This window comes from Chryseobacterium sp. WG14 (assembly GCF_024586945.1).
In the GTDB taxonomy this organism is placed as follows: domain Bacteria; phylum Bacteroidota; class Bacteroidia; order Flavobacteriales; family Weeksellaceae; genus Chryseobacterium.
Genome location: NZ_JALCZD010000016.1, coordinates 57,672 through 114,247, shown reverse-complemented (window position 1 = coordinate 114,247; position 56,576 = coordinate 57,672). Strand labels below are relative to the sequence as shown.

Here is a 56,576-nt window from a genome sequence, read left to right as displayed (position 1 = left end):
AAGTTTCAAACTCAAACTGTAATCTTTCTGTGTACGCTTGACATAACGTGTTTCTAAATATTCTTCCATAACGATTGTTTTTTTATGTATCGCTATTTCAGGACGGGACACTTTACAAATATAAAAAGCCACTGAATTTTATTCGGTGGCTTTTTGTTTTAACTTTTTTGGTAATAAAAGTGGATTTGTTTTCGTGCTTACTGAAAAAGGGAGTTTAACAGTAAACCCACAGATTTCTGTGGGTTTTACTTTTATCTTGAAAGTTTTACAGAATACGAGCTGGTAATGTATTTTGTCGATTGGTAGGAAGAATTACATACCATGCCGGATAATCTGTAATTCTGATTTTTGGGAACCATAGTGTAGCCTATTTTTCCGGAAGCTATAGGAATCTTTTTAAAGAAATTGTTTCCGCTTACTGTAAGCACCATATTACATGAGGATTGGTTTTCTATGGAAAGAGAGGTCCTTGGGTTTCCCGGATCATCATTATTGAGAAGATCATTAAGAACATCGGCGGTTTCGGGCTTATAGGTCCTGATCAGTTCGCTGTATTCTCTTTCTGTACTGGCTGCACTGCCGGAATTACCTGAGGGGAAAGGTTTTCTTATCGGATAGTTTCCATAATTAGCATTACAGCTGGTAAGGATAATGGATATACCTATAAAGACCAATCGCTTTTTCATACGGTTTATTTTTTTGCTTTTTTCTTTTTCGGGATCGGTTCTTTTGGATCCGTTTGTGGTTTATTATCTGTTTCCGCCGGAGACTGCCCCGGATTGCCAATCGTTATAAATATACTTTTCTTAATCTCCTTTTTAGAGAAGTATTTCAGGTCGCAAACATTGCTGCTTAGGGTATAAGAACCCTTATTAATGATTACAACGTTTTCTCCATGTGCAGGGACCGCTAAATTATAATAATCTTTTCCTTCAATCCTTAAAACGATATTACAATCCGAATTATTTTTAAACAGCAGGATAGCCTCTTTTCTGGTAATATCCTCACTGAGCATTGCATTCAGAAGCTTTACTGTCTTTTCTTTGTGCTCTTCAGATGTTTCAGCTATCAGCTTCTTAAACTCTTCAGCTTCACTGGAATTTGGGCTCCTCAAGACGCTTTTGGGAATATCAGAGATAATAGGTCTTGCTTCCATAGGTTTGGCAGTATGAGCTCCTTTTGTCCACTCTGCATTTTTTAGAGCAATGAGTTTAGGTTTAAGAACAGCCCTTTTGGGATCGTCAGGATGTGCGTTCTTTAAATATTCTTCAATTTCCTTGATTTTTGTGCTTTTAAGAATGTCTTTGGTGCCTTTTTGGGCATTAGTAAAGATGGGGGTAAGGAAAGTGAAAAATAAAATCGTCAAAAATTTTTTTTTCATCAATGTATGTTATTTCATCAGCTGATCCGGAATTTTATATAGGTTATAGTCTTTCCTTTAGCTGAAAACAGTTCTTCATAATGTGTTTTAATATCTCTCAAATGTTCCGTATCCGGATCATATTCTGGTGCACCATAAATATCATGGTGAGCGCTAATAATATCATAACCTGCTCCCTGTAAATAGCCGAGTGTATATCCATGTAAGAATTCTGAATCTGTTTTTAAATGAATAATACCACCTGGTTTCAGGAACTTTTTATACCGGTCTAAAAAGTCCGGATGTGTCAGTCTATGTTTTGTTCTTCTATATTTGATTTGTGGATCAGGAAAAGTAATCCAGATCTCATCTACTTCGTTTTCAGCAAAAAAATGATCCACAAGCTCAATCTGGCTTCTTAAAAAAGCTACATTATTCATATTGCTTTCTACAGCTTCTTTGGCACCAAACCAAAACCTGGCTCCTTTGATATCAATTCCTATAAAGTTTTTTTCAGGAAATGCTTTTGCGAGACCCACAGAATATTCACCTTTTCCACATCCTAATTCCAATACAATTGGATGGTCATTTTTAAAGAAATCTTTTCTCCAGTTACCTTTCAGTTCAAAGCCTTTCAGTGCATCCTCTCTTGTAGGTTGGATAACATTTGGTAATATTTTGTTTTCTGCAAATCTTGCTAGTTTATTCTTGCCCATTGAATTTATAAAATGACTGCAAAAATATGAAAAAATTAACGATAATAATTAGATCTGTTTACTTTTAACTACAATGGGTAGTATAACAAAAAGAGGATAAAAACTATTCGGGATAAAAAGGAAAGCTAGTTTCCTAATGCTACCATAATAGGCCGCTGGACCGTTTTTTGGGAAGCATATTGCGCACCACATACCAAACTGGTAAAAAGATACTGTCCTTTTTCTATCACCACAGAGCTTTCCCCTTTTGAAGGCACAGCAAGTCTGTATTTGGTAGTACCCACTCCCTCCATTCTTACAATAATATTACAGTCTGATTTATTTTGGATCAGGACGATACATTCTCTGGCATTAGGATCATTGTCAAATAAAGAGTTAAGTATTTTGACGGTTCTGTTTTGATGTTCGGTAGGGGATACTGCCATCAGCATATTGAATTCTTCAGCCTCTGCGTCCGGAATAGCTGTATTAGTGGTTGTATTGGCTACAAATGTATTTGTACTGGTACTCGGAGTATATACTGCGGTAGACTGTTTTGCAGCAAGCTCGGCTTTATATTTTGCAATCTGTTTCTGTTTGATAATAGCATTCATTTCATCAAAGCTGATCTTGGTAGATGGTCTTCTTCTGAGCAGGGCAAGCATTTCCTGCATATCTTTGACCTTTTGATCCTCAGGATGGGCATTTTTGATATACTCTTTCATCAATTCCATGACCCGGGGCTTTAAGATAGACCTTCGCGGATCATCAGGATGAGCATCTCTTAAGAAAGCATTGATCTCGTAGATGTTGTTGCTTTTTATAACATTGGTGTAGTCTTTTCCCTTTTTTTGGGCAGACAGATTAAAGAACAGCACTGAAACAAGAAGTAAAAGTAATTTTTTCATTAATAATAGTAAGTTAGAAATGGATACTTTCTCTTAATTTGGTTTGGTGGTAATTAGTGTTAACTATAACGAAATAGTATTGTTTTTATTTTAAACACAAAATTGTGACCTAAAAATACGTATATTTTTGAATAATAAAGAATTTTCTTTAGCGAAATTTCAGTCTTCAAAAGCTGAAAACGGTTGATTGTAACAGATAAGCACACAGTTCGTTTATAAAAAATAAACCATGAAGTATTTTCATGGTTATTTGTATGATTTTCTGAATCTATTTGCAGGATAGATAAGTCGGTATTTATTTATCAATAATTTCCTGAAGATGAGAGTTTCTTAATCTTTTCTGATAGATTGGAATATATTTTTCAATTGGGATTTTGATAGCTTCAAAATTTCCTGCCAGTACATAAGGCTGAATGTTTTCAGAGGTATATACAAACTGCAGGAAGTTATCTATCAGGTTTTCCGGGATTTTAAACCTCAGGAAATAATCCTTTCCTAAATAATTTTTTATTTGACTTACAGAGCCATTCATTCTTTCGTAGGCAAGGTAACGCTGTTTTTTCTTCCTTTCTCCGGAGAGCATATCATAAATGCTTTCCAGGCTTAATGTAAGTCCGCCGTCTCTCAATCCTGCAACAGGAAGCTCTGGAGGAGTGCCGTCACCCTTGGGCTGCGGGAGGCCGATTACTTTTTTGAGGGCAAGGCTCTTATCCTCTTTTCTGATAGAGTTTACATCATACCGAAGGTTTCCGGTAGGCTTGAATCGGGTGAGTACAATCTCCTGTATTTCATAATACGCTATTTTGAGCTCAATTAAGTTTTTCTGTTCTATTAACTGCGGGGTTAGTTTGATATCTTTTCTCTCTGTAACAATAGAGGTAAAACGGATAACATCCCCCGGATTGGCAGGAATATTAAAATTTCCATTATAGTCTGTGAGCACAGTCTTCTGGGAATTAAGATTGGTAACATAAACCTGATTAAGGTATAAAATAGAATTATCTCTTAGAAATACCTCTCCGGAATATATTTGAGCATTGATTTTTGCAAGGAAAACCAATAATAATAGAGTAAACAGTTTCTTCATATAATGGGGCAAAATTACATAGAAATACAGCAATTTGTTCCTATTATGATAGAGAATAGAGGTTAAAGTTATATTAAACTTTAGTATTAAATTGTTAATGAGTGTTATAAACTTAGTTTTAAATATGTTTAATGCCGGAAACAGGACCTTTTATACGTTTATAATTGTCTTTACCTGTGTTTTACCAAAAGCCAGCTTGAATACTTTATCTCGAGTCCTGATCCATGCTCTGTCCAGCTGATAAAATACCAATAAGTAGCAGTAGGTACATATCTGCCGCCTAATCTTCCATCCCATGTATATTTATTTTCAGGAGTTCCTCTGAAGACTTCCGCGCCATATCTGTCAAAAACCCTGAATACCAGGTTATCATTGGCCATTAAAGCCGAATAGTTTATGCCTTCGTTGTATCCGTCACCATTTGGAGTAATGGTATTGATAAGATTAATGATCGCAAATGATTTTTTAACCTCTTCACACAATTTGGAATCTCTTACAAACGCTGTGTGGGCTCCTCTCGGCACGTTTTGAAAAACATTTGAACTCTGCCATACCACACCGTCCAGAGAATACTCATAAGGAGGGGTACCACCGCTTGCCCCTATCTTTACAGTAGTTCCGTCAATTTCAATAGACGTAATAATGGGGAGCGGTAATTCTGTGACGTTGACGTGCTGCCTGTACACACAACCGTTCGAGGTAAGATCTACCCAATAGCTTCCTACAGGAACATTGGTGATAGAAGGCGTTGAAGCTCCCGTACTCCACAAATATTTGTCAAATCCCGGGCCGGCATCCAGTGTGGTGGTCATTTTAGGACAGATAGCCTGATCCTTCAGCAGGTTTGATTTTTTAGGAATTTTAATGGTGATTTTAATAGAAGCCACTTCCGGGCATACTCCATTTTTTTCAAAACGGATGTAATAGGTCTGAGACATAGTAATATTCACAGCCGGGGAAATAGGATTGATGTTATTCTGTGCCTCAGACAAGCTTCCGTGGAAAGTAAAGGTAACTGCAGGGTCTGTTGTGAACTGAGCTATGTACTGTGATAAATTAACTGATTTTATTCCGTCTAAGTCATCATCACATACATCCTGGTTAGCCGATGTTATTAATAATTGCAATCTGCCTCCGATACTGAATTGTAAAGGTTTAATCACTGTTGCACATCCATCCGGAGAATCTACTCTGATATAGATGGTTACAGGACCGGTATAGCTCCAGGTATTGGACAGGGTATTGGCATTTCCGGCGGTGGCATCCGTAAGGCTGGCATAATACCGAACATTTGTAAAATATGTAGGATTGTTAAGGACAATAGCCGTGATATTGGGTAAAATAATATTCACAGTGCCATCCAGGTTATCGTCACAGAAGACACCATTGTAGTTATCTAATACGATGGCTTTGTTATATAGATTGAGGGTTATTTTAGCTATGCTTTTACAGCCAAGGTTGTTTTTTACTACAGCATATACAATAGTTCCGTTCGGCGCAGAATATGAATCCGGAACCGCAATCAGGGCAGCCGGATTTTCTGTCTGGGCATCCGTAAGGGTAGGATAATAGGTAATGGTAACAGGGGAATTATTTGTGACGTTTGCAGTGGTTAAATTAAATACACCAAGCCCATTAATATCACAGGCACTTAAGGTTCTGTCTGTTACAGTAAGGGCGAGAATATTGATGGTGACAGTTATGGTTTCGCAATCCGGAAAATCAGGATCATTTCCACAGAAAGTATAGGTAAAAGTATCCGTTCCTGCAGTACCGGGAGTATTAACGGTATAGGTAATGATTCCGGTAACCGGATCTATAGCTGCTGTACCCAGGGTAGGAGCTGTTGTAATGGCCACTGTAGCTGGTACAGGAGTCTGTAGTGAACTGCTAAAAGCTGGTGTTATGGTTTGGGTGGTACATACATCATAAGTGGCTGTATTGAGCTTCGTACAGTTCAACACTTTATATTGCCCGGTAACTAAAGGAGCACAGCGCCCCATGGTTACAGTACATGTGTAATAGCCTGATTGAGTAGGAGTAATAGAAGATCCCGTAGCTCCGGTAATTAAAACTCCGTTTCTATACCATTGGTAAGTGTCATAAATAATAGGATCTACAGTAAGGATAATTCCCGGCGCGCAGTCTCCTCCTGATTTTATAATGACAGGCTGAGTAGGGAAGCCTGCAAAAAAGCCTCCATATCCTACTGCATCACTTCCTGCATTAATGCCGGCAGTAATTGCTTTATCTGAAACTATGGTTATCGTTCCGGTTACATTGGGTATTCCATAGGTCACCCAATTGGTTGTACCGGTCATGTCATATGGCCCTGTATTTGCTGGCGGGGTTGCCCCGTTCACTGTTACATTCGCTCCTCTTTCTGTAATAAGGTTTAATTTTGTTGGAATATTGAGAATCCCTGAAGGGTTTCCATTGGAGTATACAAAATTTTCATTAATAAAGCCAAGTTCATTAATCTGCTTTGGTAAATAGCAATTCAGGGCTGGTATAAAATTAAATCCACCGGTTGCTACCTGATTTAAAGCATTGTCGCTTCCTGCTAATATTTGATATACATATGCGTTTTTAGATGTTTTAACATACAGGTTGTAATGTCCTCCACCCTGCAAACTGTATTTTGTATCGGGAATTACAAAATATTTTCCGGTATTGATGGTCGCTATAGGTACAATTTCATTATTTACATAGATCTGAGTATTGTCTTCGGTGGCAATCACTACAGCACCCTCCATATTAGTTCCTACGCTTCCATTGCCTTTTACAAGGGCAAACTCATTACCAAGCCTTTCTACCGGTACAGCCTGATCCATTAAAATATCCGAACTTGAGGGGTAGTCGCCGGCATACTGTCCGTTAAAGTTTCCATTGGTAATATTTACCGGCTTGTTTGCGGTGATCTTTGATCCTATAAAGCCGTCAAAATTTCCGATACTGTTCCCGATACCATCAATTATATAAGACTGTCCTTTGTTTAGGGTAAAAGTCATCGTAGGATTAGTTGTTCCGGTAGTTCCATTTGAAAACTGTACAAGCGGGCTGTATCCTGTAATTGAGACTGTAGTATTATCTTCTGTAGCTAGAACACTGGTCATAAAGTTAAGGATAGTATTGCTTACAGAGAGCGGTGCAGATGCTGCATAGAAGTTTTTTCCGGTCGCCGGGATTCCTTTGGAGGTAATGATTTCTGCATGGTTGTATACGGAGAATCTTAAATTAGCATAGAAAGGAAATTCTGCTTTTAAATATAATCCTTTTGTGGTGGGGGTAAATAAGTCTGCCTGCTGGGTGGTAATAATATATTCCCTCAGTACATCAAACTTTTGAGGATTGTTTTTACTGATGTTCACCGTTCCGATCAGAATATTGTTATTGTAAATATTAACCGGAAAAGGAGTGGTTCTATTGGTAGATAGATAGATTTTCTGATAAGGATTGGGGCTGCCAGTTCTGTCTATCATTGGGGCAAACCAATGTTCTCTGTCTAATTGGGCAAAGGTAAAGGTGAAAATAGAAAATATAAATAGAAAAGATAGAATTTTCTTCATTCAGTATTAGTATTTATCACAAATTTAATAATAAATGATATTAAAACCTTGAAAAACTAATAAAAAAACCACGACTTTAAGATCGTGGTTTTGAAAATTTTATTTCTAATTTTTTACTCTCTGTTTTTTACTAAAATCCAGCCAGTGAATTTAATGGCAGTTTGCTTACCGGTTGGTTCGGTCCAGCCTATTTCATACCAATAATTTCCTGTAGAAATTTTCTTATTTCCGTCCAGAGTTCCATTCCATTTGTATCCATTGGACTTATCCGCCTGATAGACTTTAGTTCCGTATCTGTCGAAAATGTTAATAACGAGATTGTTTTTATTGGCTAATGCAGAATAATCAATAGCATCATTTACCCCGTCATTGTTAGGTGTAATTACATTAATCAGGTTAGGAATTGTAATATCTACCTGCAGTGGTGTACAATTATAGTCATCCTTTACATATACGCTTGCGTTACCTCTAGGCATATTGGTAAATATATTAGAATCCTGCCAGTTAAGGTTATCAATAGAATATTTATAAGGAGGAGTTCCACCTATTACATACACTGTAATTGAATTGTTTGAAATATCAATATTAGAAATTACAGGCTGTTCAGAAGCATATACTTTTACCGTTTGTAAGGTAACACAGTCTCCTGTTTTAAGTTTTACCCAATACGTTCCCACGCCTACGTTTTGTATAGCCTGAGTTGTTGCCCCTGTGCTCCATTCGTAGCTTTTAAATCCTGGGCCTGCATCAAGTGTTGTTTTATTTTCCATACAAATGATTTTGTCAACCAATAGATCGGATTTCACTGGTGGTAACACGGTTAAAGTGACCTCTGCCACTCTGTAACATCCATTGGTGTTGGATACTTTCACATAGACAACTCCCGTTGGAGCTACATAAGCTGTTGGGTTTAGAATTTCATTGGTTCCTGCATGGGCATCAGCAAGAGACGGGTAGTATTTCTTAGTATAATTACCCGGATCGTGAACCAGTGCATTGGTAAGATTGAACAGACCTGTTGCAGGGTTTGATTCAATGAAACAAGTTCTTAATGAAGCATTCTTGACTACAGGACTTTCAGATATCGTTAAGTTTAATGTTATTTCTTCACAATCTGTAAATTCAGGATCATTGCCACAGAACTGATACACGATGGTATCTGGTCCTATATATCCGAAAGAAGGGGCATAGCTTATCACTCCCGTAACAGGATCAATGATGGCATTACCATGAGTTGGAGGCGTAAGAATGGTTACTGTTCCCGGAACTACAGTTTGGGTAGAGTTGGTGAATGTTGGAACAATCTGCTTTACAACATCACATACGGTATCAGTTAAAGTAGTTTTCTTAAGGCAAGTGAATACTTTATATTCCGGGGTAACTACCGGGGGACATGTCCCAACAGTAATTTTCACAGTATAACGCCCTGATTGTGTAGGAGTATAAGAATTTGTTGTTGCACCAGGAATAGGTGTATTGTTTCTAAACCATTGATACGTGTCAAAACTGTCTCCTACTTCCAATACTAATCCCGGGATACAATCTCCGGTTTGTTTTGCAATCACAGGAATTGAAGAGAATCCTGCAAAGTATCCACCATATCCCACTACACCACTTCCTCCGGAAATACCTGCTGTAACAGCTTTTGTAGAGGTTATGGTAACATTGCCGGTAATATCCGGAACTGAATAGGATACCCAATTGGAGGTTCCACTTACAGGAAATGGTCCCTGAGTTGCCGGTAGTGCAGCTCCATTTACGGTAACGGCAGCTCCATTTTCAGTCAGAATGTTTAATTTAACAATATGATTGGATAGGGTGGTATAATAAGGAAGGTCTTTGATCTTTCCAATTTCATCAATCTTTCTTGGAAGATAACAGTTTAATGGCGGAATATAATTGAATCCAAGAGTAGCATTGCTATCTGCAATACCTGCCATTAATTGATATACATATACATTTTTTGTTGTTCTTATGTACATGTTGTAATGATTATTTCCCTGGTTGATATAATTGGTGTTGCTTGCTTTATTCACTCGGTAACTTTCTCCCTCAGCAAGAGTAACAACTGGAGTAGTTCCATTGTTGATATATACCTGGGTTCCACCTTCAGTAGCAATGATTAAAGCGTCTTCCATTCTTTTACTGATGTTGCCATTTCCCTTTACAACTACAAATTCATTTCCTAATCTGTCCACGGGTACAGACTGGTCCATAATAATATCGGAACCATCCCAGTATCCTGTTGAAGGTATAGCAAACTGGCCATTAAAGTTTCCATTGGTAACAGAAATAGGTTTGTCTGATTCTATTTTGGCTCCAATGAAGGCTTCTTTGTTCATTGCTTTATCCCCTGTTCCTTCAATAATGTAAGACTGCCCTTTATTAAGGGTAAAAGTAATAGTGGGGTTGGTAGCACCTGTCCAGCCATTAGTAAATATAATATTAGCACTATAATTGGAAACAGTTACTTTTGTATTGTCCTCTGTAGCCAAGATACCTGTGGTGAAATTATATAAACTTCCCAACTCTTCAATAGGAGCTGTAGCGGCATAGAATTTTGTACCGATTCCTGCTTTACCTTTTGATGTTAAGATCTCACCATGACTGGATACTGAAAATCTATAGGTAACGAAATAAGGTTTTGTTCCTTTTGTATATAAGCCTTTATTACCCGGGGTAAAAAGTTCACCATTGGTACTGGCAACCATTCTGTTTAAGGGTACGTCATATGTTTGAGGAGAACCTTTACTGATGGTAACAGTAGCCAATAAAGCACCATTGCTGTATATTTCTACAGGAAAGGGCGTGACAGAATCTGTAGAAAAGTACAAAGCCTGCTTGGGATTGCTAAGTACTGTTGACCTGGCTGCCATCGGGGCAAACCAATGTTCTGTATCTCTTTGGGCAAAGAGCATTTGGACTGCCGCAAAGAATAACAGAAAAACGGATAGAATTTTCTTCATAGATGTAAAATTAGATTTTTACAAAAATAATAGAATAATTGGTTAGTATTGAAAATATTTTTAATATTAGTTGCCAAATTAATAAATATACGTGCATTGCCTACTTGTGATTGATAAATTATAGCTAAAATCTGATATTCGCTTTTTTTCATCAAATCCCCACATTTTATTGAATTTTTGACTTTATTGAGTTGGTATTACTTAATGTGGCAGCGTAAGAAGTGTTTTAAAATAAAAAACCACGATGATTATCGTGGTTTCTAAAAAGTATGAAAGTATTCTATTCTAAATTTTTTACTAAGATCCAGCCTGTATACTTTATTGGAGTTTTTTCTTTATTAGGCTCGTTCCAATTGATATGGTACCAATAGGTTCCTGTTCCCAGTTTTTTATCGAAATGTCTTCCGTCCCATTTGTAGTTATTAAACTTATTTCCGGTAAAGACCATGTTTCCATATCTGTCATACACTACAAAAGAAAGATTTTCTTTATAAGCCAGCTCGCTGTAGTCTATATAATCATTTACATTATCTCCGTTAGGGGTAATTGCATTTAATAAATTAGGAACAGTGATCTCAACAGAAACCGGAGTACAATCGTAGGCATCTTTTACATAGAATGTATGCTGTCCTCTTGATAATCCTCCAAAGGAATTAGAGTCCTGCCAGTTTACAGTTCCGTCAACTGCGAATTTGTAAGGAGCCTTACCTCCGGTTACAATAACAGATGCACTGTTATTGTTAATCTCAATTTGCTGGATAACCGGATCTTCAGCTTTTCTTATTCTTACAATCTGCGTTATGAAACATCCGTCTTTACCCAATATTACAGAGTATTCACCCACTCCTACATCTCTGATCCCTGAAGTAGTAGCTCCTGTGTTCCATTGATAAGAGTCATATCCAGGTCCTGCATCAATATTGGTTTTAGCATCCATACAGATATACTGGTCTACAAGAAGAGGTGATTTTTTGATAGGCAGTGCAATAAGCTCAATTTTTGCATTGGCAGTACAGCCTTCAGCTGTTGTTATTTTTACATATACAAATCCTCCTGTAGCAGGGAAGTTGTCGGGAGTTGTAATTTCATTGATGCCTGCGTTAAGATCAATAAGGGTACGGTAATATTTTTTTACAACTGCATTATAATCAGTTACTTTAGCTTTAGTAAGGTCAAAATAGGCATAAGGGTCTACATCATACCAACATGCTTTAATGCTGGTATCCTGTACGATGAAAGGAACTACTGTAAGATTTAAGGTAATTTCTTCACAGTCGATAAACTCGGTAGCTGCTCCACAGAATTTATACACAATTACATCTGGTCCCAGGTAGTTGGCATTCGGAGTGTAGGTAATTTGTCCTGTTGCAGGATTGATAACAGCTGTTCCGTGAGTAGGAGCACTGATAATCATTACTGTACCTGGCGCAGGCGTTTGGGTAGAAGACGTAAATGCCGGTGTAATAACTTTAGTGGAACATGCATTGAGAGCCTGTGTAGTGCGCTTTAAACATGTTTGTACTTTATAGATAGGAGTAGTAACGGGAGGACAAGTCCCCATGGTTACTTTCACGGTGTAATTTCCTGATTGGGTAGGAGTGTAGGTGAATGAAGTTGCACCTGCTACAGCCGTCCCGTTGCGGAACCACTGATAGGTTTCATAGCCATCATCTACTTCCAGTATTAATCCCGGAACACACTCTCCTGTTACTTTTGCAATAACGGGAATTGATGAAAACCCTGCAAAATATCCTCCATATCCTGCAGTACTGTATCCGCCGTTAATCCCTGCGGTCACCGCTTTGGTAGAAGTGATGGTTACATTTCCTGATATATCATTGATAGCATACGTTACCCATTGTGTATTTCCCGTAAGTGGGTAAGGGCCTTCAGCGGCTGTCGGGGCAACGCCGTTTACGGTTACTGCAGCTCCGGTTTCAGTTAAAATATTTAATTTTACATGGAGATCACTTGGGGTAGTGCTTGCACCAGATGTGCCAAGTGGCATTTGGTTGATCTTTCCAATTTCGTCAATCTTTCTTGGAAGAAAACAGTTTAATGGTGGTATATAGTTGAATCCATTGGTAGCATCACTATTATCTATTCCAATAAACTGGTATAAATAAACATTTCTTGAAGTTGAAATAAGCATATTGGAATGAGCTCCTGCACCGGGTTGGGTAACATAGTTGGTCTCATTGATTCTATACCATCCTCCCGCATTAATGGTCTGAACAGGAGTGGTAGCCCCATTTAAATATATTTCAGTATTGTCTTCTGTAGCTACGATAAGGCCTCCTTCCATATTAAGATTGGGAGCTGTGGATCTTGTTTTTACCATAGCAAAGGTGCTTCCAAGTCTGTCTGTAGGAACAGACTGATCCAGAATAGGGTCTGAGCCACTTGGGGCAGAAGAAAAATTTCCGTTACAGCTTCCGTTGGTAAGGGTTACAGGTTTGTCTGCAACAACTTTAGCACCAATAAAGCCGCTAAGGTTTGCTGTATTAGTTCCGGTACCGGCAAAAATAAAGGCCTTTCCTTTGTTTAGTGTAAAGGTCTGGGTGTTTCCTGTAGGTGTACCATTATAAAACTGAACTCCGGTTCCATTCCAGGTTACTGTTACTGTAGTATTGTCTTCCGTAGCCAAAATTCCTGCTGTGAAATTATTAATACTGTTAGATGTATTTGTATTAGGAGGGGTAGCAACATAAAACTGTTTTCCAATACCTGCTTTTCCTTTGCTGGTGATAATTTCACCATGTGCAGATTGGGCAAGTCTTAAACTGCAGTAGAAAGGTTTGTCTCCTTTCAGATACAATCCCTTTCCAATAGATTTGAAAGCATCGGTAGTTGCTGAAGTGGATACCAGACTAGGATCAATAAATTCAGACTGGGGATTACCTTTACTGATTGTAACAGTAGCAATCGGAGTAGGATTATTATTGTTATATATTTTTACATCAAAAGGAATTACAGAATCTGTGGATAAATAGATCCTGTTGGAATAGTTGCCGGCATTACTGAAGTAGGGCGCTATCCAGTGTTCTGTATCTCTTTGAGCAAATACTGTGTTAATTGTAAAAAAAACCAATACTAAGCCAAGTAAAAATCTTTTCATGTGTTGGGAATTAGGATTTCTACAAAATTAAAATAAAATTTTAAATATTGTTAAAAAAATACTAATAAATACGATGAATTATTCTCGATTTTTAATTAAAAGCCAATCCAAATGTGAAACTGGTAATTGTATACCCGATTCTGCCCATTTAAAAAAAATTATGATAAAGGACCGCAAATCTATTAAGTAATAATTGATTTTTAGCATGGAGAATTCTATGAATACTTACTTGTTGAATATTTAAAATTCATGTTATATTGTGTTCATATTAGCTGGAATACTGCATAAAAAATCCCGATGAATTTCATCGGGATCAAATATTTTTTTGAAAGCTTGATTACACTAAGCTTACTCTTACAAATCCTGTTACTTTTAGGTCTCCGTTTACAGATTTTACATAGTCAGCAACTGAGATACTTCCGTCTTTAATAAAGTCCTGGTGTACCAAAGTGTTGTCTTTGTAGAATCTCTGCATTTTACCTTTAAGGATATTATCGATAATGTTTGCAGGCTTACCTTCTTCAGTAAGTTTGTGTCTTTCGATCTCTAATTCTTTATCGATAGTTTCCTGAGAAACTCTAGTTTCGTCTAAAGCAATTGGGTTCATGGCAGCAACCTGCATAGAAACAGCTTTAGCAGCTTCGTCAGCTCCGTCTACTTTAGCAGAAAGAGAAGTGATAGCAGCAATTTTGTTTCCAGCGTGGATATAAGCTCCTAAGAAATCTCCCTGAATTCTTTCGAAAGATCCAATCTCGATTTTTTCACCGATAACTCCTGTTTGCTCAATTAATTTTTCAGCAACAGTCATTCCGTGGAAATCAGTAGCTAAAAGCTCTTCTTTAGTAGCCGCGAAAATAGCCATTTCAGCTAATTCATAAGCTAATTCAATGAAAGCTTCATTTTTAGCAACGAAGTCAGTCTCACAATTTAAAGAAATAACAACCCCTAAAGTATTGTCTTCATTTACTCTTGCAATTACCGCTCCTTCAGCAGACTCTCTGTCAGCTCTGTTAGCAGCAACTTTTTGTCCTTTTTTTCTAAGGATATCTACCGCTTTTTCGAAGTCTCCTTCAGCTTCAACTAGAGCTTTCTTGCAGTCCATCATACCTGCACCTGTTTGGTTTCTTAATTTCGCTACGTCAGCAGCAACTGGTGTATAAGACATAATATCTATTATTTTTTATTTAAGATTAGTATTAATTTTTAGCTTAATTTTAAAGCAGTGCAAAGATAATGATTTTAATGATAAACTAAAAAATGACTTTTCACGTTATTAATATATTTAATACTATTTTAAAGTTTTGATTAATGAAAAAATTCTTCTTCCTTCTATTTATATGCATTTTTTCTCTTGGTTTTTCCCAAAAAAAGAAAAAATCGAAATCTAAAGCTGTTATAGAAAAAGAAACAGTAATCATCTATACAGAGCAGGAAGCAGAGATTTCTAAAGAAGCAAGAATAATAGCAGGTTTCCTGAAACAAAATCCCGGCCACGCAAAAACAGACTATTTTAAAAGAAAGCTGATGGAAATTATCATGGCTGATAATTCTCCTGAAGCAAAACCTACAATCAAACCGATCGGCAAAGAAAAGATTGAAAAAATAGTAAAAAACAATGAGCTGAATAGTGGCAAAGTGTTGGCTGCCAATAAATCTTCTGCTGCTAATAATAAGGTCTCCACAGCTAATAATACAGCTGCCGCTATTGATGCATTAAAAGAAGAAAGAAGTGTAAGCTATGCTTCGGTAGGTTCAGCAAAAAGTGCAGGCTCTTCCATGTCGGGGGCGAGTGAAGAAAATAAAAGAAGGGCGGCCATGCTTACCCATCTCTTTAGCAATGATATCAATAAAAATGAAGCCTACGTCAATATTAAAAACAGGTCCAGTTGTAATCTGATCGTAAAAATAAATGGTAAAAAATATTATAATCTGAGTGTTCCTGCTAAAGGGGAAAACTTTATTCTTATAGATAAAGGAGAATATATATTGACCACCATGGTGTGTGATGCAAAATATTCTTCATTAAAGAAAATTAACCAGGACATTGAAATTGCTCTCAATGTTGCGGATTAGAAGAAGACTAGAGCTTAAAAAAGGGTTAAGAAAATATTTCTTAACCCTTTTGTTTTTTTATCCTTTAAACTGACCCATCGCAATGAATTTATCTTGTCTCTGGGTTTCAAGCTCTTGCCCTGTAAATTTGGAAAAAGCTTTTATATTCTGTAAAATAGAACTCTTTAGATTTAAATAAGTGGTTTCCGGATCATACTGAGCCCCTCCAAGAGGTTCCTCAATGATTCCATCAATGAATTTTTCTCTTAAAGCATCCTGTGGAGTAAGGTTTAATGCATTGGCTGCATCTTCTTTGTGATCCCAGTTTCTCCATAGGATGGATGAGCAGCTTTCCGGTGCAATTACGGTATACCAAGTGTTTTCTAACATATATACCTTATTTCCTACACCTATTCCCAATGCTCCACCACTAGCTCCTTCTCCAATAATGTAAGTGAAAATAGGAGTTTTAAGCTGAACCATTTCAAAAATATTTCTTGCAATAGCTTCACCTTGTCCTCTTTCTTCAGCTTCTAACCCTGGATATGCTCCCGGGGTATCTACTAAAGTTACAACAGGAATATTGAACTTTTCAGCTAGCTTCATTAGTCTTAAAGCTTTTCTGTATCCTTCAGGATTTGGCATTCCAAATCTTCTGTACTGTCTTTCTTTAGTTGTTCTTCCTTTTTGAGTTCCTATGATCATCACTCTTTGACCATCCAGGGTAATCAATCCTCCAATCATTGCCGGATCATCAGCGAAGTTTCTGTCTCCGTGAAGTTCCAGAAAACTGCCTTTGTCTGCCATTCCGTTGATATAGTCTATAGTATATGGACGATCCGGATGACGGGACAGTTGTACTCTTTGCCAAGGTGTAAGATTTTCGTAGATTTCTTTTTTCTTTTCTAAAATCTTATCCTCAATCTGGCTGCATGCTAATTTTACATCAACACCACTTTCTTCTCCTACTAAAGAACAGGTCTGGTATTGATCCATTAATTCTTTGATAGGAAGTTCGAAACTTAAATATTCCATTTCTTGAAGTAAATTAAATCTTTCAAATGTATGAAAAATTATGGTTATTCTATTTAAAATTATTTATGGCATTGCCTATTCTGGAGGTACTTTCCTCTTTTCCAAGGATTTCCAAAATATCCGGAACATCAGGTCCTTTCAATTCTCCTACTAAAGACAAACGCAAAGGCATCATTACTTTACCCATTCCCAGCCCTTTATTTTCGGCAAAGTCATGAACCGTCTGTTTGAGCGCTTCTGCAGTAAAGTCCGAAGACTCAAGAGTAGATGCCAATTCTTCTAAAATAGCAGAAGTCTCCTCATTCCATGCTTTTTTTGAGGCTTTTTCATCATAAGAGGTTGGAGCCTCGAAGAAAAATTTTCCGTTTTCATAAATGTCTTTCGGGAAAGTAGCTCTTTCTTTCATCAGCTGAATCACCTTTAACAGTTTTTCGTCTGAAGAACCGGAAAGATCAAGATCTGTATTTTTAAGAAGCTGAAGAAGTTCTTCATCAGATTGCATCTGAATATACTGATGGTTGAACCATTCTGATTTTTCTTTACTGAATCTAGCTCCTGCTTTATGTACTTTATGAAGATCAAATTCTTTGATCATATCCTCCAATGGAAGAATTTCTTTATCATCGGCAGGAGACCAACCCAATAAAGCAACCATGTTGATGAATGCATCAGGTAGGTAACCGTTCTCTCTGTATCCCTTGGAAACAACTCCAGTTGCAGGATCTTTAAAATCAAGCGGGAATACCGGGAACCCGAATTTATCACCGTCCCTTTTGCTTAATTTTCCTTTACCTTCAGGTTTTAAAATTAAAGAAAGGTGAGCGAATTGTGGCGCTTCCCAACCCATTGCCTCGTATAATAAAGTGTGCAGACCTAAAGAAGGCAGCCACTCTTCACCACGGATTACATGAGAAATTTCCATCTCATGGTCATCAATAATGTTGGCAAAATGATAAGTAGGCATTCCGTCATTTTTTACAAGAACCTTATCATCTAAAGTATTGGTATTTACAGACGATTTTCCACGGATAATGTCTTCAAGATTCAATACTCTGTCAACAGGCATTTTAAATCGTACCACATAAGGTGTTTTTCCGTCCAGTAATTTCTGAACTTCTTCTTCAGAAAGTGCAAGGCTATTTCTTAAACGGTTTCTGGTTTTGTTATCATAAGAGAAAACATCACCTCTAGCCTCGAATTCTGCCCGCATAGCATCCAGCTCCTCGGGAGTGTCAAAAGCCAGGTAAGCATAATCTGTTTTTAAGATCTGCTCAGTATACCGGTCATAGATATCTCTTCTTTCAGATTGTCTGTAAGGGGCAAATTTTCCTCCTTTCTTAGGACTTTCATCAGGAATGATTCCGCACCATTCTAAAGCTTCTTCAATATATTCTTCAGCCCCTTCTACATATCTTGCGGTATCTGTATCTTCAATTCTCAGTACAAATTCTCCACCCTGATTTTTAGCAAAAAGATAATCATATAATGCGGTTCTTACGCCTCCCAAATGCAAAGGTCCTGTAGGACTTGGAGCAAAACGTACTCTTACTTTCTCCATTTCAATTTTAATTTTTGCAAATTTACTTAAAATTATGCGTTTAGGAGATGATTTATAACCGTGTATTTTCCGATTTTTATATTTAAACCACTTCATTCCCTGAGGATAGAAGCTGTAAATAGCTAAGAACTTTAATTGTAGGTGCTTAATTGTAAAAGATGGGGCAAAATGTTTATAATTTGAATAGATATACTGGAATACTAAAAATTATTATAGGCAATCAATAAATAAGAATAAAATTAATTTATATATTAATTAATTCAATCTATAGTGATTGTTTTATGCAGTGATAAAAGTGATTTTGGTGTATATTAAATTCACTGTTTTATGATATATATCATTTTGTTATTCTTCATTTGCATATCGCTGTATGCTACCTTTGCCCGGAATTTTAAAAAAATACTTATGACAAAACAAATTGTATTTTGCTTTAGCAGTTTGCTAATGTTACTTTTGGCTTCATGTTCTTCTGAAGACCTTAGCAGTGAGATGACAGCTGAGCAGCAAACCAAAACTAGCCGTTCAGTAGTTGGAAGATCTGCAGGAGACGGAGCTTATGATATCCTTGGGCATGGATATAATGCTGCAGGTGAGTATGCTAATGCCAATGCTGCGGGCTTCAAAGTAATTGATATTGATCGATTTAAGGCGGAGCAGGGCGGTAGAATACTGGCTGAAAATACGTATTCACAAGAATATGTGGAAGATTATGGAGAAAATGCAGAAACTTATTCTAAAATGGTTGCCACTAAAGTAAATGCTACAGCAGGAATTCCGTTATTTAAGAAAACACTTTCCGTAGGATTTAACTCAGCTGTTACAACTAATCATAAATTTGATGCAAAATATATTTATGGAAGCTATAACCTTTTAATTAAGCAGAGACGATTAAGATTTAATGCTACTGCAGATATGCTGGGAGACTATTTAACCCCTGAATTTTCACAAGATCTACAAAATAAAACACCACAGCAAATTGTTCAGGACTACGGTACCCACGTAGCTGTAGATATTTATACAGGAGCTAAAATGGATATTATGTTCCAATCTGAAACCACTAACGAAAGCCGTGCCCGTGCTGCAAGAATTGGTGTCAAGGTTGGTTTACTTAAAGTTTTTGATGTTGATGCTCAAAATGATGTTGATACATCAGAATCAAGCAAAAACTTTTCCAGAAAATTATCCTACAGAACAAGAGGTGGTGATCCCTCAAAAGGTTTAATAGGAGAAATTAATATTGATCAGAATACTTCCAAAATTAATATTGCAAACTGGCAAAATAGCTCTACTGTTAACAATGCAGTATTAGTTGACTTTGGAAATGATGGGTTGATATTTATCTATGATTTAATAAAAGATCCTGTTAAAAAAGCTCAGCTTAAAGCATATGTAAATCAATATCTGATTGATAATAAAGTAATGCTGGATTATATTCCGGTTCCTATATATGGCTTTTATAGTGGGCAAGAAAGAGATCACTATCTCTCTCATTTGCCAATAATCCCAAATACTTATGTTGCTGAAGGAGAGTTTTTCAAAGCGTATACTTATAAAGCACCTGGTACAATTCCGGTTTATAAGTATTATAGCCCACAAGAGAAAGATCATTATTATTCAACTTATCTGGGTACACCTTCTACTTATACATATGAAGGAATTGCTTTTTATGCGACTATGGACAGCACAAAAAAACCAATTTATCAATTTTATAGCCCATCTCAAAAAGATCATTACTATATTGCTTCCCCGGGAGGAGCTCCGGTTACTCCGCGTGAATATATAGCAGAAGGTATTCCTTTCTATGCTTACTAATAAAGTATTGTGATATTATACAAGAAAGAAGCCGTCTGAAAGGACGGCTTCTTCTATTATTTATGTGGTTAATCCTGCTCTTCTGCACGGGTCATAATGCTATTCCAGATATTGATAATATCTTTTTCCTCATTGCTGGTAGAATAATTTGCTAATACAAACTCGGAAGCAATATGTCCCTTATCTATAATTTCCTGGGGATTTCTATCATACATCTTTGTAGCTTCTTCTATTTTCAGTACAAACTCAATAATATTACCATCTTCTACGGAGGATGAAAACTCAGGATTAAAGTATTCTTTTCCTGCCTGCCCTCTATATCCAATTACGTAACATCCACAAGACATAGCTTCAACGGGAGGAAGACCAAATCCTTCTTTATGATTAAAACTCAAAAATATAGCAGCTTTTTTAAGGATTTCTGCAACTTCGTTTTCATTCCTATTGTCAATAGGCATAATTTTCCAGTCAGAACTTTTATTTCTAGATTGAAAAATGTTAATAATTTGAGTACTGTCTTCAGATAACTTTCGTGGCATGAAGGCAATGATTTTTTCCTTATTTTTGGAAAAATTGAAAATACTGGCATCGATCCCTAATCGTATTCTATGAACTGACGTGCCGGGAAAAGCTGTCTTGATGTAATTCTTAGAGTCTTCAGATACAACAATGGTTTCCAAGATGTTTTTTTTATTGTATGGAAAATCTTCTGTATGACTTCCTAATGGAAAACCGTTGAATGTATAATAGCAGTTTTGATTAAAAATAACTTTTTTTGTAAAAGGCTCTATTTTGTTGATACTGCTATAGATTTCAGGGAAAACCAAAATAGAATCAGTCTCTATACCAAAACTGATTTTCTTTAAATACATTAATTTTAATCTTTTGCTTATGCTTAGCTTTTTTTTATCCAGATATTTAATCAGCTTAAATAAGTAAGGGTTGTGGATAACCTTTGTATTATTGGGAAACCAAGTCTCTCTCTGATCTGCTTTTTTATGTATGACTGCTGCATCAAATCCATTTTTATTAAGAATGTCAACCATTCTATAGATTTGTTTTACTCCCCCGGATGGGTGAGGATTAGTAGGGCAGATAAAATATATTTTTCTTGAGATCATAAATCTAAAATGGTATTTATCCAGTTTTTAAAAGAATATTTTTCCAGGATCTGTTCGTCAACCTTTTCATAAGGTGTTGTGAAAAAATAGGAAGGTATTTCTATATTGTTGATATCTTCAATAACAAAAATATTATTTGAATTATAAAAATCATAGTTTTTAATTGCTTTATTTGTGGTAATCAGTTTTTTTTCTGATCCTAAAGCATCAAAAGGTCTGAATGATAATCCTGATTGATTCTCGTGGGCAAGATCTAATAGGACACTTCCTTTTTCATTCACTCTATAAGATTCATTAAATGGAAGAATATTGGGCAATTTAACAATATTTTTTTCAATTTGCTGATCTATACTGAAATCACTGGGATGATAAATGAAACACTTGATATCGATATCTTTCTGATTCATATTATTAATGATCTTGGTCAAATCATCAAAACGTTTATCAAATGTTCCTAAAAAAACAATATCGTGAATAGGATTCTTGGAATAGAGGTCTTCGTTGAAATAAAAATTGCTGATCTTCTTTAAATTATAATTTTTACAATCATCAGTATCAAAACTAAATGCCAGATCATAATATGGAATAGTTTCTTTTTGACCGCCTATTTTGCTAAAGCTGTCCCAAAAGACTACGATCTTTTTTTTTCCTTTTTTCTGTACAATATCATACATTTCCTGGTCTAAAAGATCAGGGCGATTTACCAAGATATAATCATAATAATCCAGCTGGTTCATCTGCCTTATCAAATGTTCTCTTTTTTTTTGATTCTTTAAATTTTTTCTTAGAAAAGTTTTAGAGAAAAAATTTTCTGCTCTTTCGTAGAAGTTTTTATATTGATATCTTTCGTTTGTAGCACTTATAGCCATTACAGAATCAAAATCTGTATACTTTTTTATACCACTAAAAATAACTTCATTAAATCCATAGTAATCTGGAGCAATAAATAAAAGTCTCTTTTTCATTTTGTTAAAATACAGGTGATCCAATTTGTAAAACTATATTTTTTATAAATCTCATCAGAAGATTCAATATAATCATCAGCCAGGAAATGGGTGATGTCAGACATATTGTGATCATTCAGCAGAAATATATTACTAGAATTATAAAAGCTATATTCCTTTACCAATTCATTATTGGTGATTAATTTTTTTCTGTATCCTACAGCCTCAAAAACTCTGAAAGAAAGTCCTTTATGGATCGTGTTCTGAAAATCAAGAATAATTCTTGAAGACTTGGCATTTTTCATGTTTTCCTCAAAACTCATTCCGGTTCTTGTGAAATTAATAGGATACTCCTGATACTTTCTGATATGTTTTTCTTTAGTATAGATTACATTGATATTGGTCTTCAGATTTTTTTCCTGAAATAATATAGAAAGATTGCAAAGCTCTTCAATACGATCCTTCATAAAAGTCCCTACGAAGAAAAGGTCCTGCTTTATCTCGGATTTTTCTGGCAGATAATCAAAATAAAAATTATGGATATGCTTTGTCTGCGGATATCTGATGGTATCTCTTTCATCAAATACAAAAAAGCTGTCAAAATATTGTATGGTATCTTCTGCTAAAGGAAACCTCTGCATTCCATCCCATTGGTAAGCTACAGTGTAAGTGCTTTTTTTCTGAATTTTGGCCAGAACATTTTTACTGAACAGATCAGGACGTACTACCAGGGCATAATCTGCATGGCTGATTTTATCAAGAAAAAACAGTTGTGGTTGTTCCTTTTTTTCGGCTAACATTTTGGCTTTAAAGGTCCTGTTATTACTGAATGCCTTTTTATAAATATGAATTAAAGACTCTTCAGCGCTCAATTTTACCTGTGAACAATCATGTTCTACAGTAAAAACCTTAAAACCAAGATACTCAAGGTTCTTTTTAAAAACCTTTGGTAGCCCAAAATGATTGGGAACAGCTAATATGATACTTTTATCTTTAAAGTCCTTCATTGTTATATTGAATATCCTGCTTTTGAAAAATAAGGTCTCCAGAAATCTTTCTCCTTATTCCATCTATGGCAGCCAAAAGGAAGTTCTCCTTTATTGATGTTCATTGCTTTCTCCTGTTTGTTCTCAATGGAGAAAAGACAGGCTTCTTTATAATTAGGTTTAGAAAAAATTATACCATTTCTTTCAGGCTCGATACTAAAAAACACATCTTCGGCGTAAAATTGCCCTGTATTTTCAGATTTTAAATAAATTTTTGCTACTTCTGGAATTTTTTCAAGAACTTCTATAAACTTTTCTCTCTTTCTTAAAGACAGTCCTCCATTCCCTACAGCATTATAAAGAAGAGATTTGTCTTTTTGCCATTTTCCATTCCCTTTAAAATTGACCGCTGCCTTAAGTTTTGCAATGGTTTTATCAAAAAATAATTTTAATAAAGGAATATGTTCTGAACTTCGTATCCAGGGAGCACCAATATAATCGTAGTCTTTTTTACACCAATTTATAAGATTATCTTTAAATACAAAACAGTCAGATTGATAAATTAGTATATATTTTTCTGAAAAACTTTTATAAAAATTCACATTCATCATGAGTTGATTGTATCCAAAAATATTTTTGAAATAATGTTCGTCAAAACTAATGAATGAAGCATTAAAATCTTTATAGGCATCAAGAGAGAGACTTTCAGGATGTATAAAAGTGATTTTGTAACTTCCTAAAATATGAAATACCTGATTGAGTGCTATCAAATCATCGCGATCAGGTATTTCTTTATATATTGGAATAATAATATCTACCAAAGTTATTTTGAATATTCTAATACAGTTTTTTCAATGATCTTCACACAATCCAGTAATTGCTCTTCTGTAATTACCAATGGTGGAGCAAGTCTGATGATGTTACCATGCGTTGGCTTGGCCAATAGTCCATTTTCTTTTAATTGTAAACAAAGGTTCCATGCCGTAGAACTTTCAGGGCCATCATTAATCAATATGGCATTCAAAAGACCTTTTCCTCTTACCTTTGTAATAAGGTCTGTTTTTTCAATAAGCTTATTGATTTCAGCTCTGAAAAGCTGACCAAGTTCTTCTGCTCTTTCAGATAATTTTTCATCCGCTACTACATCTAATGCTGCTACGGCTACTGCACAGGCGATTGGATTTCCTCCAAATGTGGAACCGTGTTGTCCAGGCTTAATAACATTCATGATCTCATCATTGGCCAAAACAGCTGATACCGGGTACATTCCTCCTGAAAGTGCTTTTCCCAAGATCAAAATATCCGGCTGTACATTTTCATGATGACATGCAATGAGTTTTCCTGTTCTGGCTATACCTGTTTGCACTTCATCTGCAATAAAAAGGACATTATGTTTTTTACATACTTCAGACGCATTTTTAAGGAAATTTTCATCCGGAACATATACCCCGGCTTCTCCCTGAATAGGCTCTACTAAGAATGCTGCAATATTTCCGGCTTCTCTGGTCAGAACTTCTTCTAATGCAGCAACATCGTTGTAAGGAATTTTGATAAACCCTGGTGTAAAAGGACCGTAATTCTGGTTGGCATCCGGATCATTGGAGAAAGAAACAATAGTAGTGGTTCTTCCATGGAAATTATTTTCACAAACAATGATCTTCGCTGCATTTTCTGAAATGCCTTTTACCTCATAGCTCCATTTTCTGGCAAGCTTTACAGCTGTTTCCACAGCTTCAGCTCCAGAGTTCATAGGAAGGACTTTGTCAAACCCAAAAAGGCTGGTAATTTTTTCTTCGTATTCTCCTAATCTGGAGTTGTAGAAAGCTCTTGAAGTAAGAGCCAGTTTTTTAGCCTGTTCTACTAAAGCTTCAACAATTTTAGGATGAGAATGTCCTTGGTTCACAGCAGAATATGCTGAAAGAAAATCATAGTACCTCTTGCCTTCTACATCCCAAACAAAAACGCCTTCTCCACGCTCCAGAACTACTGGAAGAGGATGGTAATTGTGGGCTCCATGTTTGTCTTCAAGGTCAATAAAATACTGTGAGTTTTTTGTTTTTTCTGCTGTTGACATATGTTTTGCTTTTTGGCAAATTTAAGCAATATTAATGAGATGAATAAATATTAGGATAATATGCTGCGTGGCAATAATTAAAAGCATATTTTGAAGCTCATTGAGGTGTTTTTAAAGGTTGAATTTATTCTTAACATCTTCACGGTTTCTATGAATAGCCAGAATAGATCAGATACTTCAAATATTCCTTATAAACAATAAGCGAAAAATTCTCTGGAAATTAGTGTATAGGCCGCTTCAAAAAATTAGGTGCGAATGCTCAAGCATATGGTTCGGAATTGATGATTTTTTACATAATTACTTTTTCCAAATAAAAAAACTGCCCCCGATAAGAGGCAGTTTTACAATATATTGTTAAAATAATCTTAGTGATTATCATATTTTCTATCCATTACAAAATCTTCCATGAATTTTGTAGTATAGTTTCCTGCAAGATAATCTTCATTATCCATCAGTTGTCTGTGGAAAGGAATTGTAGTTTTTACTCCTTCAATATAGAACTCTTCCAATGCACGTTTCATTTTAGCAATAGCTTCCTCACGGGTTTGAGCCGTAGTGATAAGCTTAGCAATCATAGAGTCATAATTAGATGGAATACTATATCCGGAATAAACGTGAGTATCTACTCTGATTCCGTGTCCGCCAGGGATATTTAATCCTGTGATTTTTCCCGGAGATGGTCTGAAGTCAGCGTATGGATCTTCTGCATTGATTCTGCACTCAATTGAATGTAGCTTTGGATAATAGTTGATTCCTGAAATAGGAGTTCCTGCAGCAAGAAGAATTTGTTCCCTGATCAGGTCATAATCAATTACCTGCTCAGTAATAGGGTGCTCTACCTGGATTCTTGTATTCATTTCCATGAAATAGAAATTTCTGTGCTTGTCTACAAGGAATTCAATAGTTCCCACACCTTCATATCCAATAAATTCTGCAGCTTTTACAGCAGCATCACCCATTTTTTCACGAAGTTCATCTGTCATGAACGGAGAAGGAGTTTCTTCAGTTAATTTCTGATTTCTTCTCTGTACAGAGCAGTCTCTTTCAGAAAGGTGGCAAGCTTTTCCAAACTGGTCACCCGCTACCTGAATTTCAATATGTCTAGGTTCTTCAATCAGCTTTTCCATGTACATACCTCCATTTCCGAACGCAGCCACGGCTTCCTGAATTGCAGACTCCCAGTGATCTTTAAGGTCTTCGGCTTTCCAAACGGCTCTCATCCCTTTTCCACCACCACCAGCTGTTGCTTTGATCATTACCGGATACCCCGTTTCTTCAGCAACTTTTATAGCATGCTCATAAGATTCGATCAAACCGTCAGAACCGGGTACACAAGGTACACCCGCTGCTTTCATGGTAGCTTTAGCATTGGCTTTGTCTCCCATTTTTTCGATTTGCTCAGGAGAGGCACCAATAAATTTGATGCCGTTTTTCTGACAAATTCTTGAAAAGTTAGCGTTTTCAGATAAGAATCCGTAACCAGGGTGAATGGCGTCAGCGTTGGTAATTTCCGCAGCAGCAATAATATTAGGGATTTTAAGATAGGAGTCTTTACTCATTGCAGGACCAATACAAACCGCTTCGTCAGCAAATCTTACGTGAAGGCTGTCTTTATCAGCAGTAGAGTATACTGCTACAGTTTTGATTCCCATTTCTTTGCATGTACGTAAAATACGCATTGCAATTTCGCCACGATTGGCTATTAATATTTTTTTGAACATCTTCTTCAATTTGAAAATTAGATAATTTGAAAATTAGATAATGTTATTTTAATGTAGAATTTAATCTAACATCTAATGTCTAACATCTAACTCTAAAATTAAGATGGATCTACTAGGAATAAGGGTTGGTCATACTCTACAGGAGTAGCATCGTCAACTAAAATTTTAACGATTTTTCCGCTGATTTCAGAGTCTATCTGGTTGAATAATTTCATGGCTTCAATTACACAAACTACTTTACCGGCAGAAACTTCATCACCTACATTTACAAATACATCTTTATCAGGAGATGGTTTTCTATAGAAAGTTCCGATCATTGGAGATTTGATCGTTACATATTTACTGTCATCAGAAGCAGCCTCAGCTTTTTCAGAAGTTGCAGCAGCTGGAGTTGCAACTGGTGCCGGTGCAGCTACCGCTTGTGGTGCAGTATGGTAAACTGCAGGCTGTGCATATACAGCGTCGCTTCCAGCTAATGGAGTTTTAATAGTGATTTCGAAATCTTTAGTTTTGTATTTTACTTCTGAAACCTCAGCCTTAGATACAAACTTAATAAGATTTTGTATGTCTTTAATGTCCATAAATTTGATATTTGATTTTGGGTCAAAGATACCAAAAAAACGTAAAAAACAATAAAAAACCGCCTGATTTTATTAAAATTGGGCGGTTTTTTGTATTAAAATGAGGTTTTTTTGAAAATCCCTCGATTAGTTTTCTTCAGTAGTTGCTACTTCTTTTTCCAATACTACTTTACCTCTGTAGTAAAGTTTTCCTTCATGCCAGTGAGCTCTGTGGTAAAGGTGAAGCTCTCCTGTTGTTGCATCTTTAGCCAATTGAGGAACTACAGCTTTGTAGTGAGTTCTTCTCTTATCTCTTCTTGTGGACGACTGTCTTCTCTTTGGATGTGCCATTTTGTAATAACTTTTTTAATTGATGAGCGATGAGATTCATCATCTCATCATATTTAAATTATTTTATTTAATTTTTATCTTTTAATTTTCTCAATGCTTCCCATCTAGGGTCACTTTTATGTTCTTCCTCTTCAGTTTCCTCAATTTCTTTCGGGCTGAATTGGTCTAATACCTTAAGATCTTCATCACTTACATGAGGTGAAATCTTTTTCATCGGAATGGATAGCATTACATTTTCGTATATCAAATGCGCTACATTGAAAGCATGCTCTCCGGAAGGAATGGTAATAACATCTTCATTGCTATCATCATATTCTTCTCCGAAATTTACCAGGATCTTGATCTCATTTTCAATAGAATAGTCAAAGTCTTCATTTGTAATATCACAAACCAGCTCAACTAATCCATGGATTTTAATCACAAATTCCAAGAACGTAGTGTGCTTATCCAGTAAGACATCCACTGCTATTCTAGGATTTGTAAATTCCTGCTCAGTTTCAAATAATTGAAAGAACGTTTTATCGATCTCAAACCTGAACTCGTGTTTTCCGTTTTTAAGTCCGGAAAAGCTTACGTCATAGTTTCTTAACTTGTCCATAAAATGAGTGTGCAAAAATATGCATTTTTTTTATAATAACAAATAAAATCTAAAACAAATTAATTTAAAACTTATTTTAGGGATTTAAGCTTCAGTTTCATCAGGAAGATCTTCATCTACTCCGTTGTCTGAAACCATTTTTCTTGGCTGAAGACGGTTGCTCATCAATTCGCTGTATTCATTTCTGTTTTTGAAAACGTTAATAGCAGTGAAAATAGCTTCGGTAAAACTTTGCTCATCAGCAATATTTTTCCCCGCGATATCGTAAGCAACTCCATGATCCGGAGATGTTCTTATATAAGGGAGTCCCGCGGTATAGTTTACACCTTCTTCATAAGCTAATGTTTTGAACGGAGCTAATCCCTGATCGTGGTACATTGCTAAAACGGCATCAAAGTTCTTGTATTTACTTGGCTGGAAGAAGCTGTCGGCAGGAAAAGGCCCGAATGCTAATACTCCGTTATCAGAAAGTTCTTTAATAGCAGGAGCAATGATTTCAATTTCCTCATTTCCTATTACACCACCATCTCCAGCATGCGGGTTAAGCCCCAAAACAGCAATTTTAGGTTTTTGAACCTGAAAATCTTCAATCAGGGTTTGATTTAGTACTCTGATTTGTTTTTTTATTTTCTCTTTAGAGATGTTTTCTGCAATCTTGGCAATAGGAATGTGGTGTGTGGAAACAGCTACTTTTAAATCTTCAGTTACCAGAAACATCAGTCCCTTTTTGCTGAATTTTTCTTCAAAGTATCCGGTGTGTCCTGTATGTTTGAATCCCATTTTCACCATTTCATCCTTATTGATAGGAGCGGTTACCAGAACATCAATATCTCCTTTCATCAATGCTTCAGTAGCTGCTTCCAAAGAATCAATGGCCATTTTTGTGGATTCTTCTGTGGGAACTCCTAATTCTACGTTGACATTCTCCTTCGTCAGATTCACCATATTAAGTTTTCCTTCCTGGGCTTGAGAGGCTTCATTAACATAGTTGAAGTTAAGATTAAGCTTGAAAATATTTTTCTGATAAGTGAATAATTTTCCCGAACCAAAAATTACAGGGGTGAAAAAATCCGTAATGGTTTTGTCTTTCAGAGACTTCATAATGATCTCCGGGCCTATGCCGTTGAAATCACCGATTGAAATTCCTACTCGTACTTTATGGTTTTTTGGGCTCATTTTGATTATCTTTGAAGATTATAATTTACAAATTTAGCAAAAAATAATATGTTCACAGGAATTATTGAAGCAGTTGGTGTTATTGAGAAGATTGAAGAAAAAGGAAGCAATATAGATTTTACGTTAACTTGTCCTTTTACAAGCGAACTGAAAATTGATCAGAGCCTGGCCCATAATGGCTGTTGTCTTACTGTGGTTGAGATTAAGGATAGTCAATATGTTGTTACCGCTATCAATGAAACTTTAGAAAAAACCAATCTTGGAAAATGGGAGCTGGGAACTGTTGTTAATCTTGAACGCTGCATGAAAATGGACGGAAGATTAGATGGCCATATTGTTCAGGGACATGTAGATAAAACAGGAGAGGTAGTCAATATTGAAAACAAAGATGGCAGTTATTTTATTACCATTCAATATGAAGCGGACGGTAATTTTGTGACCGTGCCTCAAGGCTCAATCACGGTAAACGGAATCAGTCTTACGGTTGCAAAAAGTGAAGATTCACAGTTTTCTATAGCTATTATTCCTTATACTTGGGAATTTACAAATATGAACCATTTAAAAATAGGTGATCAGGTAAATTTAGAATTTGACATCATTGGTAAGTATATTGCTAGGTTAATTAAAAAATAGGATGTCAATAAATAAGTATAAAGGATATAGCTTAAGGAACCGGGTGTTTTTCGGTTTCCTGTTGGTATGCTTTTTAAGTGTTGTGGCAACTTCGCTTGTTCCGTATTTTGTTTTAAGGAATAATTCTTTACAACAGAGTAATATTGACATGCAGGAGAAAACCAATGCTGTTATGAGGTATCTGGATTATGCTGTTAGCCGTACTCTTGTGAAAACGGAAGATCTGCCGAATGTTTTAGGAAATAAAATTTTTGAAATAGCAGATATCAACCAGCATGATATTGTTATTTATGATCTGAAAGGAAATTATGTGCTTTCCAATAAAGATGAAAGCCTGGTTGAGCAGAAAACGATTCCTATAGAAATCATCAATAAAATTTTATCTACTGACGCCAGAGTAGATATGACAAGATATGACGCTTCTAAAGATGCCAAGCTTACTTCTTCCTATCTTCTGTTGAAAAATAATGAGCTTGAACCCGTAGGGATAGTTTATATTCCTTTATATCATAATGTATCTGCCTATCTGGATGTTCTCCATCAGTATGTTAAATACATCCTTTTAGTAGATATATTCCTTATCTTATTCAGTATTTGGATTAGCTGGGTGACTTCTAACAGCCTTGCAAAAACAATTACGAAGTTTTCCGATATGATTACGCGTATTACATTGTTTGAAAATGAAATGCGGCCCATCAGATATTATAAAAATGATGAGCTTAATGCATTAGCCAGAGCTTATAACAGAATGATTCTGCAGATTCAGGATCAGAAAGAAAGACTTCGTTTCAAAGCATCGGAAGAAGCTTGGAGAGAAATGGCAAAACAGGTGGCCCATGAGGTGAAAAATCCACTTACTCCTATGAAGCTTACCATCCAGAATTTTGAAAGAAAATTTGATCCGGAGGATCCAAATATAAAAGAGAGAGTAAAACAGATGAGTAAAACGGTGGTAGATCAGATCGACTTAATTGCCACAGTTGCTTCTGCATTCTCAGAATTTGCAAAGCTTCCTGAAAAAAATAATGAGGTGATCAACCTGAATACTGAAGTTGAAGATATATTACGTGTTTTCAATGACGACAGTGTTTTTATGCATGCTAATAAGAGTAATATCATGATCAGTATGGACAGGATTTACCTTTCCAGAATTATCACTAATCTTGTAACCAATGCTAAGCAGGCAGAGAGTGAAGATAGAAAATTAATTATTAATGTTGATGTGGAACAGCATCAGAGAAGAGTTATGATCTCTGTTCAGGATAATGGGATAGGAATTCCCGATAATATGTATGAACGTATTTTCGAACCTAATTTTACTTCTAAAAACAGTGGGATGGGACTTGGCTTATCTATGGTTAGAAAGATGATTGAAGACTACAAAGGGGAAATTTCCGTGAAATCCGAAGTAGGGAAAGGATCAACATTCATTATTACACTGCCTACTAATTTATAGTGAAATCTTTTAAATTTAAACAGTTTGAAATTCAGCAGTCTGAAAACGTCTTTCGTGTAGGAACAGACGGTGTTTTGCTTGGTGTGCTGGCCGATGTTGAGAAGGCTTCAAATGTATTGGAGATCGGGACGGGAACCGGGCTGATTACTTTGATGCTGGCGCAGAGAAATCCTAAAGCTGCTTTTTTAGGACTGGATATTAATGAAGATGCGGTAGCGCTTACAAAAGCCAATTTTGAAAATGCTCCATTTCAGACAAGACTCAGGAATATACATCAGGATTTTAAATCTTTCGATACACAAGAATCATTTGATTTGATTGTTTCCAATCCTCCTTATTTTGAAGAATCAGCATCAGATAAAGATAAGATGGCCCGCCAGACGGTGGAATTGAATTTTAAACAGCTTATTAGCCAGGCAGCCGGGCTTTTATCCGAAACCGGGCTTTTATCTGTGATTATTCCCAGTGAAGCCGGAGAGGTATTCACTTCGATTGCGAAAGAAAATTCTTTGTTTTTAAGCCGTAGGGTCAATATTACCGGAATTGAAAATTCAAAAGTTAAAAGACTGGTTCTTGAATTCTCATTACAGGAAAAAAATCTTGAAGAATCTGATTTTACTATAGAAAAAAGTCCGAGACAATACTCGGACCAATATCTTGAACTCACCAAAGAGTTTCATGTTTTTAATAGAAGCTAGAAATTAAACTTGGTATTTAAATCCTTTACTTTTAAATTTTTAAAGCTTATTCAAATAGCTCAGCAGTGTCCAGTACGGAAACTTTTCCGTCTTCACATCGGATCGCTTCACCAGGGAAGTTCTGGATCATGTGATAATCATGTGTTGCCATTACTACCGCAGCTCCATTTTCAAGGGCTACCTGCTTTAATAGAGTCATAATTTCATTAGATGTTTCCGGATCAAGGTTTCCTGTTGGCTCATCCGCCAGAATAAGGTCCGGGTGATTCAGTAAAGCCCTGGCAATGGCAATACGCTGCTGCTCGCCTCCGGAAAGTTCGTGTGGCATCTTATGCTTTTTGCTTTTCATGTTCACACTTCCCAATACCTCATTGATACGGTCTTCCATTTTTACTTTATCATTCCATCCTGTAGCTTCAAGGACAAATTTTAAGTTCTTTTCAACAGTTCTGTCTGAAAGTAACTGGAAGTCCTGAAATACAATTCCTAATTTTCTTCTAAGGTTTGGAATGTCAGAAGGTTTTAGCTTTGCCAGCTCAAATCCAACAACAGATCCATGTCCCGATGCTAATGGAATATGACCGTAAAGGGTTTTTAAAAGTGAACTTTTTCCGGAACCTGTTTTCCCGATAAGATAGCAGAATCTACCTTTCTTAATGTTAAGATTTACATCAGTAAGAACAGTAAAGTTTTTTTGTGCAATCTTTGCATGTTGTAAACTTATGATATTGTCTCCGGAGATATTTGTATGTGGCATAATTTAATTTTAAAGGCTATTTTCTAACGAAATTTTTCAACTTTTAAAAATAGAAAAAGAAGTTTATACAACCTAAATTTTAGTAAATTTTAACAACAAAAAATGCCTGAAAAAGATCTTTTCAAGCATGATTTGTATATGATAAGGTAGAAATTATCTCTTAGCGCGTGCTGCACTTACAGTTAAACTCTTTCTGCCTTTAGCTCTTCTCGCAGCCAAAACTCTTCTTCCATTTGGCGTAGACATTCTTTCTCTGAAACCGTGTTTGTTTCTTCTTTTTCTTTCTGATGGCTGGAATGTTCTTTTACTCATTACTATATATTTAAATCGTAATTAATCTATTTATTTTCAGGTTGCAAAGATATAGAAATTTTTATAAGCTACAAATTTTCACTATCTTTTTTTAAAATTATTTTGAAATGTTTTTTAATCAGAAACTTACAAATCCCTAATCAGAAACGAAATTCTGTGTGCAAAAATAATATTTAAATGATTTATATAAAAGCTTTATCTTTGAAAACTTTAATTTTAACGAAAATAAACACCACGATGTTTACACCAGCAGAACTTTTAGAAATCAATACATTACTTAAACCTGAAAACAAAATAGTTATTCTTACCCACTATAATCCGGATGGAGATGCTATTGGTTCCAGTCTGGGATTGAAACATTATCTGAAAGCCAAAGGAATTCATGCTGAAGTAATTGTCCCTAATGATTTTCCGAAATTTTTAAAGTGGATGCCGGAATCTAAAAAAGTAATCATTGCTGAATACAAGAAAAAGCTTGCTTCTGATATGATTGCCGGAGCTGACGTGATTTTCTGTCTGGATTTTAATGCCCCATCAAGAATTGGATTGCTGGGAGACTGGCTAATTAATGCGCAGGGAAAAAAAATTCTTATTGATCACCACCAGCAACCTGAAAAATTTGATTATGTATATTCTGATACAATAATTCCGGCGACTTCCCAGATGATCTACCATTTTATTGAAGTGATGGAAGATGAGAAACTGGTGAACCAGGATGTTGCAGAATGTCTTTACACAGGGATTATGACGGATACAGGAGGCTTCCGTTTCCGTTCCACAAGCGCTGCTACCCATAGAATAATAGCTAACCTTATAGAAAAAGGGGCAGACCCTGCTATGATTACTTCCAATACCTGGGATACCAATACCGTTTCCCGTCTTCATCTTCTGGCTTTAATTCTTGGAAGAATAGAAGTGGTGAATGATGGTACGGTAGCTGTTTTAAGCCTTACGAGAAATGAACTTAAAGAATATGGTTTCCAAAAAGGAGATACGGAAGGTTTCGTAAATTACGGACTAAGCATTGCCGGAGTAAAAATGGCTGCATTTTTTATGGAAGATCTTTATGAAAACTTTATTAAGATTTCTTTCAGAAGTAAGGATGATGTAGATGTCAATCAGTTTTCCAGAAAATACTTTAGTGGAGGTGGGCATATTAATGCTGCAGGTGGAAAATCTTACGATTCATTGGCGGGAACTATTGAAAATTTTAAGCAATATATATCAAAAGAAGAATTTTTGAATATAAAATAATTAAATAATAGTTTGTTTTTAATTTGAATTTATTGTACTTTAGGAAAGTAAATCACTAAAAAACAAACCATTATGAAAACAAAATTACTAGCATTCTTGCTTGCATTGCCGCTTTTGGCCCATGCGCAATTTTCTCAAAACTTTGATGCGGGAACTACAGCACCTGCTGGCTGGTCCGTCATTAACGGAGGAGATCTCAACGAATTTATATTTGGCCCGGGAGCTCCCAGAAGTGTGTATTCGTTACCCAATGCTGCGCAAATTAATTATTCAGCGGCTCCTCATGACGACTATTTAGTAACGCCTGCAATTACTGTAACGGCAGGTGTAAATGACAGATTAACTTATTTTGTGAAAAATCAGGATCCGAATTATGTAGAAAGTTATGCCGTTAAGCTATCCACTACAACAGCTACTGCAGCAGCGTTCACAACAGTTCTTACTCCGGTTGCTCCTGCACCCAATAAATGGACTTTCTTCTCTATCGATCTATCGGCTTATATAGGACAGACAGTGTATGTTGGCTTTCAGGCTACTTCTGCAGACATGTTCAGGTTGTTATTTGACAATATAAATAGCGATACTGCTCCTACTGCAGTTCCTAACTGTAGTACACTGGTATCGCCAAGCAATGGACAGACAGGCGTAAATCCCAATGCTGTAACATTAACATGGGCCGCACCAACTTCCGGAGCTCCCGTAGATAGCTATGAGGTATATCTTGATACCAATCCAAATCCTACTACTTTAGTTTCAAGTAATTATTTATTTGCTGACTTTAATAACTTGTTAGGAAATACCACCTATTATTGGAAAGTGGTGGCAAAAAATGCTGCAGGTGTAGCGGTTGCCTGCCAGACAAATAGTTTTGTAACAGGAGATTCATTTGCTCCTTACTGCTTTGGTAACCTATTATTCACCAGTGGAGTGGAGCCAATTACCTCAGTTAAGTTAAGTGATATGACCAATACTTCTTCAGAGGCACTCACAAGCCCTTCTCATGAAAATTTTGTTAATAAAGTAGCCTCAGTAGAGCAGGGAGGAACTTATCCTATTACATTTAAAGGGAATACAGACGGTAATAATGCCACTAAAATTGTAGTATATATAGACTGGAACCAGGATGGGGATTTCCTGGATGCAGGAGAAGTCTATTTCGGGGCCGCAGGCACTGCGGTAACCATAACAAACTCTACAGGTATTGATGCTATAACAGCGACTGGAAATATTGTTGTTCCTGCCACTGCTACATTAGGAAAAACAAGAATGAGAGTGAAAAAGAATTATGCAACCGGAACAACATTCTATTTAAGTCCGTGTTATTCTTCAGGAACCGGTCTTGCTGCTGTTTCAGGAACCGGTGGTTATGGTCAGGCCGAAGATTACAGTATTATGGTTTTGGCTCCAGGAACACTTACCGTTAATGAAACTAAGGCTAAATCTGCACTTGCTGTATATCCGAATCCTATGAAAGATATTTTAAATATCACTACAGCTGATAAAAAAATAACAGAAGTAACATTCTATTCTGCTGAAGGCAGATTGGTGAAATCTGTTAAAGGAAATATTGCCACTGTTAATACAAATGATCTGAAATCAGGGGTGTATGTGGTGAAAGTGAAAACATCAGATTCTGAACAGACATTCAAAGTGATTAAAGAATAATAACTGGTTCAATCATATTATAAGCTCTCAATCTGAGAGCTTTTTTTATATCCTTTTTCTTCTAATTCAATACAGGTATACTCGTAAACCTGCTGAAACATTTCGTCCATGTATTTCTTATTAAAAAGGCTGAACTTTGTCATTTTTGGAGGGTCTAAAAATATATTGCAGTATTTTACTTTAGAATACACGGATTTTGCGATGGCTAAGTGAAGTATACGGTCAAATTCTTTCATCAGACTCATCTTTTTTAATTCATCATAGCTTATTGAATTCACATGGGAGGCGATCAGGAAATCGCATTTATTAACAATAGGTTCAATGGGTAGATTGTCTAAAACACCACCGTCTACATAGATTTTGTCTCCTATTCTTACGGGGGGAAGGATGAAAGGTACGCTTGATGAAGCCAGCAGAGGCCCGAAAAGTTCTCCTTCAGAGAAAAAATCAACAATACCGTGGGTCATTTCTGTAGCGGTAACATAAACCGGTATTTTCAAAATATTGAAATTATCTTCAGGAAAATAATCTTTAAAAAGTTTTAAAATAAAATTGGAACTGAAAATTCCATTTTTTGACAGCTTCAGAGAAGACCGGGAAAAAAAAGAAGTCTGTTTGACGATTTCCATCATCTCATCGGGGGTTTTTCCAAAAGAATAGAAAGCCCCTATAATGGAACCGGCACTGGTCCCTGAGATTATTTGTGGTTTCAGATTATATTCTTCAAGTGCTTTAAGCACAGCAATATGTGCAATCCCACGCATTCCTCCGCCTGAAAGAGTAAGGCCGATAACCGGTGGTTTCTTTTTTTTGAACGAGAATAAACCCATTGCGTCAATTATGCATTACTAATATACAGGATTTTTATAAATGATTATGGCTCATCACAGTCATCATCTATTTTATCTGTAGAAATCTGTTTTTCTTTTGTACAACTTAAAAATGTGAGGATAGAGTAGATGGCGGATTCCATAGGTTTTTAAAGCACTAATTTTTTAGGAAGATTATGTAAAAGTTCAGTGTTGATGATCTCAGCACAGATGCGTGGTTTTTCCCAATGGCCATTGTGGCCACAGTCTACTATATAAGATTTTATATTGGTTCTGTCCGGGAGATTTTTAATGGTAATATCCGTTTTTACGGCATTGTCATGCTTGCCTGCCAGTACCAGTATTTTAGCTTCCAGGTTTTCCATGATATGTTTTTTGTCAGTTCTCTCTACCATACCTTTTACGCAGGCCAATGCTCCCAAATTGTTTGTGGAAAGAGCTGCCTCGAGAGCAATTTCAATCTTACCTTCAAGGATATCTTTTTCATTAGGATTGAATAAATTGGGAATTCCCGCTCTTACATAATGGGCAAACGCATCCTTAATGATTCTGTAGCTTTTTATACGCTGTAGCTTTTTCTCTTCGTCATCCGGGAAATAGGTGGAGAAGAACAACGTTAAACTTTTTAAAGAATCAGGATATTTCTCGGCAAAAGCCAATGAAGCGTACCCTCCCATAGAATGTCCCAATAGATGTACTTTTTCTAGATTCTGATGATCCAAAACTTTTTTTACCTCCTCTGCCATCAGCTCCATGGTGTGAACTTCACCAAGAATTTCAGATTGTCCGTGGCCGGGCAGATCAATTTTTAAAAGTGAAAAATCTTTAGAAAGATGAGGTTCCATATCGCTCCATATAGAAAGGTTTTCCATAAAACCATGAAGGAGTACTAAAGTTTCTTTTCCGTTTCCTTTTTTTTCAAAATTCAGCATGATATCAAAATTATAAAAGGTTAAAAATAATGCAGAGTCCTTAGGATGCTGCTGCTGATTCAAATGTAAACAAAAAAGAGCATTTTTAAAATGCTCTTTCTCTTTTATTGAACTAAGTCTTTATAAACCTTCGTTTCCCAAGGTTTGATATCTGCAACGCCATAACGTTCCTTTTTTGCAATAGCAAGGTTATCAAGCATATCTACAAAATTTTTATAGTTGGCTTCATCAGTCGGTTTGATAATGACGGTGAAGTTTTCAGGTTTAGGAGCATTTTTGTATGCTTCAGCAATGATTTTTGAAATCTTTATCCCACTGAAATCGGTCTCTTTCAGGTTGCTTGCATTTAAATCTGCCGCATTGCTCTGATGATAAAATATCCGGTTGTCTTTTCCCAGGATGAATGTTACCTGGTTTTTCTGATCCATTACGACAGGTCCTGAAGGAGGATCTCCTTTTGCCGGAAGTCCCAGATCCATCACATTGGGTTTTGTGAAATTGGTAGTGAACATAAAGAAAGTGATCAGTAGAAATCCCAAATCTACCATAGGAGTCATATCAACTCTTATTAATTTCTTTTTTTGCTTGCCGCCTTGTTTTTCTTGTGCGATTACTTCAGCCATAATTAATACTTTAAATGTTAAACGGTATTTGATGAAAACTTTTAAAACCCGATCGTAGTTTGGTTGAATTCATACAAAGTTTATACCTAAATTTCTTAAATGCTATGAATTTGTGAAAATTAATTATTATTTGATATGAAAAAGCCTTTTGATATTTTAATTTCATAAGGCTTTAAGAGTTTTTAACTGTATGGCGTTTATTTTTTTAGGATTAGTTTTTCATTTAAAATGATTTTTCCCTTATTTTCAATTTGAATCATATAAATTCCCGGAATTAGCTGAGAGGTATTTATTATTACTTTGTCTTCATGACAATTTTTAGACAATAGCTTTCTTCCGGATGTATCAGTAATGGTCACAACTGATCCGCCTGGGAGATTACTGATATTAATAAAATCTTTGGCAGGATTAGGAAAGAAAGATATAGGTCTGTTTGTTTTCATCTCCGTAGTAGATAATGTTGTGGTAGGCATAAGTTTTACAATCCAGAAATCTGAAAAACCATCTGAATGATTTCCTGAAACGTCTCCATCATTAGAGTCTGTATTACCTGCAAGAATAAATCCTCCATCCGCTGTTTCTATTGCTGAATACAGTTGATCTGTAGCACTTCCTCCTAAACTTTTCTCCCATATAATACTGCCTGTTGAATTAAGTTTGGCAACATAAAAATTGTCTGTGAAATCTGTTGAGCTTGTTGTGGTTCCTCCAATAAGGTAGCCGTTATCTGATGTTAATTCAACAGATGAAGCCCCATCATAACCGGTTCCGCCAAGAAACTGTTTCCATTGAATATCTCCGGTATTGTTAAGTTTAAAAATCCAAATATTGGGTGAATTACTATTTCCTGTAGCATCTCCGTCTGTAGAATTACTGTTTCCTGCTACAATATAGCCTCCGTCCATGGTTTGCTTTATTGCAGTAGCGTAATCATCATGACTGCCGCCTATCTTTTTTTGCCATTGCAGATCTCCGGACGAATTTAACTTGATAATCAGACAGTCGCTATAAGAAATGCCTCCAATTGTGCTGTTTGTACTGCCGGCTACGATATAGCCTCCCTCTGCAGTTTGCTGGATAGAGTAGGCGTAGTCTTTACTATTGCTACCATACGACTTTTGCCACTGCAGATTTCCAGCTTGATCCAGTTTGACGATCCAGAAATCTTCTTCTCCATATGCAACGGTAACATCTCCGTTTGAAGAATTGGTATAGCCTGCAATGACATAGCCGTTATCAGTAGTTTGTTGAATGGAATAAGCTTGTTCAACAATACCTCCTCCGAAAGTTTTTTCCCACTGAATATTTCCCGATGAATCAAGCTTTACAATCCAATAATCAAAACTCCCATGGCTTCCTGTAACATCTCCATCTGATGAAGCAGCTGTTCCTGCGATAATATAGCCGCCATCATTTGTCTGTTGGATGGAGTTTGCTTCTTCAATACTGTTGCCTCCCAATGATTTTTGCCATTGTATATCTCCCGAACTGTTCAGTTTTACAATCCAATAATCAGTCATATAAGGTTGGCCACCGGAGTGATTTCCTGTGACATCTCCATCGGTAGAACTTGAATGTCCTGCAACAATATAGCCTCCATCGGTAGTATGTTTAATTGACTTTGCCCATTCTAGATTGCTTCCTCCAAGTGATTTTTGCCACTGGATATTGGGTGCTTGGGCATACATTGAAATAGAGCAGCCTAAGACTGCCAGCATGTAAAATAACTTTTTCATTTGCGTTTAATTTAGAATTGTTTTCTAAATATATTGAAAAAGATTTTACTTAATGAAAACGACTTAGTAAGTGTTGATTTATTTCTAATAAGTGTAAAAAAAGCCTTACCAATGAATTGATAAGGCTTTAGTGTATTTTGAAATAAAATCTATTTATTTTTCTTGAAGAAATCTACTCCGCATTCTAAGAATTTTTTGAAATCCTCTTTTGGCATATATCCGGAAACAGGGGTATTGATCACTTTTCCGTCAGGAGTTATTAAAACATAGTGAGGCTGAGAGTTATTATTAAAGTTAACCTGTTGGAATAAGCTCCATCTGTCACCAATTGTTTTTACTTTTTTAATCTGTCCTTCCCCAAGGTCTATTTTAGTTTTTTGATCTTCAGGAAGCTCTTCTTTATCATCTACATATAAAGAAGCTAATACCACGTCGTTTTGCAGTATAGGCAGAATATCCGGTTCACTCCAGACAAATTCTTCCATTTTTCTACAGTTTTCACAACCGTATCCCGTAAAGTCAATTAAGATGGGTTTGTTTTCCTTTTTGGCAAGCTCAATAGCTTTGAAAAAATCATGCTCAGGATGCATTCCTAAAATTCCGTCTTTCTCATCGTGGAAATAGCTAACATTCAGTGGAGGTAAAATACCACTTAACAGCTGAAGTTTCGGACGTTCAGAAGGAATTAATCCCTGGATCAGATAAATGACAAATCCAAAACCTAATACTCCAAGAATCTTTCTGGTGATCGAGATCTTTGGTTTTTTATCATCATGCGGGAACTTGATCAGCCCGAATAAATATAAAGCAAGCCCAAGAGCAACAATGATCCAGATGGCGATGAAAAGTTCTCTTTTCAGGAAGAAAGTTTTGGAAACCAAATCTGCCTTGGATAAGAATTTTAATGCTAATGCCAATTCTACGAATCCTAACACAACTTTCACAGTATTCATCCATCCTCCGGATTTTGGAAGACTTTGCAACGCTTGTGGGAATAAAGCCAATAGCCCGAAAACAATCGCCCACGCCAGCCCAAATCCTGCTAGTGCAAAAGTCAGCAGCATAGGAACATTGGAAGATCCTGTTACCGCACTTCCCAGTAAACTTCCTAAAATAGGTCCTGTACAAGAGAATGAAACAATAACCAGCGTAAGTGCCATAAAGAAGATTCCAATGATCCCTCCGGCTTCTTCTGCTTTCGAAGATTTATTGGCAATGGAACTAGGTAGTGTAATATCATAATACCCGAAGAAACTTCCGGCAAAGAAAATAAAGATGATAAAGAAGGCAATATTCAGCCATACACTTGTAGAAATTTCATTGAAGATATTTCCGGCAATTCCGTCAATGATATGGAAAGGGATACTTAATAAGACAAAAATAAGAAGGATGAAAAATCCGTAGATAATAGCGTCTCTTTTTCCTTTTGCTTTATCTTTATTTCCTTTGGTAAAGAATGAAACCGTTAAAGGAATCATAGGGAAAACACAAGGTGTTAGCAAGGCAATTAAACCTCCGATAAATCCTAAGAACAGGTATGTCCAGTAGTTTTCTTCTACCTGTGTAGATGCTGTCCCACAGTCTGTCAGTGGATTTTTAAAATCCAATGTTTCAATTTTTAGCTGTTTAGGATCTAATTTTGAAACTTCAGAAACGGTAACTTCTTGTTTTGGAGGATTTTCGGTAATTTTTTCAACTGTTTTCACCGAGTCTTTTACAGCTGCAGGTGTTTCTTCAACAGCCTCTTCAGTGGCTCCTTTCGGAGTTAGTTTTTGATTGAATTCTAAAGTATTGGGAGCTAAACAAACCCTGTCGTCACAAGTCTGATACGTAATCTCAGAAGTAACATCGGCTGGTTTTGCAGGATCTTTTAATTTGAATTTTTGTTTGAACCCTGCTGAATTGGAGTAAAAAACAATAGTTCCTCCAAAAGCCTCGGAAAATTCTTCATGCTTTTTACCCACCTCGGTAAATTTTCCGATCAGTTCAATATTTTTTCCTGAAACTTTATACTCAGTAGGAATTCCGGTGTCTTCCGGTAAATCTTTTGAGTAGATATGCCAGCCTTTTTCCATGGTGGCATTTAAAACCGCTTCATACTGGTTATTTCCCAGTTCATTGATGGTGAATTTAAACTTTACAGGATTTTTTATCTGCGCATTAATTCCCGTCGCTAAAAATAGCAGAATTAATAAAAACCAATTTCTAAATTTCATTTTTCGTTTCATTAAAAATTTTGAGACTCCATTTTGTTTTCTCATCCTTAGTATATTTTCTGTCCTGCCTGAAAGGGAGTATTCCAAGTACGGAATTATTGCTGTCAGCCAGTATCCAAATTTTTTGCCTCGCTAAAATAGATAATTTTTCGTCCCTAAAAAATTTAGAAACTTTCTTTTTTCCTGAAAAACCAATAGGGTAAAACTCGTCACCATCCTGTTGCTTTCTCAGGCGCAATGGAAACTGAAGTTTTTCAGCATCAAAATCCCATTCAAAATCCTTATTGATTCCATCAATGTCTTCAATAGTATTTTTAAGGTTAATATTGATTTGTTTTTCAGAAAAATTAAAATGATAAATCAGGATAACTTCCTCTGTAGACTTCTGTTCTTTATTCCTGTCGAGAAATATCAATTCATCACGGTTAACGATCAGTTGGTATTCTTTTGAAAAAAAAGAGCTGTTGTTTTCAGCAGTAAAAATTTTAGGGATTTCTTCCTCCTGATTAAATCCATATTTTTTTAAAATTTCAAACTTTATAAAGTCACTTTCCCGATCCAGCTTTTCTTTTGATAAAATTTTGTAGTCTTTGTTAAATAGAGAAAGCTTATTTTCTATTTCTCCCACCTGTTTCTGAACAAAATCTTTAGTTTGATTCAGATAAGAAGAACTCTTTTTGAAATTTTCAAGAAAATGATCATTGGTTTCCAATAGTTTGGGAACGATTTCGTTTCTGATCTTATTTCTTAAATAATCACTTTTTTTATTGGAGAGATCCTCACGGAATTCGATATGGTTTTCCTTGGCAAACTGGTAAATTTCTTTTTTGGAAAAATTTAAAAGTGGTCGGATTATATTATTGTCATGAGAAGGAATACCGCTCAGTCCATTAATGCCAGATGCTTTGGACAGATTAATGATAAAAGTTTCCAGCTGATCATTAAGATGATGTGCGGTAACAAGAAATTCCAGCTTCTCCTGATTCCGGATTTCTTTAAAAAAATGATAACGGAGTTCTCTTGCCCAAAGCTGAATAGAGTGGTCCGGTTTTTTATCTTTTTCAGAAACTTCATACAGATGAAACTTTATATGATTTTTCTCACAAAAATCCTGAACAACTTTCTGATCAAGATCTGAATCTTCATCACGAAGTTTATAATTGATGTGAGCGATCTGTATTTCACAGTTTTTATCTTGCCCATTGTCCCGTAAATCCTGAAATAATGAGGCCAGAACCATAGAGTCTGCTCCTCCGCTCACCGCCAGAAGGTAGGAGTGTTTTTCAGGTTGATCAACGAGGTTTTCCAATTGATTTTTAAAGCTTGTTTTTTTCAACATATACGTTGAGAATTTCTTTTATGCAAAGATAACCGATATAATTCAATTGAATTTTCCTAACTTTGATTGGTCTAAAAATGATTATTTATGAAGATTTTAAAAATTTTAGCAGTTTCTGCAATGGCGCTGGGTATGACATCTTGTGTAAGCAAGAAACAATACGATGCCCTGAGCACAAACTATAAGCAGTGTATTGAAAATATCGGAGAAAGACAAAGAGAAATTCAGGATCTGAAATCTCAGAATTCTGCATTAGCAGGGGAGAACAGCTTACTGAAAAGCCAGCATGATGCGTTGAAATCATCTCTGGATGCATGTCTTTCAAATACAGGAAAAAGCTCTGCTAACATCGATAAATTGGTAAGTGAAATCAACTCTTCAAACTCATACATCAAGCAATTGATTTCAAACAATGCTAAAAATGACAGCTTGAATCTGGCATTGTCTAATAAGCTGAAGAGATCTTTAGATAACGTTTCTGATGAAGATGTACAGGTGAAGGTACTGAAAGGGGTAGTAATGATCTCGCTTTCAGATAAAATGTTATACAAAACAGGAGATTACAATATCTTACCTGCTGCTCAGGAAGTCTTAGGTAAAGTAGCGAAAGTAATCAATGATTATGATAAATATTCTGTACTGATAGAAGGTAACACAGATAATGCTCCATTAAATTCTACAAACCTGCCTAGAGATAACTGGGATCTTTCTGCATTAAGAGGAACTTCTGTTGCTAAAGTTCTTCAGACTCAGTTTGGAGTAGATCCTGCGAGAATGACAGCAGGAGGGCGTTCTGAATACAACCCTAAAGCTACAAACATGAGTGTTTCCGGTAGAGGGGAAAACAGAAGAACTGAAATCATCATTATGCCTAAGCTTGATGAATTTATGAAACTGATGGATATCGCTCCAAAGAAATAATTAAAACAATTATAATAAAAACAATAAATCCCGAAGAAATTCGGGATTTATTGTTTTTATGAAATAAGTTCATCTTTTTCAAAAGATGGATCTAAGGTTAATCAATAGATGTAATTATTTATAGCAAGCGTAATCTACATCTCTTTCTCTCAACTGCTTTATCATATACCCCACATAAAAAATCCCGAAGAGGCTCGGGATATTTTTTTTTAATCAAATTAATTCTTCCTTTTTAAGAAGAGAAATAATTCTTTGCAAAAATGAATTGGATATTTCGGTCTTCGTTTTTTTTGAAGAAGAGCGTGTATTACCTTTCAGTAATACAGATTTTTGATTCTCACGGTTAGTTTGTTTCTCTTCTGCAATCATTTTTCGTAGTGTTTTTACCCTTTATCCTACACGCAAAATTATAACTATTGTGGTAGCGAAAACATCCGTATTTTCACGGTATTTTGTATGGGGTTTTCCCCGGCCGCTTAATCAGATATATAGAGTTTTTATAGATGAATTCTGGAAAACAGACTGATATGAAAAAATGTCTGTTCAATACATTTGTGTAAAAAATCAATAAAAACACATGTGATTTATGTTTTTAATTATGTGATATCATGATATTTATTTAAAATAATACGTATATTTAAATCTCCATAAAAGGAAATAAATATAGAGGCATCCGAAAATCTTAAAGAGTAGGAAAATAATACTAAACAAAATAAATATGAAAAATTCAAAAAAACTTTCAAGAAGAGAAATGAAAACTGTACAAGGAGCTATTAATGGGTGTAATCCACAGATATTTTGTTCCAGTCCACAGACAAAGTGTTGCCCAGGATGGGTCTGTGCAGGTATAAGACAATATTGTATAGCCATATAATGATTTTTTACATAAAAATTAGATATGTCTAAAAAGAGAGGAATTAATTCCTCTCTTTTTTGTTTTGGATATGGAACAGAAACATGGGTTGTTCAAAAAAGAAATTTTAAAATCCTTAAATTTGTTTAAATTAAATTTTCTATGAGTTTTTTTGAAGAAAAGAATCCTGAAATGGACAGGTATTTGGAAGCACATGCTTCTTCAGAATCAGAAATACTGAAAAAGCTGAGAAGGGAAACCTATCAGAAAACAACACAGCCCCACATGATTTCAGGATATCAGCAAGGAAGACTTTTAACTATTATTTCCCAAATGCTGAAACCCAAAAATGTGCTGGAAATAGGAACATTTACAGGATATGCTACCTTGTGTCTGGCAACAGGTCTTGCTAAGGATGGAAAAATTACAACTTTGGATGTGAATGAAGATCTTGCATACCTGCCAAAGAAATATTTTGAGACGAGTGAATATGCCAGTCAGATTGAATTCAGGCTTCAGGATGCTAAAGAGTTTTTGAAAGAAACAGATGAGGTTTTTGACCTTATTTTTGTGGATGCTGATAAAGAAAATTATGCAGACTATTTTAGACTCATTAAACCGAAAACGAAATCCGGATCTGTAATTATGTTTGATAATGTCTTGTGGTATGGAAAAGTACTGGAAGAAAATCCAAAACAGAAATCTACACAGTCTATCAAAGAATTAAATGATTTAGCGGCAAAAGATGAAGATTTCGAAAATCTTATTTTACCTTTGCGTGATGGAGTAAATTTTCTGAGAAGAAAATAAATTAAAAGATTTAAAAATTAAGAAATTAAAAGATTTTACGGAATCTGATTCTTTAATCTTTAAATCATTCAATCTTTTAATCTTAATGAATGAATAAAGGAATTTGTATTGTTACAGTAGCGCCGGTCCGTGCTGAAAATTCTGACAAAGCGGAAATTGTCACGGAAATATTGTTTGGGGAAAGTGCTGATATTTTGGAGGTTAATAAAAACTGGACTAAGATAAAAATGCACTATGACGGCTATGAGGGATGGATGGATACGAAACAGATAAAGCCTGTAACAGATGAAGAGCTTGCTAACAGAAAAGTTACTATTGTTACTGAAGACTTCTCTTCCGTACTCATGAACGACGGTAAAACTTTGTTATCTATGGGTTCTGAGGTGGAATTTCCTGCTGTAGCCTCAAAAAGAAGTCATGACCTACGGGAAAGTATTGTCCTGGCTGCTCGTGAATTCATTAATGTACCCTATTTATGGGGTGGGAAAAGTTTCTTTGCCGTAGACTGTTCCGGTTTTACCCAGTTGGTTTATAAAATTCATGATATAAAATTACCCAGAGATGCTTCTCAGCAGGCTGAAGTAGGAGAAGCACTTACTTTTGTGGAAGAAACACAGCCTGGAGATCTTGCTTTTTTTGAAAATGCTGAAGGCAAGATTATCCATGTAGGTATTATGCTGGAAAATCAAAAAATTATCCATGCCTCAGGAAAGGTGAGAATTGATACGCTGGACTCTACGGGAATCTTCAATAAAGAAATGAATAAACATACCCATAAGTTGAGAGTACTTAAAAGTGTTATTTAAAATATGAAAATCTCCAGCATATTATTAATTGTAAATACGCTATTGCTTATTGTAATTTGGGCATTTGCAGGAATTAAATATGCTGCATTACCAGAGGTGATTCCTACTCATTTTGACTTTCAGGGAAATGTAGATGGAGAATCTGGAAAAACTGCGATCTGGGCCCTTCCGTGTATTGCTACTTTTATTTCTGTTCTTTTTGTTGGAATATCCAGAGATCCCAATTCTACTTTACTGAATGTTCCTAAAAGTTTTCGTAATAAAGAGACTTTAGAATTGTATGTGTTTTCCCTGCAGCTTCCTGTAATGCTTTTATTTTTAGATATTATTTTAGAGAGCGTTCGGATAGCAGAGGGTAAGCAGACTGATCTCAGTAATGCTATTTTTATTATTCTAGGATTGCTGTTTACAGTGATTGGAGTAGGATTAGTGAAATCAATTCAGGAGAGCCTCACAAAGAAATCTAACGATAAATCAAATCAAAATTGAAACTGATTTACAACATATTTATTAGCCTTCTCATTTTCGGAATGAAGGCTTTCTCTTTGATTAATGATAAAACTAAAAAAGGCGTTGACGGCAGAAGACAATCTTTGGATAAAGTAAAAACTGCCTTTTCAAAAGAAGACAAGGTGGTCTGGATGCATGCCGCAAGCTTGGGAGAATATGAGCAGGGGCTGCCGGTTTTGGAAAAACTAAAAGAAAGACTGCCGGATCACAAAATTCTAGTAACGTTCTTTTCTCCATCGGGTTATGAAAATGTTGTTAAAAAAAAGCATATCGCAGATGTGATCTGCTATCTCCCTTTTGATAAAAAACGTACTGTAAAAGACTTTACATCACAGTTTAATACTCAACTGTTTTTTACGGTGAAGTATGACTATTGGTATAATCTGCTGGCTGAGCTTAAAAGTAAAAATGCAAAGGTGTATGTGATTTCTGCATTGTTCTATGAAAGACAATCTTTCTTTACTTCCTATGGAAAGTGGTTTGTAAAACAACTTCAGCATAATGTAGATTGGTTTTTTCATCAGACTCAGTTTTCCCTTGCTCTTGCTAAAAGTGTAGGCCTGGTGAAATCTTCAGTAACGGGAGATACCAGGTTTGACCGTGTCAGACAGCTTAGGCTACGCGACAATCATGTAGATTATATTGCAGATTTTATAGGGAAAAATAAAGCAATTGTTTTTGGAAGCTCATGGCAGGCAGAGGAGAAAATTGCAGCAACGGTATTCCGAAAAAATTCCAGGTTAAAACTGATTATAGCGCCTCATGACATGAAAAGAGTGGAACATTTAAAAAGTATTTTCCCTGAGGCATTGTTGTATAGCGAAATGCAAACCTCTCAAGCCATAAATCTCAATACTCAACTCTTGATTATAGACAGCATAGGTTTATTGTCAAAGCTGTATTCCTATGCAGATATTGCTGTAGTGGGAGGAGGTTTCCATGATGCAGGGCTGCATAATATCCTGGAGGCAGCCACATTTGGTGTTCCTGTTATTTTTGGGAATCATTACAAAAAGAATCCTGAAGCAGATGACCTTATCTCTGTAGAAGGTGGGAGATCTTTTGCTGATGAAGCTACTGCTGCAGAATTTGTCTTATTTCTTACCAATGACGATAACAAAGAAGAATTGGCAGCAATGTCTCAGAATGCTGAGAAATTTGTTGACGGGAAACCTAATGCTACAGAAATGATCCTTCAGAAAATCCTATCTTAAAAATCCCTGGCTTTTAATCTCTTTCATAATCGTTTCAATATTCTCGGGAATCTTTTCACATTCAAACCAGTTGAAATCAAGGCCATTATTGATGCAGAGTTTTTGCAGGTAATGGTTTTCCAAGATTTTATTTTGGGTATCACTCAGGAGCTCATCAATTTCCATCCAGTAATCTTCATCCAGCTTTTTGGCTAAAATCAGATACTTAAATATTTTATTGATGATATAAAGATACAGCTTGTAGATATTGTCAAACCTCTGCCGGCTGAGATCATCATTATATTCTAAAATGGCATTGATCATCAGTAAATTAAGAGAGATGTCTCCAAATTTATCAGTGGTAATCTTTACATGCTCTGTAACTTCTGCGCTTATTTTGCGGATAATGGTCAGGAAATACTTCGCATTGCCAATATATTTTGAAGCTAAAAGAACCTTTTCGGCTACTTCCTTTTCCATTGCATTTCTTTTATCATCCGTGGTTTCAGGATCAATAAGTTCGAAATATAATTTTTTAGACAGCAGTTTGTCCTTTTTTAAAAGTCTGAAGATAAGTTTATCCTTTTCAGGGCCGGAAAAGGCACTCAGTGCTGCTTTAAATTCTTTTGAATACTCCATTAATTAAAAATTTTTGAATACTTTAAAAATCCGTTTACTGCCCAGTTGACAGTGTAATACAATGATTTTACAGTAGAAAAGCCCATAAAATCCTTATAGACCAGATATTGGTCTTTAATAATGTCCTTCTTCTTTCTGGAAACACTGTTTTCCCGCATTCTGTATTTCGCCATTGTTTTGTTGATGGGCATTCCTTCCGGAATTACTTTTAGAAGATTCAGCCACATTACGTGATCCTCACGCTTACTTTTTACGGGAAATAAAAATTTTCCCGCTCTTTTGGTGTCATACATCGTTGAAACCGGAGCTAGTCTGCATGTTTTCAGAAGGTTTGAAAAAGTAACTACCGTGTCAGCCATAAAATCCTTTAATATAGGCTTCAGATGTTCATCACATCGGGAATAATTGCAGTACACAAGCTCTGCATTATGTTCCTGCATATAATCAGTCATGGTTTCCAGATATTCCGGATACCAGTAATCATCAGAATCAAGAAAGGCAATATATCTTCCCTGAGCTCTTTCAAGACTTTTATTTCTGGCATTTCCTGCGCCACCGTTCTTTTCCAGGACCTGTAGTTTTATTCTGGGATCATTGTACTTTCTGAGGATTTCTACGGTATTGTCTTTAGAAAGGTCATCCGTGATCAGCCATTCCCAGTTTTCATAGGTCTGGTTAAGAACAGATTGTATTGTTTCTTCAATGAATTCTGCAGAATTATAACAGGGAGTGATGATGGAGACGAGGTCTTTCATTTGTGGTTTTAAATATATTCAAAATTATAAAAATCTTTTTTCATAAAAGTGCCAGGAGGAAACTCCTATTCCAATTACGGTCAGCATACAGATAACACCCATTACATACGGGTTATAATCTTCAAAAAGTCCTAATGTCTGGAATACCCGGATGACAGGGAAGTGAAATATGTAAATACCGTACGTAAAGTCTCCGTATTTTCCGAAGTTATTCAGGAACTTAAAAGAGTAGGCGATATACAGTACAATAATACTGATCATAATAGGAGAGAACAGTTTTATTTTAAAAATAAGATCTATCCATACGGTGGTCATAGCAATAATAAAAAGCGTATGCTTGTGCTGAATGAATTTATCAAAATTAAAATATAAAAGCATCCCGCCAATGAAATAACATAATGATCCGGGTAATTGTCTTGAGATGGCTGCCTTTCCTGTCATTTCAAAATAATTAAGAAATACCAGTGAAAGAAAATACAATACAATCAGACTGATATTTCTGTATCTATTATTTTTTCCGAAGAATAAAAACATGAAGGGAACAGCAATATAGAAGCACATTTCTATTTTAAGGGTCCACAATGCACCATTTACAGCCTGGTTGCCAAATACGCCGGGAAGCCATGGTGATTTGAAATTCATGAAAATCGAATTCCAGAACCAATATTTGTAGACCTGTGCATTGCCGAAATATTCAGAAAATGATAATTTGCTGACAAGGCTTAGTAAGACTGTACAGAGAAATACCACCAATAAATAGGCAGGAACAATCCTGTTGAATCTCTTTTTAGCATAGCTTTTTAAACTGGAAGATCTTTCATAACTTCTTGCAATTAAAAAACCACTGACGATAAAAAACGAAAAAACCGCGACTTCTACTGGGCTGTGTTCTAAAAATTTAAGTTGAGGAGAGACGCTTAAGGCGCCTAAATGTCCCACAAATACAATGAATGCCAGGAGAACACGGATAAAGTCAAAATTATTTTTCGTTATATCTTGCATTTTTTTCTTTCTTATCTACAAAAATAACTTTTTTAATAAAATAGAGGGCTTTTCGAAGGTTCAATATTTGTTAAATAAAGGCAATATCGTCCTTAAGTGTTTAAAAAAATGTATAAATAAAGGTTGACTCAATAATTTTTCACAAAAAATAGTAATATAAATCAAAAAAATTATAATTTTAGCCCTTGAAAAAATTGATCTATGAAGAAATTAGCACTACTATTTGCCGGGTTATCATTATTTGTAGCTACCGGATGTAATGATGATAAAGATCCTGTTATGGAAGCTCCTATTGTGGGGGTTTGGCAGCCTTTAAAGGAAGTGGTTACCACTGTGGAAGTGAATGAGCAGCCGATTTCGGATGTCATTACCTATTCTACATGTCAGAAAGAATCCAGATGGAGGTTCAATACTGATGTTCTGGGTAAAAGAACTGACTGGGGAGATACAGCTACACCAGGGCAGTGTGCTATTGTTTCTGATAAAAACTTTACCTATACTTATGATAAAAGCAGTAAATCTGTGCAGATAAAGTATCAGGGAATTGTAGAACCGGTTACTGCAAAAGTGGTTACCCTGGATGATACAACGCTCAATCTTGCAGTAAGAGAAGAGACACAGGATCCGACTGTATTTAAAACAAGAACCTATACTTTCAAGAGAATTCCTCAACCATAATAAGTATACTTCAAGATATAAAACAGATCTCATCCCAGGATGAGATTTTTTTGTTGGGTATCGATTGGTAATTAATAATAAATTAAATTTTTATTTCTTTTAAAATCATTAATTTTGTGAATCTTGTTAAAAGAAAATGACATTCAATAGTTAAAGTCTAACATCTAACATATATATAAAGTGTTTTACGATCATCAGCAGATAGAAAAAAAGTGGCAGAAATACTGGGAGGAAAATCAAACCTATAAAACCTCCAATAACACAGATAAACCTAAATTTTATGTACTCGATATGTTTCCGTATCCATCCGGGGCAGGGCTTCACGTAGGTCACCCACTTGGGTATATTGCTTCGGATATCTATGCAAGATATAAGAGACATCAAGGGTTTAATGTTCTCCACCCGGTAGGATATGATAGCTTTGGGCTTCCTGCTGAGCAGTATGCAATCCAGACAGGACAGCATCCGGCAATCACCACAGAACAAAATATCAACAGATATGAAGAGCAATTAAAAAAAATTGGATTTTCGTTCGATTGGAGCAGAGAGGTAAGAACTTCTGATGCTTCCTATTATAAATGGACACAATGGATTTTTATCCAGTTGTATCATTCCTGGTATAATAAAAATACAGATAAGGCGGAAGCTATAGATACCTTAATCAAACATTTTGAAGAAAAAGGTACAGAAGGGCTGAATGCCAATCAAAATGATGCACTTAGCTTTACCGCAGAAGAATGGATGAATGCTTCTGATGTGGATAAAGAAGATATCCTGTTAAATTACCGTCTTTCCTACAGGGCAGAAACAACAGTGAACTGGTGTCCTGCTTTGGGAACAGTATTGGCGAATGATGAGGTGAAAGACGGAAAATCTGAAAGAGGAGGCTTTCCAGTATTCCAGAAGAAAATGATGCAGTGGAGCATGAGAATCTCTGCCTATTCTGAAAGATTATTACAAGGGCTTACTCAATTGGATTGGCCACAGCCTCTGAAAGATGCCCAGGAATATTGGATTGGAAAATCTCAGGGTGCCCAGGTGAAATTTCAGGTAGAAGGTCATGATGAAATCGTTGAAGTTTTCACCACAAGACCTGATACTATTTTTGGAGCTACTTTTATGGTGTTGGCTCCGGAGAATCCTTTAGTGGAAACAATTACTACAGCTGCCCAAAAAGCAGCAGTAGATACCTATATAGAAGAAACTTCCAAAAAAACAGAAAGAGACAGGATGGCTGACGTGAAAAACGTGAGCGGAGCTTTCACTGGAAGTTATGCCGTGAATCCTTTCAGCAATGAGAAGATGCCGATCTATATTTCAGATTACGTATTGATGGGCTATGGAACAGGAGCTGTAATGGCTGTACCTGCTCATGACGAACGCGACCACAGATTTGCTAAGAAATTTAACCTGGAAATTAAAAAAGTGGTGGAGACTGAAGAAGACATTCAGGAGAAGTCTTTTGATTCTAAAGATTCTGTTTGTGTCAATTCTGATTTCTTAAACGGACTGCATTATAATGAGGCAAAATCAAAAATAATCTCGGAAATAGAAAACAAAGGAATCGGTCATGGAACTACAAACTACAGACAGCGTGATGCCATTTTCTCAAGACAGCGTTATTGGGGAGAACCTATTCCTATATATTATAAGGAAGGGATGCCATATACGTTACCGGTTTCTGCCTTACCGCTTGAACTTCCTGAAGTTGAAAAATATTTACCCACTGAAGATGGAGATCCTCCATTAGGAAATGCAAAAGTATTTGCCTGGGATGAGGTAAACCAAAAGGTAGTCTCTACAGAGTTAATTGATGATCAAACTATTTTCCCAATAGAATTGTCTACCATGCCGGGTTGGGCTGGAAGCTCGTGGTATTTCCTTAGATATATGGATTCTCAGAATGACGGAGAATTCTGTGCAAAGGATCTTTCAGATTATTGGGGACAGGTAGATCTATATATAGGAGGTAGTGAACATGCAACGGGTCACTTGTTATATTCCCGTTTCTGGAATATGTTCTTAAAAGACAGAGGCTGGATCAGTCATGATGAACCTTTCCAGAAACTGATCAACCAGGGGATGATTTTAGGAATGAGTGCTTATGTGTACAGAATAGACGGAACCAATCAATACGTTTCTAAAAATCTTGCGGCCAATTATCAGACTCAGCAAATCCATGTTGATGTATCCTTATTAAAAGGAACCTCTGATGAATTGGATACAGAAGCATTCAAAACATGGAGACCAGATTATGCTAATGCAGAGTTTATTTTAGAAGATGGAAAATACATCACAGGCCGTGAAGTAGAAAAAATGTCCAAGTCAAAATACAATGTAGTTAATCCGGACGATATCTGTGAAGAATATGGAGCGGATGGTTTAAGACTGTATGAAATGTTCCTGGGACCATTAGAGCAATCTAAGCCTTGGAATACACAAGGGCTGAGCGGAGTGTATGGTTTCCTTAAAAAATTCTGGAATCTGTATTTTAACGGCGATGTATTTGAAGTTTCTGAGGAAGAACCTACCAAGGCAGAATATAAAATTTTGCATACCTTAATAAAGAAGGTGGTTTTTGATATTGAAAACTTTTCTTTCAATACCTCGGTGTCATCATTTATGATCGCTGTAAACGAGCTGCAGAAAATAAAATGTAACAAACGCAATATATTGGAACCTTTAGCCGTTATCATTTCTCCGTATGCCCCTCACATCTGTGAAGAGCTTTGGAGTTTACTGGGACACGGTGCATCTATCGAATTTGAAAGATTTCCTGCATTAAATGAAGAATATCTTGTTGAGGACGAAATTGAATATCCGGTAAGCGTAAATGGTAAAATGAAGTTCAAAATTTCGCTTTCTGCTCAATTATCTGCTAAGGAGGTGGAAGATTTGGTGATTTCAAATGAAAAAATGCAACAGATTTTGGAAGGTAAAACCCCTAAAAAAATCATTGTAGTTCCTCACCGTATTGTGAATATCGTAATTTAAAAAAAAATTAACATTGGGAAATTAAAAAAAATGGGGTACTAATTTTTTTGATTTTTTAACTCAAATGTTAAATTTGGAAAAAATATATAAAATATCTAAGAATAATTATTATTTTAAAATCGTATTAATTTTTCTTTATCAAAAAAAAGCAAAATGTTTAATTAAGACTCTTGCATTTTAATTAATTTTGCCTTTAATTTACACCCTGTAAAAATTTAAAACAATATAATTTAGTTAAATATGGAAATGAATGTTTCAAAAAATGATGAGCAAGTAGTTGCTAGAAAAGCGGGAGGTTTAAATCCAGCTGTTATTATTCCTATTCTATTTGCTATAGGAATTTGTATTTATTTATTCGTTCTTGGTAACCCAGGAAACTTTAAAGATGCAGACAAACTAGGTAGTGGTTCTGTAGCTTTCTCAAGTGTTGAAGGAAAAGACATTCACCCAGAGTCGTTTTTAGGTATTATCTACAAAGGAGGGGTTATTGTACCAATCTTGATTACTTTCATGATTACGGTAATTGTTTTCTCTTTTGAAAGATATTTCGTACTTGGTAAAGCTGCCGGAAAAGGAAACTTAGACAACTTCGTTGTACAAGTAAGAAGCTTACTAAACCAAAACAAAATTGATGAAGCTCTTGAAGAGTGCGACAGACAACAAGGTTCAGTAGGAAACGTAGTAAAAGAAGGTCTTACTACTTACAAAGCTCTTTCTCACGATACAACTTTAAATAAAGAGCAGAAAATGGTAGCTCTTAACAAAGCTATCGAAGAGGCTACTACTCTTGAGATGCCAATGCTTGAGAAAAACATGATGATCCTTTCTACTTTAGGTACAGTTGCTACGCTAATCGCACTTTTAGGAACGGTAATCGGGATGATCAAGGCATTCTTCGCATTAGGTTCAGGAGGAGGTACTCCGGATGCTGCTGCACTTTCTACAGGTATCTCTGAAGCATTGATTAACACAGCTTTAGGTATTGGTACTTCAGCAATCGCTATTATCCTTTACAACTTCTTTACTTCTAAAATTGATGGATTAACTTACAAGATCGACGAGATCTCTATGAGTATCCAGCAGTCTTTCGCTGAATTCAACTAAGAATTAGCAAGGTATTTGCATTGGCAATTAAAAGAAGTTTAATTAAAAATATTTTATAATAATGGCGAGAGTCAAACCAAAAAGACATGGAGTAGTGACGGACATGACCGCGATGTGTGACGTTGCGTTCCTACTACTTACATTCTTTATCTTGACCACTCAGTTTAAA

At 35.9% G+C, this 56,576-nt stretch carries 48 protein-coding genes (1 of these 48 only partly in view); 16 read left to right on the top strand and 32 right to left on the bottom strand.

The features are described from left to right. Positions 1 to 251 precede the first annotated feature (251 nt). The 9 genes from MP478_RS20820 to tsf all read right to left on the bottom strand — a co-directional run bounded on the left by MP478_RS20820 (position 252) and on the right by tsf (position 14,868). The gene (locus MP478_RS20820; RefSeq protein ID WP_257190005.1) at positions 252 to 686 is read right to left on the bottom strand and encodes a DUF6759 domain-containing protein; all 435 of its coding nucleotides are present in this window, start codon (positions 684 to 686) and stop codon (positions 252 to 254) included. Positions 687 to 691: 5 nt separating this feature from the next. Further along, positions 692 to 1,381 carry a DUF6759 domain-containing protein gene (locus MP478_RS20815; protein ID WP_257190004.1) on the bottom strand — a complete coding sequence of 230 codons (690 nt, stop codon included), beginning with the start codon at positions 1,379 to 1,381 and terminating at the stop codon, positions 692 to 694. Between the two features lie 17 nt (positions 1,382 to 1,398). After that, entirely contained in the window at positions 1,399 to 2,076 is a 678-nt protein-coding gene (gene trmB, locus MP478_RS20810) for a tRNA (guanosine(46)-N7)-methyltransferase TrmB (protein WP_257190003.1), read from the bottom strand. A 125-nt stretch (positions 2,077 to 2,201) separates the two neighbouring features. Then, on the bottom strand, positions 2,202 to 2,963 hold the full coding sequence (locus tag MP478_RS20805) for a DUF6759 domain-containing protein (protein WP_230037414.1): 762 nt from the start codon (positions 2,961 to 2,963) through the stop codon (positions 2,202 to 2,204). 295 nt (positions 2,964 to 3,258) lie between these two features. Continuing rightward, the gene (locus MP478_RS20800; RefSeq protein WP_230037416.1) at positions 3,259 to 4,050 is read right to left on the bottom strand and encodes a hypothetical protein; all 792 of its coding nucleotides are present in this window, start codon (positions 4,048 to 4,050) and stop codon (positions 3,259 to 3,261) included. Between the two features lie 170 nt (positions 4,051 to 4,220). Beyond that, complete coding sequence (locus tag MP478_RS20795) at positions 4,221 to 7,619, bottom strand: T9SS type B sorting domain-containing protein (RefSeq protein WP_257201534.1); 3,399 nt, start codon at positions 7,617 to 7,619, stop codon at positions 4,221 to 4,223. 113 nt (positions 7,620 to 7,732) lie between these two features. After that, complete coding sequence (locus tag MP478_RS20790; RefSeq protein ID WP_257201533.1) at positions 7,733 to 10,585, bottom strand: T9SS type B sorting domain-containing protein; 2,853 nt, start codon at positions 10,583 to 10,585, stop codon at positions 7,733 to 7,735. Positions 10,586 to 10,865: 280 nt separating this feature from the next. Then, positions 10,866 to 13,703, bottom strand: a complete 2,838-nt coding sequence (locus tag MP478_RS20785; protein ID WP_257189999.1) for a gliding motility-associated C-terminal domain-containing protein — start codon at positions 13,701 to 13,703, stop codon at positions 10,866 to 10,868. Positions 13,704 to 14,040: 337 nt separating this feature from the next. Then, entirely contained in the window at positions 14,041 to 14,868 is an 828-nt protein-coding gene (gene tsf / locus MP478_RS20780) for a translation elongation factor Ts (RefSeq protein WP_047488703.1), read from the bottom strand. 143 nt (positions 14,869 to 15,011) lie between these two features. Between tsf and MP478_RS20775 the strand changes: the two genes are divergently transcribed. Continuing rightward, a complete protein-coding gene (locus MP478_RS20775) occupies positions 15,012 to 15,776 on the top strand; it encodes a DUF6759 domain-containing protein (protein WP_257189998.1) in 765 nt (254 codons plus the stop codon). 57 nt (positions 15,777 to 15,833) lie between these two features. On the opposite strand, the gene MP478_RS20770 is transcribed toward MP478_RS20775, so the two are convergent. Next, complete coding sequence (locus MP478_RS20770) at positions 15,834 to 16,790, bottom strand: acetyl-CoA carboxylase carboxyltransferase subunit alpha (protein WP_047488710.1); 957 nt, start codon at positions 16,788 to 16,790, stop codon at positions 15,834 to 15,836. A 49-nt stretch (positions 16,791 to 16,839) separates the two neighbouring features. Continuing rightward, positions 16,840 to 18,348: a glutamate--tRNA ligase gene (gene gltX, locus MP478_RS20765; protein WP_230037427.1), complete on the bottom strand. Its 1,509-nt coding sequence runs from the start codon at positions 18,346 to 18,348 to the stop codon at positions 16,840 to 16,842. 405 nt (positions 18,349 to 18,753) lie between these two features. Between gltX and MP478_RS20760 the strand changes: the two genes are divergently transcribed. Continuing rightward, complete coding sequence (locus tag MP478_RS20760) at positions 18,754 to 20,160, top strand: MAC/perforin domain-containing protein (protein WP_257201532.1); 1,407 nt, start codon at positions 18,754 to 18,756, stop codon at positions 20,158 to 20,160. 68 nt (positions 20,161 to 20,228) lie between these two features. Here the strand turns inward: MP478_RS20760 and MP478_RS20755 are convergent, their stop codons facing one another. The 10 genes from MP478_RS20755 to pdxA all read right to left on the bottom strand — a co-directional run bounded on the left by MP478_RS20755 (position 20,229) and on the right by pdxA (position 29,691). Beyond that, positions 20,229 to 21,281, bottom strand: coding sequence for a glycosyltransferase (locus MP478_RS20755; protein ID WP_257201531.1), 1,053 nt, complete (start codon positions 21,279 to 21,281; stop codon positions 20,229 to 20,231). Then, the gene (locus tag MP478_RS20750; RefSeq protein ID WP_257201530.1) at positions 21,278 to 22,246 is read right to left on the bottom strand and encodes a lipopolysaccharide core biosynthesis protein rfaS; all 969 of its coding nucleotides are present in this window, start codon (positions 22,244 to 22,246) and stop codon (positions 21,278 to 21,280) included. The genes MP478_RS20755 and MP478_RS20750 overlap by 4 nt, the downstream gene beginning before the upstream one ends. Beyond that, positions 22,243 to 23,232 carry a hypothetical protein gene (locus MP478_RS20745; RefSeq protein ID WP_257201529.1) on the bottom strand — a complete coding sequence of 330 codons (990 nt, stop codon included), beginning with the start codon at positions 23,230 to 23,232 and terminating at the stop codon, positions 22,243 to 22,245. The genes MP478_RS20750 and MP478_RS20745 overlap by 4 nt, the downstream gene beginning before the upstream one ends. A gap of 2 nt (positions 23,233 to 23,234) precedes the next feature. Beyond that, positions 23,235 to 24,032, bottom strand: a complete 798-nt coding sequence (locus tag MP478_RS20740; protein ID WP_230037437.1) for a DUF5672 family protein — start codon at positions 24,030 to 24,032, stop codon at positions 23,235 to 23,237. 2 nt (positions 24,033 to 24,034) lie between these two features. Then, complete coding sequence (rocD, locus tag MP478_RS20735; RefSeq protein ID WP_230037439.1) at positions 24,035 to 25,285, bottom strand: ornithine--oxo-acid transaminase; 1,251 nt, start codon at positions 25,283 to 25,285, stop codon at positions 24,035 to 24,037. A gap of 365 nt (positions 25,286 to 25,650) precedes the next feature. Continuing rightward, entirely contained in the window at positions 25,651 to 27,006 is a 1,356-nt protein-coding gene (accC, locus tag MP478_RS20730; RefSeq protein ID WP_257201528.1) for an acetyl-CoA carboxylase biotin carboxylase subunit, read from the bottom strand. Positions 27,007 to 27,104: 98 nt separating this feature from the next. After that, positions 27,105 to 27,587: an acetyl-CoA carboxylase biotin carboxyl carrier protein gene (gene accB / locus MP478_RS20725; protein ID WP_230037443.1), complete on the bottom strand. Its 483-nt coding sequence runs from the start codon at positions 27,585 to 27,587 to the stop codon at positions 27,105 to 27,107. A 126-nt stretch (positions 27,588 to 27,713) separates the two neighbouring features. Next, on the bottom strand, positions 27,714 to 27,917 hold the full coding sequence (gene rpmF / locus MP478_RS20720; protein ID WP_007843326.1) for a 50S ribosomal protein L32: 204 nt from the start codon (positions 27,915 to 27,917) through the stop codon (positions 27,714 to 27,716). Positions 27,918 to 27,984: 67 nt separating this feature from the next. Next, the gene (locus MP478_RS20715) at positions 27,985 to 28,515 is read right to left on the bottom strand and encodes a DUF177 domain-containing protein (protein ID WP_230037445.1); all 531 of its coding nucleotides are present in this window, start codon (positions 28,513 to 28,515) and stop codon (positions 27,985 to 27,987) included. A gap of 84 nt (positions 28,516 to 28,599) precedes the next feature. Beyond that, a complete protein-coding gene (pdxA, locus tag MP478_RS20710; RefSeq protein ID WP_230037447.1) occupies positions 28,600 to 29,691 on the bottom strand; it encodes a 4-hydroxythreonine-4-phosphate dehydrogenase PdxA in 1,092 nt (363 codons plus the stop codon). 48 nt (positions 29,692 to 29,739) lie between these two features. On the opposite strand from pdxA, the gene MP478_RS20705 reads away from it, so the two are divergent. From MP478_RS20705 to MP478_RS20695, 3 genes are read left to right on the top strand one after another with little or no spacing between them, the layout of a single operon-like run. Beyond that, the gene (locus tag MP478_RS20705) at positions 29,740 to 30,324 is read left to right on the top strand and encodes a riboflavin synthase (protein WP_257201527.1); all 585 of its coding nucleotides are present in this window, start codon (positions 29,740 to 29,742) and stop codon (positions 30,322 to 30,324) included. A 1-nt stretch (position 30,325) separates the two neighbouring features. Beyond that, entirely contained in the window at positions 30,326 to 31,780 is a 1,455-nt protein-coding gene (locus MP478_RS20700) for a HAMP domain-containing sensor histidine kinase (RefSeq protein ID WP_257201526.1), read from the top strand. Then, the gene (locus MP478_RS20695) at positions 31,780 to 32,478 is read left to right on the top strand and encodes a methyltransferase (protein ID WP_257201525.1); all 699 of its coding nucleotides are present in this window, start codon (positions 31,780 to 31,782) and stop codon (positions 32,476 to 32,478) included. The genes MP478_RS20700 and MP478_RS20695 overlap by 1 nt, the downstream gene beginning before the upstream one ends. 46 nt (positions 32,479 to 32,524) lie before the next feature. Here the strand turns inward: MP478_RS20695 and MP478_RS20690 are convergent, their stop codons facing one another. Next, a complete protein-coding gene (locus tag MP478_RS20690) occupies positions 32,525 to 33,235 on the bottom strand; it encodes a cell division ATP-binding protein FtsE (RefSeq protein ID WP_047488760.1) in 711 nt (236 codons plus the stop codon). Positions 33,236 to 33,388: 153 nt separating this feature from the next. Then, positions 33,389 to 33,547, bottom strand: a complete 159-nt coding sequence (rpmH, locus tag MP478_RS20685) for a 50S ribosomal protein L34 (RefSeq protein ID WP_039365072.1) — start codon at positions 33,545 to 33,547, stop codon at positions 33,389 to 33,391. Between the two features lie 237 nt (positions 33,548 to 33,784). Between rpmH and MP478_RS20680 the strand changes: the two genes are divergently transcribed. Both MP478_RS20680 and MP478_RS20675 read left to right on the top strand, forming a co-directional pair. Then, positions 33,785 to 34,801 (top strand): bifunctional oligoribonuclease/PAP phosphatase NrnA, encoded by a 1,017-nt coding sequence (locus tag MP478_RS20680; RefSeq protein ID WP_257190084.1) that lies wholly within the window; start codon positions 33,785 to 33,787, stop codon positions 34,799 to 34,801. Positions 34,802 to 34,873: 72 nt separating this feature from the next. Continuing rightward, positions 34,874 to 36,466, top strand: a complete 1,593-nt coding sequence (locus tag MP478_RS20675) for a T9SS-dependent choice-of-anchor J family protein (protein WP_257201524.1) — start codon at positions 34,874 to 34,876, stop codon at positions 36,464 to 36,466. Between the two features lie 17 nt (positions 36,467 to 36,483). On the opposite strand, the gene MP478_RS20670 is transcribed toward MP478_RS20675, so the two are convergent. From MP478_RS20670 to tilS, 6 genes are all read right to left on the bottom strand, one after another. Next, entirely contained in the window at positions 36,484 to 37,296 is an 813-nt protein-coding gene (locus tag MP478_RS20670; RefSeq protein ID WP_257189976.1) for a patatin-like phospholipase family protein, read from the bottom strand. A 149-nt stretch (positions 37,297 to 37,445) separates the two neighbouring features. After that, complete coding sequence (locus tag MP478_RS20665; protein WP_230037458.1) at positions 37,446 to 38,228, bottom strand: alpha/beta fold hydrolase; 783 nt, start codon at positions 38,226 to 38,228, stop codon at positions 37,446 to 37,448. Between the two features lie 104 nt (positions 38,229 to 38,332). Further along, complete coding sequence (locus tag MP478_RS20660) at positions 38,333 to 38,851, bottom strand: biopolymer transporter ExbD (RefSeq protein ID WP_257201522.1); 519 nt, start codon at positions 38,849 to 38,851, stop codon at positions 38,333 to 38,335. Positions 38,852 to 39,048: 197 nt separating this feature from the next. Further along, on the bottom strand, positions 39,049 to 40,587 hold the full coding sequence (locus tag MP478_RS20655; RefSeq protein ID WP_230037462.1) for a T9SS type A sorting domain-containing protein: 1,539 nt from the start codon (positions 40,585 to 40,587) through the stop codon (positions 39,049 to 39,051). 149 nt (positions 40,588 to 40,736) lie between these two features. Further along, positions 40,737 to 42,803: a thioredoxin family protein gene (locus tag MP478_RS20650; RefSeq protein ID WP_257201521.1), complete on the bottom strand. Its 2,067-nt coding sequence runs from the start codon at positions 42,801 to 42,803 to the stop codon at positions 40,737 to 40,739. After that, the gene (tilS, locus tag MP478_RS20645; RefSeq protein ID WP_257201520.1) at positions 42,793 to 44,142 is read right to left on the bottom strand and encodes a tRNA lysidine(34) synthetase TilS; all 1,350 of its coding nucleotides are present in this window, start codon (positions 44,140 to 44,142) and stop codon (positions 42,793 to 42,795) included. The genes MP478_RS20650 and tilS overlap by 11 nt, the downstream gene beginning before the upstream one ends. Positions 44,143 to 44,229: 87 nt before the next feature. On the opposite strand from tilS, the gene MP478_RS20640 reads away from it, so the two are divergent. From MP478_RS20640 to MP478_RS20620, 5 genes are all read left to right on the top strand, one after another. Next, positions 44,230 to 45,063 (top strand): OmpA family protein, encoded by an 834-nt coding sequence (locus MP478_RS20640; protein ID WP_230037468.1) that lies wholly within the window; start codon positions 44,230 to 44,232, stop codon positions 45,061 to 45,063. A 1,015-nt stretch (positions 45,064 to 46,078) separates the two neighbouring features. Next, complete coding sequence (locus MP478_RS20635) at positions 46,079 to 46,726, top strand: O-methyltransferase (RefSeq protein ID WP_230037470.1); 648 nt, start codon at positions 46,079 to 46,081, stop codon at positions 46,724 to 46,726. 89 nt (positions 46,727 to 46,815) lie between these two features. Continuing rightward, positions 46,816 to 47,532, top strand: a complete 717-nt coding sequence (locus tag MP478_RS20630) for a C40 family peptidase (RefSeq protein ID WP_230037472.1) — start codon at positions 46,816 to 46,818, stop codon at positions 47,530 to 47,532. Between the two features lie 3 nt (positions 47,533 to 47,535). Then, entirely contained in the window at positions 47,536 to 48,021 is a 486-nt protein-coding gene (locus tag MP478_RS20625) for a DUF1648 domain-containing protein (RefSeq protein ID WP_257201519.1), read from the top strand. 41 nt (positions 48,022 to 48,062) lie between these two features. Continuing rightward, a complete protein-coding gene (locus MP478_RS20620; protein ID WP_373691734.1) occupies positions 48,063 to 49,256 on the top strand; it encodes a 3-deoxy-D-manno-octulosonic acid transferase in 1,194 nt (397 codons plus the stop codon). On the opposite strand, the gene MP478_RS20615 is transcribed toward MP478_RS20620, so the two are convergent. From MP478_RS20615 to MP478_RS20605, 3 genes are read right to left on the bottom strand one after another with little or no spacing between them, the layout of a single operon-like run. After that, complete coding sequence (locus tag MP478_RS20615) at positions 49,248 to 49,874, bottom strand: deoxyuridine 5'-triphosphate nucleotidohydrolase (protein WP_257189962.1); 627 nt, start codon at positions 49,872 to 49,874, stop codon at positions 49,248 to 49,250. The genes MP478_RS20620 and MP478_RS20615 overlap by 9 nt on opposite strands. Continuing rightward, positions 49,874 to 50,629 (bottom strand): glycosyltransferase, encoded by a 756-nt coding sequence (locus tag MP478_RS20610; protein ID WP_257189961.1) that lies wholly within the window; start codon positions 50,627 to 50,629, stop codon positions 49,874 to 49,876. Before MP478_RS20610 ends, MP478_RS20615 begins: the two co-directional genes overlap by 1 nt. A gap of 24 nt (positions 50,630 to 50,653) precedes the next feature. Further along, the gene (locus tag MP478_RS20605; protein WP_257201518.1) at positions 50,654 to 51,631 is read right to left on the bottom strand and encodes an acyltransferase; all 978 of its coding nucleotides are present in this window, start codon (positions 51,629 to 51,631) and stop codon (positions 50,654 to 50,656) included. A 201-nt stretch (positions 51,632 to 51,832) separates the two neighbouring features. On the opposite strand from MP478_RS20605, the gene MP478_RS20600 reads away from it, so the two are divergent. From MP478_RS20600 to MP478_RS20585, 4 genes are all read left to right on the top strand, one after another. Beyond that, a complete protein-coding gene (locus tag MP478_RS20600; protein WP_257189958.1) occupies positions 51,833 to 52,309 on the top strand; it encodes a lipocalin family protein in 477 nt (158 codons plus the stop codon). 180 nt (positions 52,310 to 52,489) lie between these two features. Beyond that, positions 52,490 to 55,303, top strand: a complete 2,814-nt coding sequence (gene leuS / locus MP478_RS20595; protein ID WP_257201517.1) for a leucine--tRNA ligase — start codon at positions 52,490 to 52,492, stop codon at positions 55,301 to 55,303. Positions 55,304 to 55,543: 240 nt separating this feature from the next. After that, positions 55,544 to 56,407: a MotA/TolQ/ExbB proton channel family protein gene (locus tag MP478_RS20590; protein ID WP_047488818.1), complete on the top strand. Its 864-nt coding sequence runs from the start codon at positions 55,544 to 55,546 to the stop codon at positions 56,405 to 56,407. 61 nt (positions 56,408 to 56,468) lie between these two features. Continuing rightward, positions 56,469 to 56,576, top strand: the 5' end (the start) of a protein-coding gene (locus MP478_RS20585) for a biopolymer transporter ExbD (protein WP_230037486.1). Its footprint extends 495 nt past the window's final position; 108 of the gene's 603 nt are visible here — the first part of the coding sequence; the start codon lies at positions 56,469 to 56,471; its stop codon lies beyond the right edge, outside the window.

Excerpts from the sequence above, each read along its gene's own strand:
- MP478_RS20690 (WP_047488760.1), bottom strand. The coding sequence starts at position 33,235 with ATGCCACATACAAATATCTCCGGAGACAATATCATAAGTTTACAACAT.
- MP478_RS20820 (WP_257190005.1), bottom strand. The coding sequence starts at position 686 with ATGAAAAAGCGATTGGTCTTTATAGGTATATCCATTATCCTTACCAGC.
- MP478_RS20755 (WP_257201531.1), bottom strand. The coding sequence starts at position 21,281 with ATGATCTCAAGAAAAATATATTTTATCTGCCCTACTAATCCTCACCCA.
- accB (WP_230037443.1), bottom strand. The coding sequence starts at position 27,587 with ATGGACATTAAAGACATACAAAATCTTATTAAGTTTGTATCTAAGGCT.
- MP478_RS20640 (WP_230037468.1), top strand. The coding sequence starts at position 44,230 with ATGAAGATTTTAAAAATTTTAGCAGTTTCTGCAATGGCGCTGGGTATG.
- MP478_RS20675 (WP_257201524.1), top strand. The coding sequence starts at position 34,874 with ATGAAAACAAAATTACTAGCATTCTTGCTTGCATTGCCGCTTTTGGCC.
- MP478_RS20635 (WP_230037470.1), top strand. The coding sequence starts at position 46,079 with ATGAGTTTTTTTGAAGAAAAGAATCCTGAAATGGACAGGTATTTGGAA.
- trmB (WP_257190003.1), bottom strand. The coding sequence starts at position 2,076 with ATGGGCAAGAATAAACTAGCAAGATTTGCAGAAAACAAAATATTACCA.
- tilS (WP_257201520.1), bottom strand. The coding sequence starts at position 44,142 with ATGTTGAAAAAAACAAGCTTTAAAAATCAATTGGAAAACCTCGTTGAT.
- MP478_RS20795 (WP_257201534.1), bottom strand. The coding sequence starts at position 7,619 with ATGAAGAAAATTCTATCTTTTCTATTTATATTTTCTATTTTCACCTTT.
- gltX (WP_230037427.1), bottom strand. The coding sequence starts at position 18,348 with ATGGAGAAAGTAAGAGTACGTTTTGCTCCAAGTCCTACAGGACCTTTG.
- MP478_RS20700 (WP_257201526.1), top strand. The coding sequence starts at position 30,326 with ATGTCAATAAATAAGTATAAAGGATATAGCTTAAGGAACCGGGTGTTT.
- MP478_RS20750 (WP_257201530.1), bottom strand. The coding sequence starts at position 22,246 with ATGAAAAAGAGACTTTTATTTATTGCTCCAGATTACTATGGATTTAAT.
- MP478_RS20660 (WP_257201522.1), bottom strand. The coding sequence starts at position 38,851 with ATGGCTGAAGTAATCGCACAAGAAAAACAAGGCGGCAAGCAAAAAAAG.
- MP478_RS20625 (WP_257201519.1), top strand. The coding sequence starts at position 47,536 with ATGAAAATCTCCAGCATATTATTAATTGTAAATACGCTATTGCTTATT.
- rpmF (WP_007843326.1), bottom strand. The coding sequence starts at position 27,917 with ATGGCACATCCAAAGAGAAGACAGTCGTCCACAAGAAGAGATAAGAGA.
- MP478_RS20785 (WP_257189999.1), bottom strand. The coding sequence starts at position 13,703 with ATGAAAAGATTTTTACTTGGCTTAGTATTGGTTTTTTTTACAATTAAC.
- MP478_RS20620 (WP_373691734.1), top strand. The coding sequence starts at position 48,063 with ATGAAGGCTTTCTCTTTGATTAATGATAAAACTAAAAAAGGCGTTGAC.
- rocD (WP_230037439.1), bottom strand. The coding sequence starts at position 25,285 with ATGTCAACAGCAGAAAAAACAAAAAACTCACAGTATTTTATTGACCTT.
- MP478_RS20745 (WP_257201529.1), bottom strand. The coding sequence starts at position 23,232 with ATGAAGGACTTTAAAGATAAAAGTATCATATTAGCTGTTCCCAATCAT.
- accC (WP_257201528.1), bottom strand. The coding sequence starts at position 27,006 with ATGTTCAAAAAAATATTAATAGCCAATCGTGGCGAAATTGCAATGCGT.
- MP478_RS20605 (WP_257201518.1), bottom strand. The coding sequence starts at position 51,631 with ATGCAAGATATAACGAAAAATAATTTTGACTTTATCCGTGTTCTCCTG.
- MP478_RS20760 (WP_257201532.1), top strand. The coding sequence starts at position 18,754 with ATGACAAAACAAATTGTATTTTGCTTTAGCAGTTTGCTAATGTTACTT.
- MP478_RS20715 (WP_230037445.1), bottom strand. The coding sequence starts at position 28,515 with ATGGACAAGTTAAGAAACTATGACGTAAGCTTTTCCGGACTTAAAAAC.
- MP478_RS20590 (WP_047488818.1), top strand. The coding sequence starts at position 55,544 with ATGGAAATGAATGTTTCAAAAAATGATGAGCAAGTAGTTGCTAGAAAA.
- MP478_RS20775 (WP_257189998.1), top strand. The coding sequence starts at position 15,012 with ATGAAAAAATTCTTCTTCCTTCTATTTATATGCATTTTTTCTCTTGGT.
- MP478_RS20790 (WP_257201533.1), bottom strand. The coding sequence starts at position 10,585 with ATGAAGAAAATTCTATCCGTTTTTCTGTTATTCTTTGCGGCAGTCCAA.
- pdxA (WP_230037447.1), bottom strand. The coding sequence starts at position 29,691 with ATGAGCCCAAAAAACCATAAAGTACGAGTAGGAATTTCAATCGGTGAT.
- rpmH (WP_039365072.1), bottom strand. The coding sequence starts at position 33,547 with ATGAGTAAAAGAACATTCCAGCCATCAGAAAGAAAAAGAAGAAACAAA.
- MP478_RS20815 (WP_257190004.1), bottom strand. The coding sequence starts at position 1,381 with ATGAAAAAAAAATTTTTGACGATTTTATTTTTCACTTTCCTTACCCCC.
- MP478_RS20610 (WP_257189961.1), bottom strand. The coding sequence starts at position 50,629 with ATGAAAGACCTCGTCTCCATCATCACTCCCTGTTATAATTCTGCAGAA.
- MP478_RS20705 (WP_257201527.1), top strand. The coding sequence starts at position 29,740 with ATGTTCACAGGAATTATTGAAGCAGTTGGTGTTATTGAGAAGATTGAA.
- MP478_RS20680 (WP_257190084.1), top strand. The coding sequence starts at position 33,785 with ATGTTTACACCAGCAGAACTTTTAGAAATCAATACATTACTTAAACCT.
- MP478_RS20630 (WP_230037472.1), top strand. The coding sequence starts at position 46,816 with ATGAATAAAGGAATTTGTATTGTTACAGTAGCGCCGGTCCGTGCTGAA.
- tsf (WP_047488703.1), bottom strand. The coding sequence starts at position 14,868 with ATGTCTTATACACCAGTTGCTGCTGACGTAGCGAAATTAAGAAACCAA.
- MP478_RS20665 (WP_230037458.1), bottom strand. The coding sequence starts at position 38,228 with ATGCTGAATTTTGAAAAAAAAGGAAACGGAAAAGAAACTTTAGTACTC.
- MP478_RS20655 (WP_230037462.1), bottom strand. The coding sequence starts at position 40,587 with ATGAAAAAGTTATTTTACATGCTGGCAGTCTTAGGCTGCTCTATTTCA.
- MP478_RS20650 (WP_257201521.1), bottom strand. The coding sequence starts at position 42,803 with ATGAAATTTAGAAATTGGTTTTTATTAATTCTGCTATTTTTAGCGACG.
- MP478_RS20800 (WP_230037416.1), bottom strand. The coding sequence starts at position 4,050 with ATGAAGAAACTGTTTACTCTATTATTATTGGTTTTCCTTGCAAAAATC.
- MP478_RS20600 (WP_257189958.1), top strand. The coding sequence starts at position 51,833 with ATGAAGAAATTAGCACTACTATTTGCCGGGTTATCATTATTTGTAGCT.
- MP478_RS20615 (WP_257189962.1), bottom strand. The coding sequence starts at position 49,874 with ATGGAGTATTCAAAAGAATTTAAAGCAGCACTGAGTGCCTTTTCCGGC.
- MP478_RS20770 (WP_047488710.1), bottom strand. The coding sequence starts at position 16,790 with ATGGAATATTTAAGTTTCGAACTTCCTATCAAAGAATTAATGGATCAA.
- MP478_RS20805 (WP_230037414.1), bottom strand. The coding sequence starts at position 2,963 with ATGAAAAAATTACTTTTACTTCTTGTTTCAGTGCTGTTCTTTAATCTG.
- MP478_RS20670 (WP_257189976.1), bottom strand. The coding sequence starts at position 37,296 with ATGGGTTTATTCTCGTTCAAAAAAAAGAAACCACCGGTTATCGGCCTT.